The organism is Sphingobacterium sp. DR205 (assembly GCF_011064245.1).
Taxonomy (GTDB): domain Bacteria; phylum Bacteroidota; class Bacteroidia; order Sphingobacteriales; family Sphingobacteriaceae; genus Sphingobacterium; species Sphingobacterium athyrii.
This window is the reverse complement of sequence record NZ_CP049333.1, coordinates 461,372-519,042: the sequence shown is the minus strand read 5'-3', so window position 1 is coordinate 519,042 and position 57,671 is coordinate 461,372. Positions and strand designations below refer to the sequence as shown.

General features: G+C 40.2%; 38 protein-coding genes (2 of these 38 running past the window's edge). 15 read left to right on the top strand and 23 right to left on the bottom strand.

The features are described from left to right. The 4 genes from G6053_RS02060 to folP form a co-directional block, all read left to right on the top strand. Positions 1-15: the end of a 2,3,4,5-tetrahydropyridine-2,6-dicarboxylate N-succinyltransferase gene (locus G6053_RS02060; protein ID WP_108636324.1), read on the top strand. It extends 804 nt beyond the left edge of the window; only the last 15 of its 819 coding nucleotides appear in the window; its start codon lies off the left edge, out of view; the stop codon is at positions 13-15. A 28-nt stretch (positions 16-43) separates the two neighbouring features. After that, the gene (locus G6053_RS02055) at positions 44-622 is read left to right on the top strand and encodes an L-threonylcarbamoyladenylate synthase (RefSeq protein ID WP_165305421.1); all 579 of its coding nucleotides are present in this window, start codon (positions 44-46) and stop codon (positions 620-622) included. A 145-nt stretch (positions 623-767) separates the two neighbouring features. After that, on the top strand, positions 768-1,247 hold the full coding sequence (locus G6053_RS02050; protein ID WP_108636326.1) for a DUF4920 domain-containing protein: 480 nt from the start codon (positions 768-770) through the stop codon (positions 1,245-1,247). Further along, positions 1,244-2,083, top strand: coding sequence for a dihydropteroate synthase (folP, locus tag G6053_RS02045; RefSeq protein WP_165305420.1), 840 nt, complete (start codon positions 1,244-1,246; stop codon positions 2,081-2,083). The genes G6053_RS02050 and folP overlap by 4 nt, the downstream gene beginning before the upstream one ends. 48 nt (positions 2,084-2,131) lie before the next feature. Here folP and G6053_RS02040 read toward each other — a convergent pair whose 3' ends face one another. The 22 genes from G6053_RS02040 to G6053_RS01935 all read right to left on the bottom strand — a co-directional run bounded on the left by G6053_RS02040 (position 2,132) and on the right by G6053_RS01935 (position 40,185). Next, the gene (locus G6053_RS02040) at positions 2,132-3,154 is read right to left on the bottom strand and encodes a cytochrome c peroxidase (RefSeq protein ID WP_206531854.1); all 1,023 of its coding nucleotides are present in this window, start codon (positions 3,152-3,154) and stop codon (positions 2,132-2,134) included. A 91-nt stretch (positions 3,155-3,245) separates the two neighbouring features. Next, positions 3,246-4,097, bottom strand: coding sequence for an MbnP family protein (locus tag G6053_RS02035; protein ID WP_108636329.1), 852 nt, complete (start codon positions 4,095-4,097; stop codon positions 3,246-3,248). A gap of 22 nt (positions 4,098-4,119) precedes the next feature. Then, complete coding sequence (locus G6053_RS02030) at positions 4,120-6,108, bottom strand: TonB-dependent receptor (protein ID WP_108636330.1); 1,989 nt, start codon at positions 6,106-6,108, stop codon at positions 4,120-4,122. A 5-nt stretch (positions 6,109-6,113) separates the two neighbouring features. Next, the gene (locus tag G6053_RS02025; protein WP_108636331.1) at positions 6,114-7,058 is read right to left on the bottom strand and encodes a hypothetical protein; all 945 of its coding nucleotides are present in this window, start codon (positions 7,056-7,058) and stop codon (positions 6,114-6,116) included. A 375-nt stretch (positions 7,059-7,433) separates the two neighbouring features. Next, positions 7,434-7,814: a hypothetical protein gene (locus G6053_RS02020; RefSeq protein WP_108636332.1), complete on the bottom strand. Its 381-nt coding sequence runs from the start codon at positions 7,812-7,814 to the stop codon at positions 7,434-7,436. A 110-nt stretch (positions 7,815-7,924) separates the two neighbouring features. Further along, entirely contained in the window at positions 7,925-9,256 is a 1,332-nt protein-coding gene (locus tag G6053_RS02015; RefSeq protein ID WP_165305419.1) for a DUF5125 domain-containing protein, read from the bottom strand. Between the two features lie 11 nt (positions 9,257-9,267). Further along, complete coding sequence (locus tag G6053_RS02010; RefSeq protein WP_108636393.1) at positions 9,268-10,740, bottom strand: glycoside hydrolase family 30 beta sandwich domain-containing protein; 1,473 nt, start codon at positions 10,738-10,740, stop codon at positions 9,268-9,270. 34 nt (positions 10,741-10,774) lie between these two features. After that, positions 10,775-12,295, bottom strand: coding sequence for a RagB/SusD family nutrient uptake outer membrane protein (locus tag G6053_RS02005; RefSeq protein ID WP_108636394.1), 1,521 nt, complete (start codon positions 12,293-12,295; stop codon positions 10,775-10,777). Between the two features lie 10 nt (positions 12,296-12,305). Next, entirely contained in the window at positions 12,306-15,278 is a 2,973-nt protein-coding gene (locus G6053_RS02000) for a TonB-dependent receptor (RefSeq protein WP_108636334.1), read from the bottom strand. Positions 15,279-15,532: 254 nt separating this feature from the next. Then, positions 15,533-17,053: a DUF6377 domain-containing protein gene (locus G6053_RS01995; protein ID WP_146191132.1), complete on the bottom strand. Its 1,521-nt coding sequence runs from the start codon at positions 17,051-17,053 to the stop codon at positions 15,533-15,535. Positions 17,054-17,329: 276 nt separating this feature from the next. After that, a complete protein-coding gene (locus tag G6053_RS01990; protein ID WP_108636336.1) occupies positions 17,330-21,880 on the bottom strand; it encodes an efflux RND transporter permease subunit in 4,551 nt (1,516 codons plus the stop codon). A 13-nt stretch (positions 21,881-21,893) separates the two neighbouring features. Then, positions 21,894-23,000: an efflux RND transporter periplasmic adaptor subunit gene (locus tag G6053_RS01985; RefSeq protein ID WP_108636337.1), complete on the bottom strand. Its 1,107-nt coding sequence runs from the start codon at positions 22,998-23,000 to the stop codon at positions 21,894-21,896. A gap of 151 nt (positions 23,001-23,151) precedes the next feature. Next, positions 23,152-23,532: a hypothetical protein gene (locus G6053_RS01980; RefSeq protein WP_165305418.1), complete on the bottom strand. Its 381-nt coding sequence runs from the start codon at positions 23,530-23,532 to the stop codon at positions 23,152-23,154. Between the two features lie 159 nt (positions 23,533-23,691). Next, positions 23,692-25,980 (bottom strand): GH92 family glycosyl hydrolase, encoded by a 2,289-nt coding sequence (locus tag G6053_RS01975; protein WP_108636339.1) that lies wholly within the window; start codon positions 25,978-25,980, stop codon positions 23,692-23,694. A gap of 174 nt (positions 25,981-26,154) precedes the next feature. Then, positions 26,155-28,077, bottom strand: a complete 1,923-nt coding sequence (locus G6053_RS01970) for a RagB/SusD family nutrient uptake outer membrane protein (protein ID WP_108636395.1) — start codon at positions 28,075-28,077, stop codon at positions 26,155-26,157. Between the two features lie 20 nt (positions 28,078-28,097). Continuing rightward, positions 28,098-31,352 (bottom strand): TonB-dependent receptor, encoded by a 3,255-nt coding sequence (locus tag G6053_RS01965; protein ID WP_108636340.1) that lies wholly within the window; start codon positions 31,350-31,352, stop codon positions 28,098-28,100. A 153-nt stretch (positions 31,353-31,505) separates the two neighbouring features. After that, positions 31,506-32,204 (bottom strand): response regulator transcription factor, encoded by a 699-nt coding sequence (locus G6053_RS01960; protein ID WP_108636341.1) that lies wholly within the window; start codon positions 32,202-32,204, stop codon positions 31,506-31,508. 10 nt (positions 32,205-32,214) lie between these two features. Then, positions 32,215-33,606: a HAMP domain-containing sensor histidine kinase gene (locus G6053_RS01955; RefSeq protein WP_108636342.1), complete on the bottom strand. Its 1,392-nt coding sequence runs from the start codon at positions 33,604-33,606 to the stop codon at positions 32,215-32,217. Positions 33,607-33,630: 24 nt separating this feature from the next. After that, a complete protein-coding gene (locus G6053_RS01950; RefSeq protein WP_108636343.1) occupies positions 33,631-35,925 on the bottom strand; it encodes a GH92 family glycosyl hydrolase in 2,295 nt (764 codons plus the stop codon). Between the two features lie 10 nt (positions 35,926-35,935). Continuing rightward, on the bottom strand, positions 35,936-36,655 hold the full coding sequence (locus G6053_RS01945) for a basic secretory protein-like protein (protein WP_108636344.1): 720 nt from the start codon (positions 36,653-36,655) through the stop codon (positions 35,936-35,938). A 19-nt stretch (positions 36,656-36,674) separates the two neighbouring features. Then, positions 36,675-39,026 (bottom strand): GH92 family glycosyl hydrolase, encoded by a 2,352-nt coding sequence (locus tag G6053_RS01940; RefSeq protein ID WP_165305417.1) that lies wholly within the window; start codon positions 39,024-39,026, stop codon positions 36,675-36,677. Positions 39,027-39,198: 172 nt separating this feature from the next. After that, positions 39,199-40,185: a LacI family DNA-binding transcriptional regulator gene (locus G6053_RS01935; protein ID WP_108636346.1), complete on the bottom strand. Its 987-nt coding sequence runs from the start codon at positions 40,183-40,185 to the stop codon at positions 39,199-39,201. Positions 40,186-40,587: 402 nt separating this feature from the next. Between G6053_RS01935 and G6053_RS01930 the strand changes: the two genes are divergently transcribed. The 11 genes from G6053_RS01930 to G6053_RS01880 all read left to right on the top strand — a co-directional run bounded on the left by G6053_RS01930 (position 40,588) and on the right by G6053_RS01880 (position 56,596). Beyond that, a complete protein-coding gene (locus tag G6053_RS01930) occupies positions 40,588-41,160 on the top strand; it encodes an RNA polymerase sigma-70 factor (protein WP_108636347.1) in 573 nt (190 codons plus the stop codon). Positions 41,161-41,270: 110 nt separating this feature from the next. Further along, positions 41,271-42,398, top strand: coding sequence for a FecR family protein (locus G6053_RS01925; protein WP_165305416.1), 1,128 nt, complete (start codon positions 41,271-41,273; stop codon positions 42,396-42,398). 165 nt (positions 42,399-42,563) lie between these two features. Then, the gene (locus G6053_RS01920; protein ID WP_165305415.1) at positions 42,564-46,058 is read left to right on the top strand and encodes a SusC/RagA family TonB-linked outer membrane protein; all 3,495 of its coding nucleotides are present in this window, start codon (positions 42,564-42,566) and stop codon (positions 46,056-46,058) included. A 4-nt stretch (positions 46,059-46,062) separates the two neighbouring features. Beyond that, positions 46,063-47,517, top strand: coding sequence for a RagB/SusD family nutrient uptake outer membrane protein (locus G6053_RS01915; RefSeq protein ID WP_165305414.1), 1,455 nt, complete (start codon positions 46,063-46,065; stop codon positions 47,515-47,517). A gap of 8 nt (positions 47,518-47,525) precedes the next feature. Beyond that, positions 47,526-48,293: a DUF4843 domain-containing protein gene (locus G6053_RS01910; protein ID WP_165305413.1), complete on the top strand. Its 768-nt coding sequence runs from the start codon at positions 47,526-47,528 to the stop codon at positions 48,291-48,293. A gap of 9 nt (positions 48,294-48,302) precedes the next feature. Then, positions 48,303-49,856: a PKD-like family lipoprotein gene (locus tag G6053_RS01905; protein WP_165305412.1), complete on the top strand. Its 1,554-nt coding sequence runs from the start codon at positions 48,303-48,305 to the stop codon at positions 49,854-49,856. 19 nt (positions 49,857-49,875) lie between these two features. Then, entirely contained in the window at positions 49,876-51,255 is a 1,380-nt protein-coding gene (locus tag G6053_RS01900; protein ID WP_165305411.1) for a TlpA disulfide reductase family protein, read from the top strand. A 2-nt stretch (positions 51,256-51,257) separates the two neighbouring features. Next, positions 51,258-52,430: a TlpA family protein disulfide reductase gene (locus G6053_RS01895; RefSeq protein WP_165305410.1), complete on the top strand. Its 1,173-nt coding sequence runs from the start codon at positions 51,258-51,260 to the stop codon at positions 52,428-52,430. A 44-nt stretch (positions 52,431-52,474) separates the two neighbouring features. Beyond that, a complete protein-coding gene (locus tag G6053_RS01890) occupies positions 52,475-53,968 on the top strand; it encodes a retropepsin-like aspartic protease (RefSeq protein WP_165305409.1) in 1,494 nt (497 codons plus the stop codon). A gap of 46 nt (positions 53,969-54,014) precedes the next feature. Next, complete coding sequence (locus tag G6053_RS01885) at positions 54,015-55,241, top strand: thioredoxin family protein (protein WP_165305408.1); 1,227 nt, start codon at positions 54,015-54,017, stop codon at positions 55,239-55,241. Between the two features lie 11 nt (positions 55,242-55,252). After that, the gene (locus tag G6053_RS01880; RefSeq protein ID WP_165305407.1) at positions 55,253-56,596 is read left to right on the top strand and encodes a TlpA disulfide reductase family protein; all 1,344 of its coding nucleotides are present in this window, start codon (positions 55,253-55,255) and stop codon (positions 56,594-56,596) included. A gap of 113 nt (positions 56,597-56,709) precedes the next feature. Here the strand turns inward: G6053_RS01880 and G6053_RS01875 are convergent, their stop codons facing one another. After that, positions 56,710-57,671, bottom strand: the final stretch of a protein-coding gene (locus G6053_RS01875) for a phospholipase C, phosphocholine-specific (RefSeq protein WP_165305406.1). The gene runs 1,510 nt beyond the window's last position; only the last 962 of its 2,472 coding nucleotides appear in the window; its start codon lies off the right edge, out of view — the gene reads right to left on this strand; it ends in the stop codon at positions 56,710-56,712.

Here is a 57,671-nt window from a genome sequence, read left to right as displayed (position 1 = left end):
AATGTCGCTGTCTAAATTCAAGTCAGAACTAAAGAAATAAAAAATGAGCGCATTCGTGGATCGTGAGGATTTAAACAAGGCGTTGGAAACGCTGAAAGCAGGTGGGTTAATCCTATACCCAACAGATACGATCTGGGGAATAGGCTGTGATGCCACTAATCCGGAAGCTGTAGAGAAAGTCTTTCAATTGAAGGGAAGAGATAAATCCAAGAGTCTGATCGTCCTTTTACATAACGACAACCAATTGGCAAGTTATGTGAACGAAATCCCGGACGTTGCTTATCAGCTTATTGAATATACGGACAAGCCATTGACAATTGTCTATTCGAATGCCAAAAATCTTGCCCCCAATGCCATCGCAGAGGACGGTTCGATTGGCATTCGAATTGTCAAACATCCTTTTTGCGAACAACTTCTACAACGCTTCCGTAAGCCTATTATCTCCACTTCAGCCAATATCAGTGGTGAGCCAACAGCGAAGGATTTTGACGAAATCTCTGAAGAGATCAAAGCAGGTGTAGACTATATTGTCGAATATGATAGGCATGTGAAGACCGATGGTAAATCGTCTACCATCATGAAACTGGATCCGAGCGGTAAATTTGAATTTATTCGAAAGTAGTAGAAAGTTCTCCTGTTTTTTAACAAGTAAAATGCGAGAAACGGTTTTTGTGATCTTGAATACGGCTTAAAAGAGACAGACGATGAAATTGTGCTTGCGCGAACGAAGTAAATATGAGACCAAAGATTATAAATAATTTAAACGGATGAAAAAGATCATTTTATTTTTTGCCCTGGCAATTGCTATAAATACACAATTACATGCGCAAAAAAAGGAGATTCCTTCCGCAAAGCCCGGTGTAAAATATGGAAAGGAAATTCAGGCAAATAAGGCGATTTCTGTTGCTAAACTAGAAAAAGAGCTAAGTAACAAAAATACCTTCACTGGCAAAATTGAAGGTAAGGTTGTTGAAGTCTGTAAGAAGAAAGGTTGTTTCATGACCTTAGCGCGCGATGGGGAAGAGCCTATTATGGTACGTTTTAAAGATTACGGCTTTTTTATGCCTGCTGATATTATCGGTAAAACGGTCGTGGTCGAAGGCGTGGCCAAGCGGAAAGAAACTTCAGTTGCATCACTGCAACATGCCGCAAAAGATCTCGGTAAATCTCAAGCCGAAATAAATCAAATTACTCAGCCAAAAAACGATATTAATATTGTTGCTGACGGAGTACTTGTGGTAAGATGAAAAAATTTCAGACAGCAACTGCCCCATCCATCAATGTAGGTGGACAGCTAATGACATTTGAGAAACCTATAGTGATGGGCATACTCAATGTTACCCCCGACTCCTTTTATGACGGTGGAGATAATACCACTGTGGAGAAAGCCTTGGAAAAAGCAAGTAATCTCTTAGCGGCAGGCGCTCAAATTCTCGATATTGGGGCCTATTCTTCACGTCCCGGCGCTCCATTAATATCTTCTCAGGAAGAAATGGACAGGGCGCTCCCTCCTATCCTGGCAATCAGAGAGGCTTTTCCAGAAGCCATCTTATCCATAGACACTTTTCGGGCAGATGTCGCTGCCGAAGCTATTGACGCAGGTGTACACATCGTCAATGATGTCTCGGGAGGTACGCTTGATGAGGAAATGTTTGCCACTGTAGCCAAATACCAAGTACCTTATATCCTCATGCATATGCGTGGTACTCCCGAAAATATGCAGAAGCAAACGGAGTATACCGATATCGTGACCGATGTTGCTACCTTTCTAGGGGAAAGTGTAGCAAAGTTAAGGGATTTGGGGGTAAAGGACATTATCCTGGATCCCGGGTTCGGCTTTGCGAAAACGATCGACCAAAATTATGAATTACTATACCGAGTCAATGAGCTCCACTATTTTGGTCTTCCAATTTTAGGCGGCATATCACGTAAATCCATGATTTATAAAAAATTGGGTATTACAGCACAGGATGCCCTCAATGGTACAACGGCATTAAATACCTTACTTTTGGAAAGAGGTGTACAGATGCTTCGTGTCCACGATGTCGCAGAGGCAAAACAGCTTGTTGATCTCTTCTATTAGAGAAGTGTGCATACTATTTGTATAAACATCGTTCCGGGTATGTCGTATTTACTTGCCAATAAATGTTGGATCACTTAATGTTCCTATAAAAGCAATAATAGCTAATTTTTCCTGCTCCGTTAATGGAATGCGATTGCCATTTTCCTTTAGGATAGAATCAAGATTTTCTGCATCAAGTACGCCTTTATCGAAATAATCCAAAACGGATCTCAAGGTCGGGAATTGACCAAAACTTCCGTAAGGCGCTGTATAGGCCGCATTTCTTAGAGAGGGAACACGAAAAGCCATTTGATCAGCTTGCCGTCCGGTAACCCGACCACGTCCTGCTTCTTCAGGATTAGGATTCATTGGGAAGCCCACATTTCTAAAGCTCTGATCAGTAAAAAGCTCCGTACCATGACAACTTGCACATTTAGTCTTGAAAGTTGTATACCCTCTCTCCTCTTCCGCTGTAAATCGCTCCCCTTCATTTCTTTTTACACGATCATATTTGCTATTGGCAGAGATCAATGTATACTCGTATTGTGCAATACTGCGATAAATTCGATCAGGTGTTATGCCACCCTCACCGAATGCTTTTTGAAATAAATCTTTGTAATCGGAATCGTCGCCAATCTTACGGATAACCTCTAATATAGAAGAATTCATTTCTTCATGCGTGATGATGGGAACCAATGGTTGCTTTTCCAGCTCAAGAATATTACCGTCCCAATTATAGAATTTCATAAAGGCCAAATTCTGTAAAGGGGGTGTATTCCGCAGTCCAACCCGTCCCTCAATACCTATTGCCTGCATCTTTCCATCAGAAAAAGCCAGGGAAGGATTATGACAACTTGCACATGAAATCGTGTTATTACCACTGAATCTTTTTTCATTGAATAGTTTCTCACCTAATTCCACACCATATTTCGTAGGTCTATTATCTTTTACAGTAGTATTCAGTGCGGGAAAATCTGTAGGTATAAAAAAGGGAATTTCGGGATTGCTATCGTTATCCAACACAAAACTATCCTCTTTGCTACAGGATAAGATAATCAACAAGGTAAACAAAATCCCAATTACGGTTTTCATCTGCATCTCTATTTATTGTAAAATCATCATGGATAGGCTATGTCGTCATGTATACGCTTGCCCTCCATGATGATCAATTGTATAATTTATTTTAGTTTTCGACCTTTTCAATAGAGAACATTCCTGCTCTATCTTCCTTATCGTCTCCGCCAAGATTATTGACATATTCTACCATGACCTCCATACCTTCATGTTGTTGTGGTGCTGTCGCATATTTTGCATTGATGCTGATCTTATTTTTCCCACTAAATAACTTATCAAAATCTGCCTTAATCGTAATTTGGGGTTTGTTACCACCGACAACAAGCCTTGTATCTAAATCCAATGTAATATCACGATAAGCATCTACTCCCTGCACGTAGGTATCTGGTTGCCCAGGCTTTCCATTTAAAGTACTGCCGGTATGAATCGTGAATTTTTTATGATCGTTTTCATAAAACCCCTCCATTTTAGCAAAACGATAACCAGTCGCCCATTGCCACATCATCTCCGTATCATTGGCTTCAGCAGTCGCATAAAATACAGGAAATCTAAACTGATCCAATGTGTTTAATCCCGGCTTTATACCAAGTCCAAATTTTATCTGCTTGTATTCCCCTACGGGTATGTCTGCCAACATGTAATCCAAGCTTGAAAGTTTTGCCTGATTAACCACGGTAGCTCCCTTGTCCAAATCATTTACATTATAAGGAATTTCAGACCCATCGGCTTTCACAAGTCTGATATTGCTAATCACGTACTTTAACTCCGAAAATTGATGCACTTGGCCATCAGCCGATGTATTCGTCGTCGCTACTGGGGAATCTAAGCCCCCCAGCACGATTGTCGTATTTTTAAAAGTATTGTTGAAATGTAAATTAACACTGTTTGCGACATCTTCATTTTTACTACAAGAGATCATGACCAAAGAAATCATTAGGAGTTTAATTGCATTTTTTTTCATGTTATTCTAAGTTTTAAGTTATTTAAAAATTGACTTTTAAGGATGTAAAAATATTCCGTCCCATCCGGGGTATATTTCCCCAATCCGCATAGGTACTATAATATTCATTCAACAGGTTCTCGGCCCCAACCTGAAAGACAGATTTGAACTTGCCGAGGCTGAAACTGTAATCCGCAGATAAGTTCCATATTTTGTAGGAAGCCGTTTGATCTTCACCATAGGCTGGACTGTAATTGGTCTGGGCAAAATCTCCGTTTAAGGAGGTCCGCAAGCCGAGTCTTTTATACCCATAATGCAGTGAAGTCTGATAACTCAGCGGACGTATAAATGGTAGATTCCCGCCTTCATCATCCTTTCCTCTTGCATAGGTAAGCACGCCTTTCCAATGCAGGTTATCCAGGATTTTATAATCTACATTAATAGCTGTATTAAACAGCGTAGCATATTTTAAAGAAGTATAACCTTTTACACCGACGGATTGATAATTCATGGGGCTTCCTAAACTCAAAATCCGCCCGATGATATAATTGTTGATGTAGAAATAGTTAACTTTTGCAGCAATACTTAGCTTCTCAGTCTTGAATCCAACGCTGGCGTTGCCTTCATAAGAAATCTCATTCTTTAGATCGGGGTTCCCGATATAATCATAACGGTCAAAGCTATTGTAGATATAATAGCCATAGGCCTCGGAAACAGAAGGCGCGCGATGGCCAAAACCCGTTCCTAACGAAATATCAAACTGATTTAAGCTTAACTCATAGCTGGCATGTAAGCCCGGAAGCCATCTATTCTTTTTTTGTGATGCTCCGGGATGAAAAATCCAGTTAAATTCCACGTATTTGGAGTAGTTATAGTTCCAGCCTAACGAACCACCGAGATTCACTTTACTCCTTTCTGAAATTTCCCAGGAATTATTCATTGCAATACTTGCAAAACGGGTTGTTACCCAAGGCCAGCTATAAGCAAACATGGTCTGTTTGGAACGATCTTGGGGGTACATTCGCATTTCCGCTATCGAAAGATTATCGTAGGCATTGAACTGTACCTCCGAAGAATATCGGTCTTTCTTTAAATTTATTTTTGACACCAATCCATACGTCGTACTCCATCCGGGCATATCCATGTGTACCAAATTCTCCGGCCGTGTCGTATCATCCATATAGTGCTCCACGGCATTGAAATAAACTTTGGTATCCCATACTTTTACCAATCCTTCCTCAAACAATTGCTTATAGGATGCTGATGTAATAATCGCCCGTGATAACCATAGATCCATCGGTAAAGCTGGGAAGCCAACATCTTTTGCCCGATCAAATATCGCATCTACCCTGATGGCAGAAAGTGGACTTGTCTTATAGGCTAGGCCCAATGATGCATTCAGTTTATTATATTGTGAATGCAGTACTTCCTTGTTGTTTCCGTCATAATAATTACCTGCTTTACGAAAGGCAATGCTACCGTCAGCCACAAAGTTGTCTGTTGAATAGAATAGATTCCCAAGGTTAAATGCCTGTTTATTGTTAAACTCAAAACCTGTCTGATACGCACCACCTACTTTTTGTTGCAGACCAAAAGGCGTACTTCTTCTTTTGAGATCAATACTTCCAGCCACTGTCGCGCCATGCATATTCCCTTCTTGCCCAGATTTAATATCAATGGAAGAGAGGTTGTTCGTTTCCACGTAGGAAGTTATGGGATCCATCTTATCCGTACAGGCGCCAAAAATATGCATACCGTCGATTGTGATTGTAGAACGCTCTGTACTCATGTTGTTCAGTAAAGGTTCCCATGCATAGGCTCCACGCTTAATAAAGCTGATATTGTCTGATGAAGCCAAAAACTCATCGACTGAGACAGCCATCTTCATATCGTTTTCGATTTTTCGTTTGACCGTAGCGTCAACCTTGACTTCCCCCAAACGTCTCGTTGTATCTCTTTTTACCGGAGCAATTTGTCCATTAACATCCAACCCAAGAGAAAGAATAAAAAGAACTAGACTTAATTTCTTCATGACTCTTAGAATAAAATATCGAGATGTAGTTCGCTTTTACGTCCTTCCACTCCCGGTGTAAAATCTTTTGGCACTTCAGTACCACGGATCACCTTTCCCTCTGGGTTCAACAGGATGAAATTTAATGTCCAATTTCCCGTCATGGTATAATTCACAACACCATGGTATAAACCGTCCTTATCCTGTATCAGATCCCTATTGTTAGGAGACGAGTGATTGCCCATGGAAGGTTCAGGCATACGCGGGTCTAACTTCAACGTATAACGCTCAACCTGCGAATAGGAAAATTGCAGTTGATCAGCCGGCCCTTTTGCTGCAGAATCGAGCATTCTATTCAATTTATAGATGCCGGCGACCAATTTATTTTCGGCGACATTTGGCTTCCGCGGAGCAATCAATGCTATGACATACTGCTCATCATCTTTTCCCCTGAACACGGTCATATTGAGATTTTTATTAGTCTGTTGTCTGACCGCCACCTCTTTTATCAGGGAAAAGGTTTGATTGCCGACGGTAAAATTGATATAGAGTGCCCAACTACCCTCAGTACCGCTTTCGCTGGTGAAAACGGTGTAACCTGAAAAATACTTATCCGCTGATTTATAACCGAAATGATACTGATTTGGACACGAACTCTTTTCTCCCATGACAGTGGTCTTGATGGGCAGAAATGTAAGACCCGACACTTCCACAGGAGTATTTGTTTGCGTGTTCTTAATTCTTACGCGGATATCATTATAGCCGCGATATAATACGCCGTTCAGCGCTTCTATACTGACCGTGTAAGCAGAGGTTACAACATTTGAAACCTCCTTAAATTCATTATTCTCTTCAATTACTTCTCCCCTTTCGGCTTCATAATTTGTTTTTCCCTTTGTACATGATCCGAGAAAGACACACGCAAGAGCAGCATAAAAACCTATTGTTTTTATCAATATACTTACCTTCATAAAAATACCATGTTAGCTTAGTTAACAGGTGAGGTTTATAACACAGGTTCAAGCATGGTTAGAAGAAAACATAGAAATTTTTCCAAATTACCCGGAACCCGTCGTCCAAAAACCGACAACCTGTTCAAATAAAATTTTCATCCGCTTAAATTTTATTCAGTAGTGATGAAGCGATCAGATTTATTCATCGAGGGTGCGTTCTAAGCTGCATTCTTGAGCTTGCTTCGCCGGGTTATCGTTCCCTTATACGATTGAATAAATCACGATGGTTTCATTGGAATAAATTATACTTTATAGCCGATGAAGCGATCATGAGCATATACATATCACTATCAGCTAGCGACATACATGTCATGATGATTTCTAAAAATGGATTTAAACTAATGGAGGGTGAAAAATTGTGAAGATTGGTCTGTAAGAATAATTTTCGTTGTATTCTGGGAACGGGCGTTCCGCAGCATCTTCCTGAAATAAAGAAGAAATCTTAAAATCAAAATTTTGAGTATTATTGATAAAAACAACATCAATAATACGTGATTCCAGGTTCTTTTGCTCCTTCTCTTCGTGCTCACGCATTTTCTTCATCAAGATACATTGGCCTCTACACGAGAGCGCCTTTTCGTTGAAACGGTTGATACATTCGTAACGGGCAATGTAATCTCGATTCAGCTCAAAAATGGACCATAGCCATACTGTTGAGAAACTCTGGAGGAGCATCAAAGGCAATAAAATCCATATGAACTGTTTAGCTTTCATCTTGTGAGTTCGGCAAATATATAAATGAATCCCCGAATACACAAATTCATCAGGAACAATAAAAGCCCTGAGTAAAGTCTTACCCAGGGCCTGAAAAATTAAAAAGCTGCTTATTTTGATACCACCGTAAGCACCGCTTTTTTATTACCCGCTGTTAAATCCAGCGTAAATAGATACGTTTTTCCAGCTTCCAACGTTTTACCTGTTTTGATACCCAAGTTTCCGGAATCACGCCCATTTTTACCGTCACCAATAAAAATTAGATCGCTTGACGTCGTCACATCCGTACCCCCGAACTCTCCGCCCCAGCCTTTTTGGTGAAAGAACTTAAAGTTGATATTATTGGTATTGATTGATTCGCCTGCTTTCAGTGTAATTTGGTACTTTTTATTACCTAATGGAGCTAAACAGAGGGCTTTATCGGTATTCCAACCAACCTGATTACTGGAAACTTTTGGCTTTCCAACGCCTTCTCCAATTATCCATACGGCTCCGGTACCATCTTCCTGCAATTTAGCAAGATCATTTCCGGCCATGGCCTCAACCACGAAGTATTTTAGCGCGAAGTCTGCAGTAATGCGGTATTTCCCTGTTATTCCTTTAAACGATATGACCCCATCGGCGGCTCGCGTAAAGAAGTCAGGGTCAATCCACCAATCTTGTAGATCCGCAATACCTTCAAAAGTTGCTGTCTCCCCTTGATTCAACACCATTTCAACTTTAGAATGCGTATCATCAAGACGGCCGAACAACGATCCATTAAGCAGCACGAAAATAAATGGAGAGGCTTGAAACGTCAATGTATTAAATTGTATCGGGTATACACCAGATGTTGAATTTGAAAACGGGATTTCAGCTGTAGAACCAAAATCAACAGCATTATTAACCCATCCAAAACTCATGGCATTCCCCTGTTCGCCAACCTTTGGGGCTTGGATATAACCCTTTACTTCAGCCGAAAAATTCTCCTTGGCGGCATATTGATTCCGCCCGGTTTTCTCCATCCGATAGGACTTTGATTCGGTAACCAATGTGAGGTAAGGAAAGTCCGGACGACTTAAATCTATATCAAAAGATTGTTCTGTTTTCTTTTGACTAATATTCTGTAAAACAAACTTAATGGTCGCTTTCCCATCTGGAATGTCTTTCAAAAAAGGGACATAAATTTTTCCGCTATAGTCGCCATTCTCTTTTGTACGAATCGTCGTTTCGGTAACCTTATCGTCTGTAAAATATAATTGAGCTTTCAGCGTAGACAAAGCTACTTCGCTATCCGATACACGAACATTAAAGACTAAACTATCACCAAAATGAGCAGCAGAAATAGCTGATTTCAATTCTATTTTTGGATCACCGATTTGATACACAAATTTTTCATCCTTTTTACAAGAACTTACCACAGCTATTGTTCCCAATAGTATATTGATGAGATAACTTTTCATAATCCCAATATTTAGTTTTTCCAACGATAAGAGACGACTGAATTTGCAGGAACCTCGTAGTTAAAATGATTTTTACCATCTGCCAACGTGATTTTACGGTTGTCGTTCGATTCATTCAATAACACGACAGCATAGCTTCCGTCTGTATTCTGAAAGGCACTATAGACCAGTCCTGCAGCGGTATATCCTGTAGCGCCAATGCGTGTCGCACCGGACTTAACCACGGATGACAGATGTCCTACAATATAATAATGCGAGTTGCGCGTGATACTCCTGTAATTTGACTTGCTAATATCGACAGCGCCATAACAGGTTTGACAACCGCCTTCGCGATTTGGGCCCTTATCGGTATCCAACATCAAATTCCAAACAATAACACCCTTGCTCCAATTGTTTACAGTCCCTAACGCTACTTCGCGCATATCTTCCATTAAACGCTTGTCAAGGTTACGCCCATCATTCCATTCCCCGATGGATGTTTCTGTAAAGACCAGATCTTTATCCGGACGCTGATTATGAATATCAATTAACTCCGCTTTATCACCACCATAGTTGTGATAAGCTGCGCCAGCGATAAAAGAAGCGGCACCGGCATCATTATAGATTTTGATGGGGTAATCTTCCTGATCGGCCATATTATCGTAATTATAATTATGGTCGAATGCATAGATCTTCGTAGCAATACTGGCCGCCTTAAGTTGTGGGCCTAGAGATTGTTTGATAAATGCTTGTTGCTCCTGCCACGACATGTACATTGAAGCAGAATTTTTCCGATTCAATGGCTCGTTTTGAACGGTAATTGAATAAATATTAATGCCCTCTTTCTTCATTGCCTGAAGCCATTGGACAAAATACCAACCGTAATCCTGATAGTACTTAGGATTTAATTGACCGCTGGTCCAAGAATCAAAAGGTTTCAAATCTGTCAGATTATCGACCTTCATCCATTTTGGCGGAGTCCATGGCGATCCCATAATTTTGACATTTGGGTTGATGGCTAGAATCTCCTTCAGCACAGGAATAACATATTGCGTTTCTTCTGACTGCAATCCAAAATTTTCCTTTCCTTCTTTGTCCCAACAGGTATACTCGCTCAATGAAAAATCAGAACATCCGATAGCAATACGGATGTAACTCATGCCCATACCATCTTTATCGGAGAAAGTCTCCGTGAGAAATTTCGTCCGATCCTCCTTACTCATTTTCATCAGATTATAACAGGTAGAACCGGTGATAGCCGCACCAAATCCATCCATTGTCTGAAATTTCTGATCAGGATTTAAGGTAATCGTATTGGGCGACATGTTAAACTTTGTACTAAAATCGACATACTTTTTTGTCAGATCATAGGCTCGACTTGTATTGGTCGTTACAATAGTGACATCGCCAGATTTTTTGATATCATCGCCTTGAGAAGGTATATAGCTATCTCGTTTACAAGATGTTGCCGTGATCAAACAGGACAACAAGAATGTATATATCATAGTGTTATTATTACGTTTCATAAAATTAAAATAATTAGTATCCCGGATTCTGAACTAAGTTAGGATTCTGGTCAATTTTAGGTTGCGGAATCGGCAGACGGTAGGAATTCTTTGTGAACGGATATACCCGCGCCTTTCTTCCTGAGTCTTTCGCATACACGGCATTCATGACAGTTTCCACCTTATCCAAACGAACCAGATCAAACCAACGCTGTCCTTCGAAGGCTAATTCTAAGCGACGCTCTTTTAAATATGCTTCCAGCAAAGCATCTTTATTCGCACGAACTCCAGCGGATAATTTGGGTAATTTTACACGTGTACGGATCTTATCAATAATGTCAGCTGCCCCCGAAAGATCGGTTCCCTGTTGGATTAACGCTTCGGCTTTCAATAACAAAATATCCGCGTAGCGGAGCTTGACAATGCTACTCATGCCCGAACGCAACTTAAACATAAAAGGATAATGGCTTGATGGGTAATAGTTGCTCCAGGTTGTTGTATAATAAACAATAGATTGTGCCATCCGAATTTGGTCTGCTTCATTCGTATATGCTTGTATCAAATCACGAGATGGTGTGACCCATTTGGCCCATGTAAATGCATTGTCGTAATTGGACAGGTCGCGACCAAACATCCAGGTCGCCCAGTTTCCAGATCCAGGCATAAATTGCGCCTCTAAAATTGATTCTTTTGTATTTCGTTGCGCTAAGTCCGTCTTGGCGGCGTTCAATTCATATAAATCCCCATAATTAGAATTCAAATCAAATCCATCTCCAGTCAATGCATCCGCATACTGAATAACTTTATTATAATCCCGGAGGGGTTTTTCCGCATAGAGTTTTGCCAACATTGCCCGAGCTACAGACTTTGTAAACAAAGTCTTATTCGCATTGTTATTGACCGGGGCATCAACCAAGGCCTCCAAAAGATCCTTCTCGATCTGTTTATGCGCTTCCTCTTCAGTCGCCTGCTTGGGGAAGTACTCCGGATATACCGTTTCGATATTTTCTGCGGTAATATCTTTTCCTTGAGTTGTAATTACTGGGATAGATCCAAATATGCGCACCATATCAAACATCGCCAGTGCCCGAAAGATTTTACCCTGCGCCTTGTAAACTTTAATGTCAGCGTCACTAATGGATTTATCCGCAACACTATCGACATTGATGATTAAACGGTTGGCCCGCGCAATATCTTCCAGATAACGTGCCCAATCTCGATCAACAACGGAGTTCGATCCCTCAATAGAATTATTCTCAAATGGTACAACTTCGGCACCTGTTGTTCCCGCGTACGCATTATCAGCATGGGAATCGCCGATCAGCAATAGATCCAGGTACCAATGTTCTTGCCTATCTCGCATCTGTTGGTAAATCCCAGAGAGAAAATTATCAACCTCGCTTTTGTTTTTAAAGACGATCTGTGTTCCATTTTCAGTTTTACCCTGACTAACATCTGTATAACTGTCCAGTGGATCGCGATTTAGCGAGCAAGAAGCCAGCAACAATCCTGTCATGAACAACGGTAAAACGTATTTAATATTTGTTTTTTTCATCACCATTCAATTAAAATTCTACATTTACACCAAGTACAAAAGATCTATTTTGCGGATATGTCCCCCAATCGAGACCTTGTACTCTTCCCGAATTTCCCCACTGGTTTACCTCCGGATCCATGCCTGAATATTTAGTTAGCGTAAATAGGTTACTGGCCGAAAAATAAGGCTGAATCTTTTTTATTCCAATCTTTTTCAAACGTTCAGGTGCTATAGAATAGCCCAATGAAATATTTTTTACGCGCAAATAGCTTCCATCTTCCACAAAATAAGATGAGTTTTTAATATCAAAGCCTGCTTTGGGCACATGTGTAATCTGTCCCGGAACGCGCCAGCGATCGAGTACAACGGTTGTTTGATTACGACCATCATACATTCCCTCTGTTTCCATTCGGCTCGCGTTGAAAATGTCATTACCATAAGTACCCTGAAGAAATATACTTAAGTCAAAATTTTTCCAGGAAAAGCTATTTGTCAATCCATATACAAATTTTGGATTGGGATCTCCAATATAAGTCAGGTCGGAAGGGGATGTTTTGCCATCACCATTCAAATCTCTATACATCAATTCGCCTGTCTCCGGATTTACACCATCAGAGATATAACCGTAAAATCCACCTAAAGATCTTCCGGGTTCGTTCCTAACGACAGTTGCATTGACTAGATTATTTGTAACCGCATCGTTGTAGATTTTTGTAAAGACGAGCTTGTCCAGACGGTTCTTATTAAAGGAAATATTAAAATCTGTATTCCATGTAAAATCTCCTGTTAGATTCTTGGAGTTGATTCCGATCTCAAATCCTTTATTGGTCATCTCGCCCTCGTTCCGTTTAATTGTACTCGCCGAAGAGGACCCTGTAGGTAAGCTCACTTCCATCAACATATCTGTTGTTTTTTTATGGTAGTAATCTAAGGTCAGGTTCAATCTGTTATTTAATGTAGAAAAATCAATCCCCACATTTGCCTGGGTAGTCGTTTCCCATTTTAAATCTGTCGCTCTCAATGTAGTCGAATTTCCAATATTCGGCGGAGAATATTGGTATTTGTCCTCAAACCAAGGTAAACGCTGAATCACATTGAACGAAAGATAGGAATAGTCGCCAAGTCCGGATTGGTTACCAGTCTGCCCCCATCCTCCACGTATTTTCAGCTCATTGATCCAGTCTACATCTTTCATAAAATCCTCCGCTGATAAGCGCCATGCTGCCGATACCGAAGGGAAATATCCCCATCGACCAGAAGGGCTTAATTTAGACGATCCATCCGCACGCATATTTGCAGTTACAAGGTATTTTCCGTCATAATTGTACATCGCACGGGCAAAATAGGATAGGATGGCCCAATTGGATGCCCCGGAGCCAGTTCTATCCCATGAAATCTTGTTTGCCGCATTGAGTGTCTGTATGATACCATTAGCATAATTCGAACCATAAATATAACTATTAGAATATTTGGAATCTGTCCAGGATGACCCTGCCATCGTTTCCAAGCTATGTTTTCCAAAGCTTCTGCTGTAAGTCAGCACATTGTCCCAGGTCAATACCGTGTTTGTGTTGCGTGCGTCAGAGGCTTCTCCAAACTGATTTCTACCCTGTTGTGTAATCCAGGGATCTAAAAATGTTGTCAGTACGCCCGACCGTCTGTCCATTGAAAATGAAGACTTCCAGGTTAAATTGGGCATAAAGGATATCAATACGCTTCCTGTCGCCAATAACCTATTCTCACGATTATTGTTATTCTTGGTTCGTTCGAGATTTTCTAAAGGGCTGTTGATATTTAGCCCATTGAAATTGGTATTGTACCGATCAGGAAACAAAGGATCCCATATAGGAGCATAAGTTGGTGTATTGATGATCGAAGTAACTACTCCACCTCGATTAGATCCATTGCCTGATATAATTCCATTGGTATTGTAATCCGCATAAGATATATTAGCGTTAACCTTCATCCATTTTTTCACCTGATTATCTATATTCGCTTTGAAGTTATAACGTCTAAAAAAGGAGCCCTGCAGCGTGCCTTTCTCTGTCAGATACCCCCCACCCAAATAATAGCGTAATTTCTCGTTACCATCGGAGATTGATAACTGATAATTCTGTTGAACTCCGGTTTGATAGGTTTCCTTAAACCAGTCTGTTTGATCAGTAAGCCCTTCAGGCAGCTTAACATAACCTGTCTCATCCATCAACTCTTTGTATTGTGCGGTATTCAGGACTTTTACGGTATTATTAACCACATTTGCTGTAGCTTGTGCTCCTAAGGTAATTTTAGCTTCCCCAGCTTTTCCGGATTTTGTGGTCACAAGAATAACACCATTTGCTCCGCGCGATCCATATATAGCTGCAGAAGAGGCATCTTTTAAAATCTGAATGTCCGTAATATCACTTGGTGATAAAAATTTGATGTCCTCAACAGGTAATCCATCGACAACATAAAGCGGGTCGTTTGATCCATTAAAAGACGTCGTCCCACGGACTTTAATTGACATTTCACCACCCGGTGCTCCATTGGGTTGAATCACAGATACACCTGCCGCCTTGCCTTGTATGGCCTGACCCAAACTTACGACCGGTCTCTTTTCCAAATCTTTGGTCGATACGGAAGAAATTGCAGTGGTTACGTCCTTCCGTTTTACGGAACCGTAGCCGATGACAATAACATCTTCAAGGACATTGGTAGCTGAATTTAATTGAACAGTCATGGTACTATTGGCCGGCAATTCTTTGTTGTCATAGCCAATAAAACTAAATTGAAGAATGCTGCCTTGTGGAGCCGAAATCTGGAAACGACCTTCTCCATTACTGGAAACCGCATTGCTGGTACCTTTCTGTGTTATCGTTACACCTGTGAGTGGTTTCTGATCCTGCGCATCCAGCACCCGCCCACTGACCTGAATGCGGTCCTGTGCAAATACCGAATTCAACCAGGTACACAAGAAAATCAGCCCCATGGAAAAGGTTACTTTTCGAATAAAGTAAATCATATGAAATAAAAAAATTGGTTATTGTTTTGTCTTTGGTTATTCCAAATTGCGAGGAGTTTCCCCTGCTCCATCGCTCAAAACAAAACTAGCAGGACCTAAACAGGAAAAAAAGTGAAGGTACTCAAAAAGTACCTGACTAAAATCGTAAAACACTTAAAAACAGTATATTGAAAAAATAAATACAATGTAAAAAGTACTTAAAAGAGATACTATCCACTCCTACATTATTATTTTTTTGGTATTTTCAGTGCTTATTAAGGTCGATCGATAGTTGCAATTTGACAAACAGAAGCCTCAAAGTCATCGCGATGACCGGCTGCTTTGTTACGTACCTTGGTCCTATAGTTATAAACTGTACGAAGGGAGTACCTCAGAAAGCTGGCAATCTTAACCGAGTCATCTATTCCTAAACGAATCAGAGCAAAGATACGCAGTTCCGTATTGAGCAGTTCGTTCTTCTTCGGATATATCTTCTCGTCCTCCTGAAGAAGGGCATTAAATTCATCAACAAAGGTTGGATAAAGGTTCAAAAAGATCCGATCAAAATTGATATAAAGTTGTTGTATCTCCCTTTCTTCCATCTGTGTCGATTTCAATTGCTCCCGAATTGCTTCCCACTGATGGTTGGATGCTTTTTTCAGCAATGCTTTTCGTATATCCTCCATTTTGTCGATATAGCTTGAACACATATCAAAAAATTGCGCAATATACTCTTCTTTAATGTGATTGGATTCGGAGAGTTTTAAATTCGTTTGATTGATTTCAGTGTTCAATGACCGCAACTGCTGATTGGTTCCCGACAGTTCGGATCTGATCCTGCGCAAGTGCTGTACTTGACGATATATCACAATCAAGCCAATAATTACACCGACCAATAAAATACTGACCACAACAACCAAGGCGATCAATTGCTTATTCTGGCTATTGATTTTCTGTTGGTATGCTGCGTTAATGATCGGGTAGGAAGAAGTACCTTCGATAATCCGATAACGTACTTTACACAGCATCGCGTCATCAATCGCCTTTTCAATATATCGAAAGGCACGATCAAAATCCTGTTTGTCATAATAAGTTAGTGCTAAATCATGAAATGACGCATTGTCTCGATTTGCCATCTCAATATCCGCACTTGCCGACACAGCCAGATAATAAAGTTGATCGGCCGTATTTTTTTCATATTTATAGATCAGGCTAATAAAATAGGACAATAGGGCGCGCTGCTCCAAGTCTTTCTGACTTTCCGTCCAGAGCTTGAAAAATTGCTTTTTTGCATCTTCCCGACTGCCATTAAATAAGGTCTTTATTGCAATGGTCGTCCGATATTCCAATGAAGATTTCGGTAAAACCTGTAATAGTGAATCGCGATAACGTTCACTCGCCTGATAATATTCCTGTCGGTTGTTACTTTGTCCGTAATGACTATAAAATGAGCTATAGGTATCGTAATATTTGGCTAAAAGTTTGTTACCAAGGCCCGCGGGACTAATCTCATGCAACAATTTTGACGCTTCAATATAACGTCCAATCGTCGAATAAACCCAGGCTAAATCTAGCTGAATAACGGTATGCAGTGAATCATTGTTGGCCGGAGCTAATTTTTGGCAAAGCGTGATATAGGTAAGTGCGGCATCGGAATCGAATTTTTTGTAGTTCTCAAAAATTTCATAATTCTTCTGAAAAAAAAGGTTCTGATCAGCTTCAAGTGATTTTGCTTCCTGCTTTAGTTTATCCAATTTATCTTCCCTATTCTTAACGTACATCTTCTGATTTTCCATTAGATATTCTAACCTTTGAAAAATCTTTGTACTATCCGAATAGTTCTGAGCAGATAGTATAAAACTTAAATGAAATAGAAAAATGAAAACAAAAATGCGCTGCAACATAATAAAGCCAGGTTCAACATAGTCAAAGCTAAACTACATAAAAATAACAATAAAAAAGAGGACATCTCACGACGGCCTCTTTCCCTGACCCGATTAAGGATCTAAGAATTAACAAGTTAATTCTTTATCGCATGAAAAATAGTTTTCCTAATTAGCTGTACATTTGGTTTATTTCCATCCTCCGCCCAAAGCTTTGTAAAGTAAAATCTGGTTCAGGGTATTTTCTTTCTCCAGTTCGACTTTTCCGATCTGGGCCTCCAAGGATTCTTTTTGTGCCGTAACGACGTCCAACGATGTCACCCGCCCAGCAATAAATAATTCTTGTGCGGCTTCAATGGATAGATCCAATGCCTTTACATGCTCATCCACAAACTTTCGCCGTTTGCTGATCGCTTCTTGGGTCATGATAACATTAGATACTTCATTATAGGCGTTTACAACAGATTTCTCATAGTCTAAAAAAGCAATTCCATAATCAGCCTTTGCAATTTCATACTGCGTCTTCAATTGTCTTTGATTCAATATAGGCAATGTAATGCCACCAAATAAATTATAGGCAATGGACTTGTCCAGATTAAACAACTTGTTGAAACTGAAACTCTGCAAACCGACAAAAGGGCTAATAGCTACCGAAGGCAAAAAAGCAAGCCGAGATGCTTCCTGGCTGTTTGACGAGGCCATCATCTTCAGATAGGCTGTTTTGATATCCGGACGCTGGTTGACCAGATCATCTGGTGTACCAAAGGCCATTGCATGATAGAGATTGGTGTTCTCAACGTATGCACTGCGCTCGATAGGCTGATAATATCGTCCTAGCAATCCGTTGATATGATGTTCCCAAAGTGCAATCTCCTGACTCAATTTTTCTTGAGCAGATTTTGAATTTGCCAATAGCGCCTTGAATTGTTGAACAGACAGCTCGGTAGCATAACCGGCATCTTTCTTTACTTCCACCACTTCAAGGGCATTGGTATGTAGTTCAATATTACGGTTATATACCTTAATCTTTTGATCTAAGGCCATCAACTCATAATAGGCTGTTGCGATATTAGATACCAATTCGGTTTCCAATAAGCGTCTCCCTTCCTGCTCGGCCAAAAAACCAAAATAAGCAGCTTGCTTCTGGCTTTTTAATTTACCCCATAGATCAATTTCCCACGAAGAACGAAGTCCAATAAAATAATCAGGAATAAATGGTTCAGGCAGTTTTTCATCGCTTTTCAGGTTATCGGAGAAATTCGAATCATAATTACCGATACCAGATTCTGTGTAATGCCCATATTTACGTATTCCCCCTTCAACTGCTGCTTCAACCGTGGGGCCTAATGCGGCCTTCCGCTGTTTAAAATAAGCTTGCGCCGACTCTAGCCGTAAGATCGATTGACGAATATCAATATTATGCTGTAAAGCGGAATCAATCAATGCGACTAAAAGCGGATCCTTAAAGATCTCCCGCCAGGACCGATTACCCACATTTACGCTATCAAGAGCTGCTCGTTCTGAAAAGGCTGTCGGTATGACAATTTTTTCAGGTTGCGCCGCCTTCTTGGGAACGGAACAGCTACCAAAAAGAATAAGTGCAGCAATCACCAATGAGGTCTGTTTTATGACCTGTTTCTTATTCTCTTTTTTCGAGAATAAGATGACCAGTCCCGGAATAACAATCACACCCAATATCGTCCCGATAAGCATCCCTCCGACCGCAGCTGTACCAATACTTCGATTTCCCAAAGCTCCGGCACCACTAGCCATCATCAATGGGATCAATCCGGCGATAAAGGCAAAAGAAGTCATTAAAATAGGGCGTAAACGAGCAACAGCCCCTTCAATTGAAGCCGTTACGATATCCATTCCTTGCTTATATTTTAAATTGGCATATTCGACAATTAGAATGGCATTTTTGCCCAAAAGACCGATCAGCATGACTAAGGCTACCTGCGCATAAATATTGTTTTCCAAACCAAAGACTTTCAGAAAGATAAAGGCCCCAAAAATTCCGGCTGGTAAACAGAGTAGAACCGGTAATGGCAATAAAAAGCTTTCATACTGGGCACACAATAACAGGTAAACAAATAGTAGACAGAGCGCAAAAATATACAGGGCCTGATTTCCTGAAATCTTTTGTTCACGGGTCATCCCCGACCATTCAATGCTATAACCTTGTGGCAAAGATGAAGCGATCTTTTCCACTTCTTCGATGGCCTGTCCCGAACTGAATCCTGGAGATGACTGACCAGTAATCATCGCCGAACTAAACATATTGTATCGTGTAATCTGTTCAGGACCATAAATACGTTCCATGGAAATAAAGGCATTGTAGGGTACCATTTCACCTGTTTCATTCTTGACATATAGGCGGAGTACATCTTCAGGTCGCTGGCGGTACTCTGGTCCCGCCTGTACCATCACCTTATACATTTGGCCGTAACGGATAAAATTTGTGGCATAGAGACTACCCATCAACGTCTGCAAGGTATTCATCGCATTTTCAACAGAAATACCCTTCTTTGCGGCCATATCGTAATCCACCTTCAGCATGTATTGCGGGAAGTTAACGTCAAAGCTGGAGTTGATGTCCTGAATAACTTCACTTTTTTCCATATCCCCCATAAACTTTTCCAGTACCTCAGCAGTTTTGCTGAGATCTTCGTTACCACTACGGTCCAACAGGCGCAGTTCAAATCCGGAAGAGTTACCAAAACCAGGTACCGTCGGCGGTGGAAAAAAATCAATCTGTCCATCAACAAAGTCCTTTGTTTTCTCACGCAGTTCTTTGATCACATCATCCACCGTCTGGTTACGTTCTTTCCAAGGCTTAAGATTGATCATCCCCATACCATAAGAAGCCCCGGAGACTTCGGTAACGATACTATATCCCGATAAAGTTGAAACGGTTTCAACAATATCCAGTTTGCGCGCCACAGAGTCAACCTTATCCAATACGCGCTCAGTACGATCTACTGTCGCACCGGGAGGAGTCGTTACGGAGACATAGATCATCCCTTGATCTTCCGTTGGAATAAAGCCCGAAGGTAATATTGCACTACTTCCCCAAGTTGCTACAAAGAACCCAGCTAAGAGCAGCAGCGTAAGCCCACGTCTGGCACTTGTTTTTACTAAGATTCCTTTGTATCCAAAAGCTGTACGGTCGTAGAGCGCATTGAAATGTTTAAAGAATCGGTCTAACCAATTATTGGACGGCTTGCGGTCATGTGGCGACCGGAGAAAAAGCGCACATAGCGCTGGTGTCAATGTCAAGGCATTAATACCTGAAATCACGATAGCCGCCGCCAGAGTTAGTGAAAACTGTCTATAAAATATCCCCACTGGCCCCGACAGAAAAGCAACAGGAACAAACACTGCTGACATCACCAAGGTGATTGCCACGACCGCACCCCCAACTTCTTTCATAGCTTCCAAAGTCGCTTCCATAGGCTGCAAATGTTCTTCTTCCATTTTAGCGTAAACTGCCTCCACGACCACAATCCCATTGTCGACCACAATTCCGATCGCCAATACTAGTGCAAATAATGTAAGTAAGTTGATGGAGAAGCCCAACATCTGCATGAAAAATAGAGCTCCGATCAGACAGACCGGTACGGCTAAAATCGGGATAACTGTCGCTCGAAAATCCTGTAAAAAGATAAACACGACAATGAATACCAATAGAAATGCTTCCAATAGCGTCTTTATCACCGACGAAATAGACGCATCCAGAAAACGGGACACGTCATAGCCCATGGTATAGGTCATACCGGCTGGGAACGAGGTCTGCTTCAATTCCGCCATGCGATCTTTTACCCGTTGAATCACTTCCTGTGCGTTTGATCCGGGAAGCTGTTTTAGCATAATAGAGGCCGATGGCCGACCATCGGTCTTGGAGACCATTTCATAATCCAGGGAACCAAACTCGACATCAGCCACATCCTTGATACGAATAATGGAACCGTTGGAATTCGCACGAATAGGCACATTCGCATATTCGTCAATTTCTGTAAATTTTCCAGGGTAACGCAAAACGTACTGCTGCATATTTCGCATCTTGTCGGAACTTATCCCAGTTTGTCCGGGCGCTGCTTCAATATTTTGTTTGCGCAAAGCCGCCACCACATCCTCCGCAGAGATATTATAGGCGGCCATACGATCCGGTTTTACCCATACACGCATCGCATAGTCACGCATACCCATAATCTGGGCTAAACCGACCCCCTCGATACGTTTTAATTCCTTCAGGATATTAATATCGGCGAAGTTATAAATAAAACGTTCGTCAGCAGTTTCATCGTCAGTGAACACATTCAGATACATCAACATCGAGTTGACTTCTTTCTCTGTCGTTACCCCAGCTTTAATGACCTCTTCGGGCAACTCATCGAGTACTGTCGTTACCCTATTTTGTACGTTTACCGCAGCAATATCTGGGTCCGTTCCCACTTCAAAGAAAATCTGGATCACCGTGCTTCCGTTATTGGTCGACACGGAGTTCATATAAGTCATCCCTGCAACACCATTGATTGCTTTTTCTAGTGGGATAGCCACCGCATTGGTACTTACCTCCGCATTTGCCCCCGTATAATTGGCATTCACCACCACCGAAGGCGGAACAATATCCGGGAACTGCGTAATCGGTAATGTAAATAAGGCCAGTAATCCCAAGAGGGTAATAAAAACCGATATGACCAGTGATAATATAGGTCTTTTTATAAATGTTTCAAACATAATTTATCCTCCGCTACAGCTTCCTCAATTTTGGATTAATCTTCATTCCATTACGCAAATTTTGCACACCCTCATAGACCACTTTAACATTTGGATCAAGACCACCTTCTACTATATAATAATGTCCCACACGAGGCCCAGCAATAAAGGGTGTCATCTTGACCGTACTATCCGCTTGCATGGTATAGACATATGTTTTATCCTGTATTTCAAATACTGATTTTTGATGTACAAATGCATGCTCTCCAGTTTCCATTGGCACAGCAATCTTGCCGGTTGCCCCATGTTTTAAGATATGCTCTGCATTGGGAAATTGTACACGGAGTGAAATTGATCCTGTATTTGCTTCAAATTCACTTTCTACAATATGAGCAACGCCTTCATGTGGATATAAGACCCCATTAGCCAAGATCAATTTTACAGTTTTACGCGTTTCTTTACCATTCATTTTATCCTGCATCATCGTCAGGTATTCTCGTTCAGAAATATCAAAATACACATTGACCTGGCTTAAATCCGAAATCGTTGTGATAAGGCTTCCTTCTGTCAGTAGTGATCCCTCCTTTAATAAAATCCGATCTATCCGACCATCAAATGGAGCCTGGATCACCGTGTAATCCAATCTTGTCTGAGCTTGATTAACTAAAGCACGCGCTTCCTCAATTTTGGAATTGGCGGCCTTTAATTGAATTTTCAATAGATTATATTCCGAAGGACTCACAATATTTTTATCCACCAATTTCTGGGTTCTTTCCATCTCAAGCTTAATTTTTTGCGCTTCAGCAATGGAGTTATCATATTGCGCTTTCGCCTTGGCGAGTTCCGAACGATATTCTTCGTTATTGTATCTGAACAACACTTGACCTTTCTTTACCCGAGCCCCTTCGTCCACAAAGATTTTATCCAAAAAACCGTTCAGTTTGGACCGGATCTCTACATTTTTCAAAGCCTGAATATCTGCAATATATTCCTGGTAGACTGTTGTATCCATTACAATCAAGGGTGTAACGGGGATATTTTTAATTTCTTCTTTTTGCTCGGCATTCGCATTGGAGGAGCGACAGGAAGCCAGCATCCCTACCGTACCCAATAATAGGCACAGCGCAAGTAATTTCTTCATAAAAACGATAAAAAATAAAATGTTAAACTAGATGGGAGCTACAATAATATTGCATAACAACGCAAGGAAGCTACTGCCTTGTGACATCATTAACAAAAGTTAAAAAGCAGTAGATTTTATAGACTCCGATAGAAAAGTAAAAGGGAAATACCTAGAAAGGCCGGAATCTATACAAGAACTCATAATATCCCGGTCGACAGAGTGTCTTTGACCGATAAAAAGGATGCACCTTATCCTTCGAAAAGCACAACGCAGTAAATACAATCCCAAAAACAAATATAAAGATGGATAGTACCTGACTATTGACAGAAAATATACGATAGTCGTCCTGCAATAATACCTTCTCTTCTTGTGAGGTTTGAATAGGGTCTAAATTCAATACATCGTCCAAGAAATACTCCACGATCGTTTCTCCGGCATGCAAAACCTGTCCTGTCGCTGATGAGAAGGACTCATACGTCAAGAGATTGAGATACGCAAAGAGTGTTAGAAGATGGAATAATTTACCTAACATATCGAATTTTCGAATCACAAAGGTATGGTTTTAAACTGCTAAGATTATTTTATTAATGTAAAAAAACCATGACAGCGATGGGATTTGTCATCATGGTTTTTAAATATTTACATTTTATCGGATCAATATATACATTATCAATTGATCTTTAAAGCCTGTTATTCACTGAAGCTTCATTTAACGTTTTTCATTACTGAACGAATAGGGTGCATCTTCTCTCTTGATACCTCTATTTTTATTCGGTTCTGCGCTCATCTTGAAATTCAGATTTGCACCACCCAATAAGTCTGAATAACGGATATAGTTTTTATCATAAGTTTTTCCATTCCAGGAAAGTTGATCCACATAGACCTGATCTACTCCCTGTTGCGCTGCATGGATACGTATTTCTTTACCATTTTCGAGTTTCAAGGTTACTTTATCAAACTGAGGCGAACCGATCACATATTCTCCCGAACCCGGGGATACAGGATAAAATCCCAGTGATGAAAAAACATACCAAGCCGAGGTCTGTCCATTATCCTCATCTCCACAGTAACCATCTGGCGTCGGGAGATATAGTTTATCCATGATCTTACGAACCCAGTATTGTGCCTTCCATGGTTCTGCCGCATAATTATAGAGATAAGGCATATGCTGTATAGGCTGATTACCATGTGCATACTGCCCCATATTCATCACTTGCATTTCGCGCATCTCATGGATCATGCTACGGCTTTTCATTCCTTCATAACTCGGGATAATAAACACGGTATCCAACATAGCAACAAAAGATTTATTTCCGCCCATCAAATCAATTAGCCCTTGGGGATCATGAAATACACAAAAGCTCCAATGCCAGGCATTACCTTCCGTATACTCCCGAGACCAAGCACTAGGATCAAAATTGTCCACAAAAGAGCCATCCGATTTTTTGCCCCGCATCAACTTTGTCGTGGGATCAAAAAGATTTTTATAATTCATCGCACGTTGCGCATAAATGGCTGTTTCGGATTTTGGTTTCCCCAGCGTCTTTCCAAATTCATAAATACACCAATCGTTATAAGCGTATTCCAGTGACCTTGCCACATTCTGATCTACCTTTACATCTGCTGGAATGTATCCCAATTTGTTATAATATTCATGGCCAAAGCGTCCGGTAGAGGAATGTTTGGGATAAGCGTTATGGGCTCCATGTTTTAGGGCCTCCCAAAGCACCTCTTTATCATAACCTTTTCGATCGGTTATCAGGGCATCTGTTACTATTGAAGCAGAATTATTACCGATCATAGATGCACGGTGTCCGGGTGACGCCCATTCTGGTAAATAGCCACTTTCCTTGTAAGCATTTACCAAACCAGCCTGCATACGGTCGTTCATCGACGGGTACAATAAATTTAAAAGTGGGAACAAGCTTCTGAATGTGTCCCAAAAACCTGTATCCGTAAACATCTCACCAGGCAAAACCTGTCCATTGTAGGGACTATAATGGATTCTTTTTCCAGAAGCATCAATTTCCGAGAAATCCCGTGGAAATAATGTCGAACGGTAAAGGCAGGAATAAAAAGTACGCAGGCGATCAATATTATTGTCTTCAATTTGGACACGGCCTAACACTTCATTCCATTGCTCCTTGCCTTCCATGGCAACCTGTTCAAATGTTTTGGACTTTACTTCGTTCAGATTAAGCGCTGCCTGTTCAAAACTGATGAAGGAAGATGCAACTTTGGCCACTACTTTCTCTCCCCTTTTTAACGAAGGGAAACCTACGATCGCCCCAGCGTGATCATCCCGAACTTCCAGCTGATTGTCTTTAATATTACCATTCGTTACACCGGCTTTGTAGGAAAAAGGCCGATCGAAAGTAATGACAAAGTAATTCTTAAAATTGTCCGGAACACCACCGCTATTTTTTGTCGAATAGCCAATAATTTTATTTTCTTGAGGTATCACCTTGATGTAAGATCCTTTATCAAATGCATCGATAATAACGTAGGCGTTGTCTGTTTTTGGAAAAGTAAATTGAAAAACAGCCGCGCGCTGTGAAGGTGTAAGTTCTGTAGTCACATCATGGTCTGCCAGATAAACACTATAATAATAAGGTTTCACAATTTCGGCCTTATGCGAGAACCAGCTCGCGCGTTTTTCCTGATCAAACTGTGGTTTACCCGTCATGGGCATCAAAGAAAATTGGCCATAATCATTATTCCAGGGACTAGGCTGATGTGTTTGCTTAAATCCTTTGATTTTATCAGCAGTATATGTATATACCCACCCATCGCCCATATTGCCTGTTTGCGGGGTCCAAAAATTCATTCCCCAGGGACGTGCAATGGCAGGATAGGTATTTCCGTTAGACAACTCATATTTAGATTCTGTACCTATGAGCGGGTTTACAAAGTCTACTGGCGAGGATTGCTGTGCCATACTCACCTGAGCTGCGAAAAGAAAAAGGATAGCGCCTGTTAATTTTTTAATATTGAACATGATATTGATCTGGTTGGTGCTGTCTGAAAAACAGCCTACAAGCTAAAACGTATTAGTAAATATAATTAAGAATTTTAAATATAAGCAAATAAAGCCCTGTTTTTCACAAGATGGTTACAAAGAAACTCCCACTTCCAAACCTTGCTTGAATGTGAGAGTTTCCTTATGGACATATTACCATCCGGGATTTTGCCCCAAGGTAGGTGATTTTTGAAGTTCAGAATTCAAAATAGGAAATAAATAATGGGTAGGGGTATTAAAAACCCTACTCTCTACAAAAAAACGTTCCATTCGATACTTTTTGTCACCAATTTGAATTTTACCATTTACATCTTCAATCGGACGCATCCCATTGATCATATTTTGAAGCTTAGGATATGAGCTATTGTTATTCTTCCAATAATTAATACTCCGCTCACTATTGGTGGTTCCCGCTGCAGTAAAAGTTTGATATTTTGCCTTTTCTACTGTACTGCTGGGTTCTAGGTATAACCTGCTATCAAAAGCCCTTTTATTCTCATAAAAAAACTCCACTCTTCGTTCACGATAGATATATTCACGCATTAAATTTTTGTTCGAAAGCGTACTCAATGGCATTGGTGCCATGAATGATCGCGACCGAACTTGATTTATCAAATTATAAATTTCTTGCGTTGGTCCGTCTATTTCATTGACCGCCTCGGCATAAATATAAATAAAGTCCGGTAACCTCCATACAGGCGGAGCACTGATAGTCACACTACCGTTTTTATTCCAAGCCTCTTGCAGAAATTTTCTCAAATAATATCCTGTCCGAGTTGCATTATTGGCTCCGATTTGATCCGCTCCGCTTGCTACATTGGTTTGAGAAGGGTTATTATTTCCCCCTCTAAAAGTAGCGCCATGAAATATAATATCCCGATAGAATCGTGGATCTCTCTTTACTGATGTGTAAGGGCTTCCGTCATCGTAGCCATCTTGTTTCGCTTGTTCGCTATACACTGGATAGCCAAAACCATTAGGGGAAATGTACTCATATTCATCAACTTGTTCCTGAACCGGCATTTGACGGGCTCCTCCGCCCCTGCTGGGTGGATAGACATCTCCAAACCACCCCTCTCCTTTATACCTGGTAAAAAACAAGACATACTCGTTCTTAAATGCTTCCATATCATAAAACATCTGCCAGAGTCGAGTATAAACGGTCGAATTACTTGTATTTTGTCCACCGCTATCCCCAAAGTCCGTATTTGAGTATTTTTGGTACAGACTATAACGTTTCCCTCCGGCTACTGTAAAATCTAAGACCGCCTTTGCAGCTTCTTTGGCTTTTACCCAACGCTGTGTGTTACTGCTTGCATATTCTGACTCAAATTTACGACTCCCAGTATATCCTTTTTCACCTGCTCCATTCCAAAGTGGGGTAGCAGCTAACCACCGTGCTTCTGCTATCAAGCCTAGACATGCACCTTTATCAATCCGACCAAAATTTTGTCCCTCCCACTTTTCCGGAACAGCATTATAGGCTAAAGTCGCGTCAGCCACAATTTTTTCTATAACCATATGCACTGATTCCCGTTCAAAATTCATGTTCTCTGTTGCAGTAATGACATGATCGATATAGGGAACTTCACCATAAATTCGAACAGCCATTAAATGGAAATAAGCTCTTAAGAAATAAATTTCCCCTACGCGCATAGGTAGCGATCCCGGCTCCAAAATATCGTCGGGTGTATTATATTTTTTTATACCCTCCAAAATAACATTTGTACGCCTGATACCGTCATACATACTATTCCAGAATTGTCCATTATCTCCCGGCAGTTCATTAATATTCCAGTCCCCAGTATTATATCTATTTGTAATATTTCCTTCTACCGTAGAGCCCTCTGCTTCATCTGTGATGGCAGCACTTGAAAAATGATAAAACCATGAAATAGGCTGATTCACATTCTTTGCTTTGTTATAAACGTCTGTAACAAGCTGATTTACTTTCTCATAACGCGTAAACACTTCATCTTCTCTTAATTGATCATCTGGTAATTTGTCCAAATATTTGTTACAGCCTGTCATCATCAATATGACAATACCCATTATAGAAAAAATTATATTTCTCATTTTAAACATATTCATAACGATTAAAAATTAAGATTTATCCCAAAATTGTAGACTTTTAAGATGGGGTACCAATATCCACTTGCATTACCCATCTCAGGATCTATACTCAAATCTTTGAGGCCTGACCAAGTAAAGAGATTCATTCCTTGCGCATATATACGCAACTGATTTAAACCAATTCTTTTGATAAGGTCTTTAGGTAAGTTGTACCCGATTTCAATATTTTTAAGCCTTAAATATTTTGCGTCATATAAGAATAAACTACTATTACTATTTTTGTTGTTTTCCGAATTACCGATATGTAACGCGGGATAAGTTGCTGTTTCAGCTGTTTCCGTCGTCCAACGGCCCATATGTATCGGTCTTACAGACCCCAGTTTATCCTGGTCAAAGGTTGGAAAATCCCATACTGCAGCATCTTTCAATAAGATAGATGAATTCAATGCCCCTTGAAATAAAAGACTGAAATCAAACCCCTTATATTGCAATGTGATAGGTAATCCAAACTGAATCTCTGGGCTTCGTGGATTTCCCATAACGGTACGATCCCCCAAGTCGGTAATTTTACCATCGCCGTTCAAGTCTTTGTAGACGACATCTCCAGGCCCTACAATTCCCCATGGTTGAAACTGGTTTTGATTCAGCTTATCTGCTTCTGCCTGATCTTTAACAAAATGATCAAAAACATAGACAAAATTTTCATATAATCTTTTACCGGTCGCCTGCCTATAATCATATTGACGGGGAACTTCCTGTCTATAAACTAATTTATTCCGCGAAAAGGTGAAATTCGGTTTTACAAAAAATCTAAAATTATCTCCTATCATATCTGAATAGCTCATTTCGATATCTACTCCTCGATTGCGTACCTTTCCAATATTAATAAGTGGAGACCCTTTGCCCACTACACTCGGAAAGCCAATATCATCATTCCCCAGCTCAGTAATAATATCGTAACGATAATCCTCAAATACATCGATACTGAAATTCATCTTATTCTTTAAAAAACCCATATCGAGACCAATATTGGTTTTACGGGATTTTTCCCAGGTTATATTCTCGTTTGCCAGACGCCCCTCGCGTAATCCACTTTGGCCATTGTTAAAATTCTGCTCGCCAAAACTGTATCCATCTCCGCCTTGGAAAAATGCCAAATAGCCGAATCTCGCATCACCAGGCATCTTATCATTGCCAACAAGTCCCACTGAAGCCCTCAATTTAAGAAAGCTAAGCCAGTCCTTAGTGTGATCCATAAATTTTTCCTTGCTAACCACCCAGCCCAGCGCACCAGCCGGAAAAAAACCATAACGTTTGCCCTCAATAAAGTTCTCAGATCCATTGTAGCCGAAATTAAATTCCGCTAGATACTTCTCAAGATAATTATAGGTAAATTGTCCTGTCATTCCCTGATAGCGGATATCCACACTTGCCCTTGAGTTTCCCGCATCATATACTGACTGGCTTGAACGGTTAAATAATAACATACCGGTAACACTATGCTTTTCATTGAATAAGCGATTGTAATTGATTTTTCCTTGAATAAAAGTCCTATTGAACGGACTACTTTGTGTAAATGAATTTCCAACAGTTTGATCTACGGTATATTTGTTACCATTGGTATAGGTACCACTATAATATTCCGGGTTCATGAAAGTATCTATCCCACCACTAGGTTGAAAAGTTGCATAGTTCGGGTAAACACGATAGCCTTCACTATATGTCCCCAATTCTCTTCTAACCCACTGCTGTTCTTTGGCATCATAAGAAAATACCCCGTCAACAGAAAGTCCTTTGGTGATAAAGTCCATATTCCAACCTACAGCAAAGCTTCCTTCCAAATAGGTGTTTTTTTCGGTGTGGTATCCCGATCTGGTCAATTCGCCTAATACATTAAACCGGTAAATCTGATTACCAAACAATAAACCTGATGGATTATTTAACAAATAATTCTGTGTTGACGACTGGCTATTAGGTTCTAGGACAATGGGCAAATAGGGGGGTTGGGTCATCGCCAATGTCATTAATCGTGATGCCGAAGTTCCCGGAGACGTACGATTTGTGATACGTGCCCCTAGGTTTAACTTAACCCACAGGTTTTTCGTAATATTGACATCGATATTTGATCTAAAATTGTACCGTTGGAATTTCGGAGCCACACTATATTTAGACAGGTCAACGTGATCATAATTATTGTCCTGCCCCATGTACCCCCCCATTACAAAGTACTTCGCAACCTCGTTTCCTCCACGGATCGATAGGTTATATTCGTGTTGGGGAGCAGTTCTAAAAATGTAATCAAAATAGTCCCAATTATATCCCAGGCCATCAGAGTTATCACCCTTTGCTCTTCTAAATTTATCGATAGCATCCTGACTAAAGAGTTTCAGATTATCAATATTACCGCCGGATAGTTTTGCGTCATTTACCAAAGCTTCGTTATAAAGTGTCGCATAATCCGCAGATCCCAGTAGTTCTGGCAATTGTGCAGGCGCATTCAAACCATAAGAGGCCTTAAAATCCACTGTCGCTTTGTCAGCTGACTGTCCTCGTTTTGTCGTGACGACAATTACACCGTTTGCCCCACGGATACCATATGGTGCTGTCGCAGCTGCATCTTTCAAGATAGAAACAGTTTCAATTTCGTCAGGAGCTAAATAGCTCATGTCTCGTTCGATACCATCAACAATGATAATAGGCGACTGATTACCATAGGTAGATTTGCCTCGAATAAATAATTCAGACCGATCCACGCCCGGTTCACCACCAGCATATTGGTTGACAACCAGCCCTGGAAGCCTACCAGCCAGCATATTATTGATATTTGCAGCTGGACTCTGCACGAGGTCCTTTGTCGTAATTGTAGCTACGGCTCCTACAACATTTCGTTTTTTCTGAGTCGTATAGCCTACAACAACAACATCTTCAAGTGCTTTAACATCTTCGACCAGACTGACTTGTATGACGGATCGTCCTTCGAGTGCAATTTGTTGCGGCTGAAATCCGATATACGAAAATGTTAACGTGGCCTCTTTATAAGGCACTTCGATACGGTATTTACCAGCAACATCTGTTTTGGTAGATTTACCGCTTCCTTTTACGACAATACTAACTCCTTGCATGGTTTTCCCAGTCGAACTATTTACAACTGTTCCTTCAATGACAATACCTTCTTGTCGGAAATAAATTGGACTGGATTCGGTCTTTAATTCAGCTTGAAGATAAGATGTGCTGCACACTGACAGCGTAACAAATAATGGAATTACCTTTCTTTTCATAAATTTACTCCGGGTTTACTAAAACAACAATTGGTTGACGGATTACTGTACACCAAACAGGCTAGATATCGTTTTAAGAAAGACCAGCACCAGCACACTAATTCGTTTTAGTAAAAGTAAACAGAAAGGAAAAGGAAAGTTGTTAATCGATTGTTAATGACAATTCTCGTTACTCACTTCTAGAATAAATCCAACCTTATAGACTGTTTTTATTGCTACATATCGCGACCTTTTCAGCATTTTTCTAATCTTACAGATAAATACATCTAAGCTTCGTCCTAGGAAATAGTCGTTTTCTCCCCACAAAGCCATGAGTATTTCTTCACGCCGTAAAACCACGTTTGGTTTATTCGCTAGGAAAGTCCAAAGTTCAAATTCCCGAGGAGAAACAACTTGTTTGGATTTATCACCAAATTCTATCGTATAGAGCTGATCATTGAGCTTAATATCCCCTACATTGATTGGCCGTTGAGAGACCAGAGTATGCTTAACGGTATAATTCTGAAGCTTGAGTGCTAATTCTTCAACATCAAAAGGTTTAGTTATAAAATCATTGCCACCAAGACGCAGCCCTCGTAATTTGTCTGTTTTCGAGAGCCTAGCGGTAAGGAAGAGTACAAATTGTTTTTTATTTAGTTTTGAAATATATTCTACAAACTGAAAACCATCCCAGTTCGGCAATTGGATATCCACAATAAGAATATCAAATTTATCCGTGCGATAGCGGGTTATACCCTGTTCTGCCGATACTGCATGGACAACCTCAAATCCACAGCCCGAAAGATAGTCAATTAGCATGGCTGCCAAATCAAGATCGTCTTCAATCAATAATATATGGCCATATTTTAACATATTTACATATTCATAGTGTTGGTATATAAATAATAAACTTCGTCCCCTGTCCTACAGTCGATTTTACTTCTATCTTCCATCCATGAATACGGATAACTTCATGAACAAAAAATAATCCGAGCCCCAGACCATCGCTCGAAGAATGTAATTTCCCTCGATATCCTTTGGTAAAAATATGCGGAAGTTGGTTCTCGGCAATACCTATTCCATTATCCTGAACAATCAGCAAAAGTTCATTTGCAGCGGAATATTTCAAATGAATATGAATATGTTTCAATTTTTCATTGTTATACTTCAAACCATTTTCCACTAGGTTATTCAACATTGTAACAAACATAAACGGATGCACAAGTACTTTTACCGGTGAAACCTTCTTGTCTATTAGGATGTAAATTTTCGTATATTCCGAAGTTAAAATTACAATATCTTGCCCGAATTGATCTATCAGTACTGAAAGATACCGTTGCTCCAAAATGACCTTTTCCTGATTAAAAACACTTAGATCTATCGCTTTGTTAACAAGCCTATCCAGTCTTTTTATCTGTCGTCCCATTGTTTCAAGTATAGGCGAAATTTTCACTTTTTCTTCATCAGATACTTTCACCGCTATGTTGGATAGGGCAATACGTATTGTTGTCAATGGTGTATTGAATTCATGCGTAACATTATTGATGAAATCAGAAGCCATCTCGGCCATACGTTTCTGTTTCATCCAGTTATTGTAGGTTACCCAATAAAGTCCCACAATTCCGGTAATACAGCAGCCGGATAATAACAATAGCGGAAAAATAGATTTTATTACAGAGTATTTAGTGTTTATGTTACCTACGTATAAAGTAAATGCAACACGATTGGACATCTTATTATTAGCAGCGATGGCCATTGCCGAAACCAAGTTGTCTTTTTCAATGAAATTTGGTTCACCACCAATCCGAATAAAATAATTCTTGGAAAAATCAATTATTGGAATAAAATTCTTGGCATCAAAGGTTACTGATACATCCTTCAATACGAGCGCATAACCAAAATCCTTGCCTAAATGAGTCTCCGCTCGAATCACTTCAAATAAACTGTCTATTGTAGGATTATTCTGAAGCTTGGACAGCAATTGTCCAGCAATACTATCCCTTAATTCATCAAAAGCCTTCCTGTCCTCCTGATGATAGTATTTCAAGCGATTCATATGAGGCATTAAGGTCGAGTCAACAAGCTTTTGTCCCCCAGGAAACATCTTATCATTCAAGATATACCTGTTATACACGACCTTAATATCCTGTTTCTCTTTCTGAAATAGGTGACTACGTTTTATCTCATATGATTGCACGAGCATGAGGTATTGCAAGATCAAAAATAAAAATAAGCAACAGATAGCTATCGTTTTATATACGCCTGATCGCTTCATTTTTTATCCGTGTACCTAATCTCTCTATTTATTTGGTTTGTTACTCATCGTATAGATTAATTCTCCACCATTCATCAAACTCGCATAGGATAATTTTAGATTATCCAGCACTTTACCGTTCCATGTTACGGATTTGACGTACACATTCTTTTCAGACTGATTACGCGCAGTAATGGAGATGCGTTTGCCATTTTCTAGATTGACATTCGCAGATTTCACCAATGGGCTACCGATCCAATAGGCATCCTCACCGGGTGCCACAGGGTAAAATCCCAGTGCAGTAAACAAGTACCAAGCTGACATTTGTCCACAGTCATCGTTTCCACCTAAACCAGCGTGCCCATTGTGATATTGATTCCGTATAATCTGGCGCAATCTTGCCTGCGCCTTCCAAGGGCTTTGGGTAATATTATACAGATAAGCCACATGATGGGATGGTTCATTTCCATGGACATAATTGCCAATAATACCATCCCGTGTTATATCTTCGGTATGCTCAAAATATTTATCCGGCAGTTCCATCGTAAATAACGAATCCAAGTAGGTCTCCAGCTTCTTTTTACCGCCCATAAGTTCCATCATCTCCTTAGGTTGATGCGGCACATATAGACTATAGTTCCACGAATTCCCTTCAATAAATCCCTGTCCATGTGTATCTAGGACATCAAACTGTTCCTTAAACTTTCCTTGGGAGTTTTTTGGCCGCATAAAACCAATTGTCGGGTCATAAAGTGCTCGCCAACTTTCGGCCCGTTTTGAAAAAGTCTGATAGATATCTTCTTTACCCAGCTTCTTTGCCAATTGCGCAATGCACCAATCATCATAAGCATATTCGAGTGTATTGGATACCGAAGTACCTGACACATCATCCGGGACATATCCTTTATCGATATAGGCGCCAATTCCTTCATAATTACGGGCGTTTGCCGTTTGTACACAAGCCCTTAAAGCAGCTTCCGGATCGCCTTTATAGACACCTTTTAATATCGCGTCAACAATGACGGATACGGAATGATAACCGCTCATACACCAATTGTCGTTTGCATAATGCGACCAAATGGGCAGCATTTTCAATACACTCTGATCGTAATGTGCCATCATTGAAGCGACAATGTCTGAATTGCGGGAAGGATTAATTAAGTTCAGCAGCGGATGGAATGCCCTAAACGTATCCCAGAGCGAAAACGAGGTGTAGTTCGTAAATCCCTTAGCCCGATGTATCTCCTGATCCAGTCCCTTATATTCACCATTCTGATCCATATAAATGGTAGGCATTAGACTGGCATGATACATGGCCGTGTAAAAGTTAACCAAGTCTTCCTTGTTTAACATATCCACTTCAATCTTCTGAAGTTCTTTTTCCCAAGCCGATTGCCCTCTACGCACGTAGCCGTCAAAATCCCAGTTCGGTGCTTCCGCTTCCATATTGCTGAGTGCATTTTTCATACTTACAGGGCTTAATGCAACTTTCATCTGGATGGATTCTTGCGCTTTGGTATCGAAATCCAAATGCAACTTGATGTTGTGAGCCGCCAGATCCGGGAAATTATGCTGCTGGTCAAACTTGCGCCAAAAACCATTGTATACGGACTTACCATCTTCATATTTCGCACCATAGTTTTTGAAAGGTTTGGACGTCTTTATCGCAAAATATACGGTACGTGTCCGGGACCATCCATTGGTTTGGCGGTAGCCTACTAAAGTTGAGTCATTTAAAACTTTGACAACCGTCCAGACATTTTTACCATCGTAGTTATAAATTCCAGCCGTTAAATCCACGACAAGATGCGACGCATCAGATTGCGGAAAGGTATAACGATGGATCCCCACACGAGTTGTCGTCGTCAATTCGGCCTTAATCTGATGTTTGTCTAACAAAACACTGTAATAGTTTGGCTCCGCCCGTTCATTTGCATGTGAATAAGGCGACCTATATCCTTCCTGCGGTTTATCCGCTGTTCCCGGATTGAGCTGTACCTTACCTTGAGTTGGCATGATCAAAATATCGCCAAGATCAGAATGGCCGGTACCACTAAAATGGGTATGGCTAAAACCCACAATTGTTGGGTCGCCGTACTGGTAGCCGGCGCAGTACTTATACACGTCGCCATTGTATTGTCCATTTACGGCATACGATAACGTATCTGTATCCGGACTGAGCTGCACTGCCCCAAAAGGAACTGTCGCACCGGGGAAAGTATGGCCCATCCGTGCCGTTCCTATAAGCGGTTTGACATATTGAATTAATTTGGTTTCCTGTGCCCTTAAAAAATAAGGAATACATAGTAAACCGACACAAACTAAACTTCTTACGTTCATCACTTCAGGATTAGATCTTAGGGCTTTGACTATAAGCACTCCATAACTCGTCAATCGTCTTGCCGGTCTGTGCTTTCCAGAAATCATCGGTATATGTTTTATTTCGCATTGCTCCGTCCAATTTTTTAACAAAATCTTTTTTTACATTTTTGTTAATCCAATAAAGGAATCGTGCCGTCGTACGATATGAATCCGTATATTTTTGTTTCTCTGTATAGTCCGGCAATTTCCAATTTGCACCAGCGTTGTCTATTCCTTCGTCAAACCGAACGAAATCTGCTATTCCCTCGGTAATCCACCAAGGGCCGGCTCCATCTGGATAAGCCTGAACAATGTGCATGACTTCATGCGTTACGACATCTATATCGCCCGGATTTTTTGCAAACCACTCCGGACTGTAGCGGACAATTCCACCTGCTGTAGCCGCTACACCCTTATAATCGGGGTCAATGACAAAGGATACCTTTTTTATGGTCTTGTTATTATATTTCTTTGCCAGCTTGGGGTAATTAGTAAAATACGCCGCCACCAATCTATCCTTTAAGGCTGGACTAAACCCCTTGTCTTTATTAATCCAGATCAAGGTGTATCCATTTTTGGTAATGCTATCAACATCCACCGCTGCCTTACGGTCATTTTCGGTATGTTGCCAATTATCCTGTGCCGAAACTGAAAAAGAATACAGCAGACCGACGATGGCCAATGCTTGTTTCAAAAAATTAAAGTTCATAATTAGAGTTATAATTTGCTTATTTTTTCTTCTTTGATTTAGTTGAATTCACATCCCCCTTCAATTCATTCGTCATCGAATATGGAGCCGCGCTTAAGGTAGCCCCTCTATTATAGTTCGGTTTAGCGGCCATATCAAAATTCAGATTTCCACCTTCATGAAGAGCCTTGTGACTCAACCAGTTTTTACCATAATTTGTTCCGTTAAACTGCAAAGTATTCACATAAACATTTTCACCGGAATTCTTAGGCGCATCTATGGTCAATGTCTTGCCATTTTCAAAAGTTAGTATAGCTTTCTTAAATAATGGAGCCCCAAGCACATATTCATCTGTCGCTGGACAAACGGGATAAAAACCTAAAGCCGAAAACACATACCATGCCGATGTTTGACCATTATCCTCGTCACCACAATAACCGTCAGGAGTCGGCTTGTACATCCTGTCCATGACCTGGCGAACCCAATATTGTGTTTTCCAAGGTTGGCCGGCGTAGTTATACAAGTATGGCATATGCTGGATTGGCTGATTACCATGTGCATATTGGCCCATATTGGCAACCTGCATCTCCCGGATTTCGTGGATAATACCACCATAATAACTATCATCAAAATCTGGAGCTTGGACAAATACAGAATCCAACATATTGACAAAAGTTTTTTCGCCACCCATTAAATTGATCAGTCCTTGCACATCGTGGAAAACACTCCAGGAGTAATGCCAGCTATTGCCCTCCGTAAATGCATCTCCCCATTTCAATGGATTGAAAGGAGTTTGGAATTTACCATCCTTATTTTTACCACGCATCAGATTGGTGGAAGGATCGAATAAGTTCTTATAATTCTGAGCTCGCTTAGCATATAAGTCAATTTCGGCCTTAGGACGATTTAATGCTTTTGCCAATTGGTATATGGTGAAGTCATCATAAGCATATTCTAATGTACGGGCAGCATTTTCATTGATTTTAACGTCATAAGGAACATAACCCAGGCTATTGTAATATTCAACACCTTTTCGCCCGACAGCAGTCATTGGTCCCTCATTATTTGCACCATGTTGCAAGGCTTCATACAATTTGTTGATATCATAACCACGCAGACCTTTCATATAAGCATCCGAAACGACCGAAGCGGAGTTGTTACCAACCATGATGTCAGCATATCCCGGGCTGCTCCATTCAGGTAGAAATCCACCTTCAAGATAAGCATTGAGCAGTCCTTCTTGCATTTCTTTATTGATCGATGGGTACATAAAGTTTAAGAAAGGATACAAGGCTCTGAATGTGTCCCAAAAACCTGTCCCGCCGAACAAGTATCCCGGAAGCGTCTTACCGTTATATGGGCTATAATGTACAGGCTGACCTTTTGCATCAATCTCATATAATTTGTTCGGGAAAAATAACGTCCGGTACATAGTCGAGTAAAATGTACGCAATTGATCGATATCATCTCCTTCTACCTTAATTTTACCTAAGGTTGTATTCCAAATCTGGCGACCATCCTCTTTAATTTGATCAAAAGACTTATTGCCGAGTTCGTTTAAGTTCAACAGCGCCTGTTCAGCACTGATAAAAGAGGATGCAACTTTGACTTGAACAGGTTTTGATTTATCCTTGACTTTAAAACCAACAATAGCACCGGTATGGTCACCTTTAATTTGCAGCTGTCCATCTTTCTTTTGCTTTCCTTCCCAAGTCGCAACACTGGCAAAAGGCTGATCGAAGACAAGTACAAAATAATTCTTAAAATTTTCAGGTAAAGGTCCACGCGCATATTTCGAAGAATAGCCAATAATCATATTTTTTTCCGGGATGATCTGCACCTCTGAACCTTTTTCATAAGCATCCAACACGATATAGGCATCATCCGTTTTATTGAAAGAGATTCGAAACATCGCCGCACGTTCAGTTGGCGTCATCTCAGCTGTTACATCGTGATCTGCCAAATAAACGGAATAATAATAAGGCTTCACAATTTCTGCTTTATGCGAAAACCAACTCGCACGTTCGTCCTGATCAAAAACCGGTTTTCCCGTCACCGGCATAATCGAGAAAACACCATAGTCGTTCATCCAGGGAGATGGCTGATGAGTCTGCTTCAATCCGCGGATTTTATCAGCTGTATATTGATACTGCCAACCATCACCATTTTTGCCTGTCTGTGGCGTCCACATATTCATCCCCCATGGCCTCGCTATGGAAGGGTAAGTATTCCCGTTGGAAAGCTCAAATTTGGATTCTGTACCCATCAAAGGATTCACCAGATCCACAGCTTCCATTTGCTGTCCTCTAAACTTCTGAGCCAAAACCGGTTTTGCGCAAAACAAACCCAAGGACAATAATGACCCTAAAAAAACACTTAATGATTTCTTCATTATTTAGGATATATATAAATATTTCTACTAAAACGTATTAGTAAAGATATAAAAAAGATTATTAAATCAAAATAAACGCTATGTTTCCGAAGCGGAGGTCTTAAGATTTTTACAATAGGGCTTTACTTTCTTTGGGGCAAACCCAAAGCGAATTCGCGCTTCAGCTATTCGACTATCTTTTAATCAAGTCGGTCGAAATTACGTATTCTTTAGGACTGGAAACCCCTCGGTCTATTTCTTTTAACAGGACTTTCACACAGGTTTTTGCCAAAGGCTCCAAAGGTTGCCGGATACAGGAGATCTTAGGATTCAAAAGATCAAACAATTCATGATCATCAAAAGAAAACAATGGGAAATCAAAATTCTTTCCTTCCTCTGTCCGAAGCGATTTCAGACCAAGGATACACAGGTAATTGGTGGTAAAAAATAAACCATCCAATTCTATATTTTTTGCCACCCAGTTCTGTAAGGTTGTCATACCCTTCTGCCGCAGGTTCTGATAGGGCAAATGTAATATCCGTGCTTGCATCCCCGTTTCTTCACAAAATTGCAAATAGGCATTTTTACGCGCAAGCATCTGAGGTTGATCCGAATCAATTGTGACTAATCCAAAGTTTTCACATCCAATCGACTGCAAATGTGAACAAGCCTTCAAGCTGCTGTCCCCATTGTCAATATGGACATAATGTGTGGCTACTTCTGGCGAATTTCGGTCAAAAACGACTAAAGGGACTTTATGTTCCAATATCTTTCGCTGGTGTTCTTCCAGATCTACAGTAGGTGCCAGGAGGATGCCTTCGACTTTCTTTTCAAGCATAAAATCAATGATATCCTGCGCATTTTGGGGATCCCCTAATGTACTGCTGTATAGAACGTGGTAATCTTTCTTGCGCAAAAGCTCTTCCACATATAGCGCAAAAGGACCGAAAAACGAATCACCGATATTTTCGACAATCAGTCCGATTGTATTCGAACGGCCTGTGGCGAGGCTCTTTGCCAATGAATTAGGTTTGTACCCAACTTTCTTGACATAGTCCAGTACACGTTTCTCAAGCTCTTTGCTAATACGAGCCTGCTCCGCTTTATGATTAATCACCAACGAAACGGTGGATTTGGATACATTGAGTTCCTGTGCAATTTCTTTAATAGATTTGGCCATAAGAGCATTTCATAAAATTAGGTGAAATTAGAAAATAAAAGAAGAATAAACTCTTATTGAGGCAAATGAATATCAACACAATCGTTTGCGTGAATTAACTGAATACTTTTTTGTTGTTCCCGCTACCTTGCGCAATAACAAATAGCCTTTTTATGATAACAACATTTTAAGTTAGCTAAAGTAGCTTCACTGTCATACGATAACAATACCTAATCTATACTTCAAACCTACTGGAAGCCTATTTCGCCTATGACGAGTTATTGGTTAATTCCTATTAAAAAATATAAATTTTTGTTGAATTTTAATAAAAATACAAAAATGAACACAAAAAACAGCACTACTTTACCAATCTTGTAATGAGAATGTTAATTTTTTTTTAAATTTACTGGCGACTAGCTCCTTATGAAAAACACTGGATCATATCACTACCAAGATCTCCTCCCCCTTGTACAGCAAGGGGATCAGCGTGCTTTTTCGGCATTATATGATTTATTTGCCCCCGATCTTACTTCTTTTATTGCAAAAAAGATCAGCAGCCGCGAAGTAGCCGAAGATATCCTGCATGACCTCTTTATTTCCGTATGGAAAAATAGAGCGTTAATTGAAAAAATAGAGTCTCTTCCAGCATATCTATTTAGTTCTTGCCGGTATTTAGTCCTTGCCCATTACCGCAAAGAGATGAAACTAAAGATTACCCAAAACGTTGAACATCTTGAGTTTGCAGATCAATCCATAAACATCGAAGATCGACTCTATTACCGTTATATTATCGATATAGTTGCCAAAGAAGTAGAAAATCTTCCTCATAAATGTCGGGAAGTATTCAAATTGAGCAGGGAATATTATATGAGTAACAAAGAGATTGCTATAAAATTGGAAATCAGCGAATCCACGGTGGAAAAACATATTAACAAAGCCATCCGACATCTACGTACAGCAACAAGCCATCTTTTCCACTTTATTTTATTCTTTTAGTTATCAGTAATCGTCGATTTCAATAAAAAATTTTTTTTTTACTTTCTGAGTAGAAGCTCCTCTTCATTTACATCACTTGTAATATAACCAACCAGTATAAGTTGCGATTTATGAAGCAAGTGAAAGAATTATATAGATTGATAAGCAGTTTTCTGAGCCGAGCCGAAAATATTGAGGAACGTAAACAGCTTTTTGATTGGTTTGATCAGCAATCGGCCGATCAAATACCCGAAGAACAGCTTTCAGACATCCAACAAAATGTCAGAAATCGTTTGCTCACTGAAATTGGCGTAGTAGAAAAAAAATCCAGTACCATAAAATACATACGGATTATCAGTGCAGCCGCTGCGGTATTGATCATCGGTTTTTTAAGCTATATATACTGGCCAGCAGCAGAGCATATAGCATCCAATAAATTATTGGCTTCCATTCCTCCAGGAAGTGAAAAAGCAATTATCACGCTGGCCGACGGGAAGCAGATCAATCTAGATGAATTATCATTAAATCAAAGTATCCAGGTCGGAGAAACAATTCTAACAAAAGATGCCAAGGGGAAAGTCAGTTATAGAAACGCCTCTACTGGGAAAATTACTACCCAACAAAATACTTTAAAAACGCCCAAAGGAGCTACCTACGATATTGTACTGGCAGACGGTACATTAGTAAGCCTCAATGCTGATTCAAAATTGACTTATCCATCTGCTTTTGCATACGGCGACCGTATCGTTGAATTGGAGGGAGAGGCCTATTTCCAAGTTCAGAAAACGAAGGATCACAGGGGGTTCATTGTAAAAACTGGAAATCAACAGATCAAAGTATTGGGGACAAAATTCAATATCAATGCTTACTCAGGAGATGCTGGAATTCGTACAAGTCTAGAAGAAGGGGCTGTTATTGTTTCCCAACAGAACAGTGCTGTTAAATTAATACCTAACCAGCAAGCATTTGCTAAGGACGGGAAACTCCAGTCGAAGACTATCAATATTGATCAGGTGCTTAGTTGGAAAAGTGGCCAATTTTACTTTGATGGCACCAATACAGAGGAGGTATTTAACGAGATTGCCCGATGGTATGACATCGACATCACTTACAACAAGCAAGGAAACGCGGCTCAATATAGTGGGAAAATTCCACGGAATTTGAGTCTAGAAAAGCTCATTGCACTTTTGAATTACGCGGACATTAAGACCAAGGCAATTGTAGGGAAGAACAATAGAATCAACTTAATCATTACATAACCAAACGTATTAACAAAATGAAAAGTATAAAATCTCCTCCCTAACAAAAGTTCGTTAATATCAATTAAAGACGGATCCTGTTGGCGCAGAACCCGTCCAACTTAATTGGTATTAAAGTATCGTCTAACTTCTAAATTATTAACACGTTAAAACCAAACGAATTTAATGAAATTTACCTTAACTCCGTTCACAAAGAAGGAGAAAGATTTTCATTCGACCAATTTGAACGCTAACCTGGCGTCCGATATTTGGCGAATTTATGAAAAACAAAAGCCTCTTTTTGCGCGCCCATTATCCAGATCTCTCATGAGGATCAACTTAATCACCCTACTACTAGGTCTAGGTTTGTCGCAAGTAGATGCAAATACCTATGCCCAACAGATTAACTTAAAAAAGCAGAAATCGAGCCTTGAATCGATCTTGAAAAACCTCGAAAAACAAAGTGGTTATTCGTTCTTTTACAAGAAAAATGAGATCAACCAAATCATCGACTTGACGACTGAAATCAAGGATATTCCCTTCAAACAGGCGCTAAATGTAATCCTGAATAAAGCAAATCTGTCTTACGACTTTTTTGATAAAACTGTAGTTGTCAAAAAGAATACCGAGCGGCGCCAACATCTTACCATGGTAACACCGCAAGCTGAAAGAATCGTCTTGACGATACAGCAGCAATACGTTAAAGGAAGAGTCATCGACAACGAAGGCAAACCCATTTCAGGTGCATCCATTCGACTCAAAGAAGATGCACGAAAAGGGGTAATAAGTCTGCCCGATGGGAGCTTTGCATTACCAATATCTTCACTAAACGAAATTCTGGTTATAACTTCCTTAGGCTACGAAAGACAGGAAATTAAAGCGAGTTTAAATCAGGAGAAGATGATAGTTCGCTTAAAAAAACAAGAAAATGCCCTTGAAGAAGCAGTTGTCTCTACAGGTATTTTTAAGAAGGAAGACAAAAGTTTTACGGGAGCATCACGGACGATTACCACAAAAGAATTGCGACAATATGGCGCTCGGAACCTCGTTACCTCATTACGTAATATCGATCCCTCGTTTAACATCATTGAGAATAATCTTTTTGGTAATGACCCTAATCGACTTCCTGAAATTCAGATGCGTGGTAATTCCAGCATCCCTAATGTAAATGAAATTCAAAGCGAATCTGCAAGTCAACTCAACACGCCATTGATTGTTTTAGATGGTTTCCAGACTTCTTTACAAGCATTGATTGATATTAATGAGAATGATGTTGCCTCCATTACACTTTTAAAAGATGCCGCAGCTACAGCGCTCTATGGTTCCCGGGGGGCTAACGGCGTCATTGTCATCACCACGAAACTTCCCAGACCAGGCAAATTACGTTTAAGTTTTGGCTCGGAGTTAAAAGTAGAAAATGCAGACCTATCCGCTTACCACCTTCTTAATGCAAGAGACAAACTGGAGCTAGAACGTATTACCGGAATTTATAATTCGCCGAACGCAAGTACAGACACTCCGAATAAGCGTTACTATAATTTTCTGTTAAATGAAGTAAATAGTGGTGTAGAAACAGATTGGATGGCCATCCCATTGCGTACTTCCTATGCTTTGAGAAGCAACTTAAGACTGGAAGGCGGGGATAGCCAATTCCGATATTCAGCTGGCATTCAAAATAACAACACAGCCGGTGTAATGAAAGGTTCGTCAAGAAATACGTTGAACGGATCAATTACCTTATCGTATACCTACAAGAATTTAATATTCAGAAATTATTTAAACATCAATAACATTAAAAATCAGCAGTCGCCTTACGGATCATTCAGTGATTATTTTAACCTCAATCCGTATTGGCGCCCTTATGATCAAGATGGAAATGTCAATAAAGTATTGGGTGATCCGGGTACAACTGATTATTCAAATATATGGACAACCCTTCCGACAAACCCCTTGTATAATGCGAGCTTAAAAACATTTGACAAAGGCGAACAAACAGACATTACCAATCAAACGGCTGTCGAATGGTCTATTCAGGAAGGCTTACGATTAATTGGCAAGTTTAGCTTTACCAAATCGGATAAACAGTCCGATGCATTTAAGCCGGCAGAACATACTGACTTTGCCAATTATACTGGAGTTGATGTCTTTAGAAAAGGTGCTTATTGGATTGGTCTCAATCGGGGAATGAAATACGAGGGAGCTTTAAACCTATCCTACAGCAAGAAAATAAAAGAAAAACATCAGATTTTTGTCGGAACTGAGGCAAATATTTTTCAGGATAACACCTCGCAACTGACAAACGCAGCAGAAGGGTTCCCAAATAGTGATCTTGATTTTCCATCGATGGCATTGCAATATATGAAGGATGGAAAACCTTCAGGAAAAGAGTATTATTATCGCACCGTAGGTTTCGTTGGAAATGCCAATTATAACTATGACAACCGTTATTTTATTGACGGAACATTCCGTATGGATGGCTCATCACAATTTGGCGCCAACAAGCGTTTTGCGCCTTTCTGGTCTGCAGGTCTTGGCTGGAATTTACATGAAGAAAAATTCTTTAAAAAGAATGAAGTCGTCAACCGTCTTAAATTACGCGGCTCAGTAGGAACATCCGGATCGACCAAGTTTAATACTTATCAAGCATTAACGACCTATAGTTACTACACTTCGGATAGGTACTACAACTGGTTAGGAGCCTATGTATTGGGCTTAGGAAATCCAGATCTAAAATGGCAGCAAGTGCTCAAATACAATATCGGAACCGATATTGACCTTTTCGATCGGTATCTAACGCTGCAAGCCAACTATTATATTGAAAACACCAATGATCTAGTTTCGTCCGTTAATACCCCCGCATCAACAGGTGTCGATTACTACACCGCCAACATTGGAAAATTAAGAAATAAAGGATTCGAGTTATATGCAACAGTTTATCTGATGAAAAAGCCGACTGGCCTAACCTGGTCAGTCTCTGGTTCAGTATTGCATAACAAAAATAAGGTATTGGAAACTTCACAAGCTTTAAAAAATGCTCAAAAAACACTCCAGGGAGATCTTTACAATGCCAACAAGATGTACATCGAGGGATATTCCAGCAATGCAATTTGGGTTGTGCCCTCGCTTGGAATAGATCCGAGCACTGGCAAAGAGCTTTATCTCGCCGCCGACGGAACGCCAACTTACACCTGGGCCTCAAAAGATGTTACTGCTGTCGGAAACACCGATCCCAAAGTTTGGGGTAATTTCAATACGATGTTACGCTACAAAGGATTTACGTTTACCGCGTCGTTAGGATATCGTTTTGGAGGGCAAGCTTACAATAGAACCCTGGCTGAAAGAGTCGAAACCAGTAGTTACAAATATAATGTTGATGAACGTGTCTATACTGGCAGATGGCAAAATCCCGGCGATTATGCGCCATTCAAAGGGCTCTTAAATACAAATCCAACCTATAAAACATCCCGGTTTGTCCAAGATGAAAACACCATATATGCAAGAAGTTTTAATTTCCAATATGATTTTCGTTACATGAACTGGGTCAAGAAAATCGGCTTCGAAAATGTCAACATAGGCTTGGACGTATCTGATCCATTTATCATTTCCAGTATCCGTCAAGAACGGGGAACAAATTATCCTTTTTCAAGGCAGGTTACTTTTAGTCTTAACGCAACATTTTAACAAAATGAAAAAACATATTATAATAGCAAGTCTCGTAGGATCCTTATTTTTGAGCTCATGCAATAAATTTTTGGATGTCTTACCACGGACGCAAATACCCGCCGATAAGTTATTCGACTCTGAGCAAGGTTTTAAAGATGCATTGGCAGGTGTTTACATTTCTGCAAAAAGCAAAACAGCCTATGGTCAGGCACTAACTTTTGGAACAATAGAAAGTCTACTCTCAAGCTGGGATGTGACCCCAAATACCGTGGAACAACAGTTGGGACTTTTCAACTATGCTGATAATCGGGTAATTGATCAATTCAATGCTATATTTGCCCAGCAATATGTAACAATCGCAGCAATAAACTCCATATTGCAGAATCTCGAATCCAATAAATCTGTTTTTAAGAACCAAGGGATATACCAAGTAATCAAAGCAGAATGTCTAGGTCTCCGCGCTTATATACATTTTGACCTCATGCGGCTTTATGGCCCCATACCGACAGAACCTGCAACTGGAAATCAGCTCGCGTATGTAACCGAATTCAACAGAGAAATTCATCAGCATATTTCTTATGACGAATATAAAAGCAAAATTTTCACAGATCTGAAACTGGCAGAAGAACTTATCAAAGAGTTTGACCCTATGCTTACCTATTCCATGAATGATGTCAGAAATCCAAATGGCGCTGGCAGCAACTACAAACCACTAGATGACTTCATGTCCTATAGAAACATGCGCTTCAATTATTATGCAATGAAGGCGTTGGAATCTCGCGCAAGCCTATGGTATGGAGAGAAAGAAAATGCATATAGAGCAGCAAAGGAAGTTATCGATGCAAAAGACACAAACGGAGATTCTAAGTTTAAATTGGCAACCGGAAAAGAGTATACAGCAACCAATTACATCCTTACTTCTGAGCACATATTCGGACTCTACGCCTTTGATTTAGCAAAAACCTATACCGATAACTTTGGCAATGCGACATATCGCAAAGGGACTTCCACAACAACCATTACCAATCAACTATATGGTAATACTGGAACTGATTTTAGAGAATCATCGCTTTGGAATATGATTACATTGTCAAATGGTTCCAAGTATAATGTGATTAGAAAGTTTTGGGTTACTGCAGACAATGTAACCGTTTTAACAGATTACAAACAACTTCCAATGATACGTACGAGTGAGCTTTATCTGATTTTGGCAGAAACAGCACCTTTCACCGAAGGCTTGGAGTATCTGAAAACCTTTAGAGCAAACCGAAATATATCAGGACTGGCCATACCCGGGGACGTACCAACATTGCAGAACGAGATTATTAAGGAATACCGAAAGGAATTCTATGGAGAAGGACAAGCTTTTTACGCTTACAAAAGACTAAATATACCAAAACCGCAAATATTGTTTGCTCCCTCAAATGCAGTGGTCAATTACCTCTTGCCCATGCCAACAGTTGAATCAATTAATTAATCACCGCTATGAAACCATATTTTTTACTCTTTATAGTTGGTATTGTATGCATCTCGTTCAATAGCTGCAAAAAAGACCAATATTATATATTTGATGATATTCCACGATTACAGTTTGGGCCTCCAATTTCGAACCTTAAACTTAATGAATATACAGATTCGCTAAAATCTGAAACATTCTTTTATGAAGCACAGGATATACATCAAGACACCGTGTATTTTGATATCTATACCGTCGGTGAAACATCTAAAAAAGACCGGAAATATCAGCTTCAACAAATAAACCTACCCGGAGTGGAAAATGCTGTCCCAGGAAAACACTTCATTTCTTTTGATGACCCAAATGTTGCTAACCTCTACGTTATCAAACCCGACTCTGTACACGCAAGAGTACCTGTCGTAATTTTAAGAGATGGGGAATTAAAAAGCAAAACGGTTAATTTAGGTATTTCCATTGTCGCTAACGAAAACTTTAATATTGGTGAACCCACCAAATCTTGGCGAAAACTACAATTTACCGATCGCCTCAGCCAACCCAATGCTTGGACAACCTCCTACTCTACCTATTATTTCGGAGCATATAGTGTTAGAAAACATGAATTCATGATTGAGGTTACGGGTCAGCGATGGGATCAAAATTTTATAGCTACCCTCCCATTAGATCAAATGAGCTATTATAAATCTGTACTTGGAATGGCTGTGATAGATTACAACAAGCAACATCCCAATGCCCCTTTACGTGCAGAAAATGGCGATCTCATTACCTTTCCTAATTAAACACGATCTATGAAAAAGATAAATATTTACATACTACTGCTTGGCTGTCTATCTATTTTGTCCTGTTCAAAAGATAAAAGTAACTATGATTACAGCGAAACTGAGCATATTGATATCGAAGGAATTGAGTCAAAATATGCTGTCATTTCTCTAAAAGATACCTTAAAAATTTTTCCAACTGCAAAATCGAATAAAGAAGGTGAATTAGAATATCGTTGGGGATTTTACGAAACCAATGTTCAAGGAAGAGCTGAACCAATGGATACCATCGCCCGCAGTCAGAACCTAAGCTATTTTATCACTGAGGACGCTAAAGACTGGATCGCAGTCTGTATCGTTAAAAACAAAAAAACAGGTTATAGCGAGTATAAAACCGCCACTATAACCGTTAGTACACAGTTTACGCGAGGCTGGTATGTTTTAAAAGATGATGGTAACAATTCAGATTTGGATCTCTACCTAACCCCACAAAATAATCTGGTAAATGGAAAAATCGAAAATGTTTACAGTACAGCAAATAATCAAAAGATCGAAGGAAAAGGTAATTTTATTAGCTTCTCCTCCAGTTACAAAAGTAATATCCTCAATCCTTCTTCCTATTCAAATACCCGAGCATTATTCCTCTCTACCGATAAAGATATTCAAACGGTGAATGTCAATAATTTAAAAAAAATTAGAGATAGACAGAATCTATTCTTGGGAGGTGCACAACAGATTACGGGTAATACCGGAGCTTTTATGGGCAGCACGGCTAATTATGTTCTCAATAATGGACAATTATACAATATCTATGCAATGAGTGCCAATACAGGTCAATTTGGCAATAAAGCTATGATAGATGGGAATAACAGCAGTTATGAGCTGTCTAAATATATGATCTCAAGTGGTAGCAATGATCCCATTTTATTTGACAATTTAGGAGGAAATTTTACAACACTCGGTAACGGTTATGGATCCACCATGACCATATTTTCAAATGATGCTGCCAATGATATTAGCACCTCAAATAACAATCAGAAAGCACTGTTTCTGGGAATGAAGTCCAATGTTTATTTACCTGCTCCCGATTATTACTATAAAACTGTTGGTTACGCAATATTACAGGACAAAACTGACCCCGCTCTAAAATCACTTTGTGCGTTAGAGAAAAAACAATATATATTATCCATAAAAAAAGAGGCAATTGATCCCTCATCCAAATTATATAATGCCAGCCTGTATACATTGCTCTTGGATGATGAAAACCTAATGTACTTTGTTAATAATAATCAATTATACAGTAGAAATTTAAGTAATGGTTTTGAACAACTACAGTTTACAGCTCCAGGTGACGAACAAGTTACTTTTATCAAACATTTAAAATATTCAGAATCGGGGTATGCTTTCAACTTTGTCATCGTCGGAACAAAAATTGGATCGAACTATAAAATCAGAATGTTTACAAAAAACTCAGGAAATCTAGACGCCAATCCAATCCAAACACTTGAGGGAGGCGGCATTGCACGAGCAATAATCTATATTGCTCCCACCGTCTCTGACTATACTTATCCATCATCCTATTAGCTCATTTTATAAAAAAGAAATGAAAAAACATATTATAACTTCATTAACAATACTCGCTGCAAGTGCAGTCTCCGCTCAATCCCCCGTTCAAATCAAAGGAACATTTGACAAAGAGTTTATTAAACAAGTCAAACTCTTCAAAGTCGTCGACGGCGATATGGTTGAGATTGCTTCGGCACAACCGCAATTGAATAAAAAGTTCGGTTTCACCTTCTATCCGGAATACGAAGGTTTTTACGCCATCGGCTCAGGAACAATTGGGAGTCAAACCGATAATAATATCTTCTACTTTAAGCAGGGCGATCAACTTGAGTTGACCGTTTCTGAAAAAAATTACCAATTGACTGGCACAAATAACAGTAAGGAAAACCAGATCCTGAGCCGTTGGCACGAAGAAGTCAACCCAATAGAACAAAAAGCCTTCTATTGGATGAAAACCCAAAGTACCTTCGTCGATTTTTTTCCAGATCTGGAGATTGTTGCCGCCAAAGCCAATGCCTTCACAAAAAATAATAAAAGTGGAAATGCAAAATTCGATGCAAAACTATACGATTATATTCAATGGGATCTTGCCGCGAATGCGACAAATTTCCTCAATACACCACGTTCGGCACACCCCGCAGTAGAAGAATATTCGGATTACTACAAAAGTCTTACGTTGACCAATTTTGCAAAAGATGCGTCTTTAGTTTATCAAATGCCCTGGGGAAACCGCACGTTGGGCGGCATCTCATCGGTAGCCCGTCGCACGGCAAATATACCTTACGAAAAAGGGGTTGCGGGCTTACAAAAAGACATGCAGCTTCTTCCCAACGACACCTTAAAAGGAGACGTTGTCTTGAGTTATCTAGCCAGACAAAAAGATTATGCTAGTTATAAAGAAGCCGCAGATAAATACCACTCCTATTTTTTAACAGCAAGCCAAAAGCAACGCGCGACAGGGATCATGAATGACATGGCTCAATTAAAAAGCGGAGACCAAGGGCTTAACTTTTCTTTTCCTGACAATAACGGAAAAACCATAAAATTCGCCGATTTAAAAGGAAAAGTAGTTTTGATAGACGTATGGGCAACCTGGTGCGGTCCCTGTAAAGCAGAAATACCACATCTCAAAAAGCTTGAAAAAGAATTGCACGGAACCGATGTTCAAGTGGTGAGCATCTCTGTTGATGAGGAAAAAGATAAAGCCAAATGGCTAAAAATGATTAAAGACGAGCAACTCGGTGGTCTTCAGCTTTTTGCTTCCGGATGGGGTGATTTTGCCAAATATTACAAAATCACAGGCATTCCACGCTTTATGGTTTTCGACAAACAAGGTAAAGTTGTGACCATAGACTCACCACGTCCATCGAGCCCAGAATTAAAACAGCTCCTCGAAAAAGTATTAGCAACGAAATAGGCATGAATAACCTTTGGATTTACTTCCTATGCTTAACGTTATCTCCCTCGCTTCTATCTGCGCAGGGGGACAGCGTTACAATGAAAGGGAAAATAACATCGCCGGCAGTAGACCCTGTAGTAAAGCTGAGCATATCATTTATCGACACTCAAGGTAAAAGACAAGGTTTCGCAACTCCAGTAAAGGATGGATTATTTGAAGTCAAGATCCCAAAACAAGCACAGGTGGTTGATGCTACCTTAAGGACTATTGGCAAAGATCCAAACACCAGCGCATTACAACAGGTCATGCGTCATCCGCTCAATATTTTTATTTCTGAAAATGATATCCTTATAGACGGCAATGCCGAGGAACTTGATTTAGCGCAAGTCAGAGGTGGAGAAGAAAACAATGAATACAATAGCTTGCGTCAATCAACAGCTGGATATATAAAGCAAAAAAACAGATTATACAGTCCAATTCTCGAGGGAAAGATAAGTACTGAATCTCCAGAAGGTAAAACGATACTCGAACAGCTCAGCCAATTAGGCAAAAAAGAAAGTGATCTCCAAAAGAAGTTTATAGAAAACCATCCGGAATCCTATGTCAGTTTATTTTTGCTTTACAGAATGAAGTCTAGCTATACTTCCGAAGACTATAAATTTGCATTTAATCGTCTTGCTTCGAATTATAAATCAACAGACATGGGAACAGCAATAGCGTCGACAATTGCAAAAGAATCCGTGACTGCGAAAGGGAAAGCAGCACCGCTATTTACACGGACAACTGCCTACGGAACTCCTTTTAGGTTAGAAAAGATGCAAGGCCGTGTTATTCTACTCGACTTTTGGGGGAGCTGGTGTGGCCCATGCCGTGCAAGTATGCCACACCTCCAACAGCTTTACAGTCGTTACAAAAACAAAGGCTTTGAAATTATCGGTATTGCCCAAGAACGAGGTAAAACACTTGATGAGTCAAAAAACAGCTGGCACAAAGCTATAGAAGAACTCAACTTGTCTTGGACAAATGTGCTAAATAACGAGAACAAGGAGCAAATGGATATCGTAAAAGCATATCAGATCAACGGTTTTCCAACAAAAATTCTGGTGGATGAAAATGGAAAAATCATTTTGCGCGTTATAGCATCGGCAACAGATGACATCGATATTGCACTAAAAAAGATCTACGGCTTCTAATTCTATTACATACTTTATCAAATAATAATTTATTCCGTATAACCATGCCATATAAACCCATTATAAAAGTTGGAAGTCTCTTGCTGTTGACAGCCTGGGCATCGTGGTCAAAAGCTCAGCTTGCGACAGAATTACCAGCTAAACTACTGACATGCTTTGAACAAAAAGACACCTCGATAATAACAGCTGAACTCGCACCAAATTTTTCCATCGCAGGTCACACAGGCCAAGGAGCCAACTTCCGCTTAAACCAAATTGTCAAAAATTATCCCCTAAAAGCGGTACATATTCTATCGGACAAGAAAACAAAAAGAGGGACATTACTTCAAATAGAGGTCACAGACACAAAGGGTAAGACAACAAGCAATCAAGCTTTGGTCGACAAAGAGGGAAAACTCATCTATTTCAGTCTTTTTGATCAACTCTACGGACTGAAAAGAGAAATCCAGCCTAAATTACGTGCAGTCATTCCATTTGAAAACAAAAACGGATCCATTTACCTACAGGTGAAAATCAACGCATACGAAAAACCTTTAAGGCTCCTTTTTGACACCGGAGCAGATGGAATGGCCGTGAACCAGCAGCTTGCTGATGCTATTGGTTTAAAGGTAACCCGTGAGAACAACGCTTCAGTAGTCGGAGGCAACACAAAAATTCAGGTATCTGACAACAATAGTGTTCTATTGGACACGCTAAAGCTAGCGGGACAGGGGATTGCTATCTTTCCCGAAATGGGCAAAGAAGGCGATGGCATTATCGGCAATACATTGATACGCCAATTTATCACGCATATCGACTACGATAAAAATACTCTTTCATTGTACGACTTCGGAGATTTTCAATACAAAGGCAAGGGAACTGCAGTACCGATTACAATGCCTGCTGGCGTAATGATATTACCCGGACAGCTTGAGGTCGTCAAGGACAAGAGCTACTCGGGGCATTTTGTTTTCGACACGGGTGCCTCGTATGACCTGATCTGTTTCCGTCCTTTTGTACGCCAAAATAAATTGCTGGTCAGCGGATTTAAACCGGAAGCACAGGCGGCAACCGTAAGCATGGGAGTTTCCTCTCCCACCTTCTCGGGCAAAAGCTACCAATTTGCCATTTCTCCCCTGCCGCCAATGCAAGGCTTGCCTGTCACACTCATGGGCGGTAGTGCTGGAAATGAACAATGGCAACCTGGTTTCGATGGTTCAATTGGCGTTCGCCTATTAAGCCGTTATAACATTACAATAAATCTAGCAGAAAGCGAGGCCTACTTTTCTCCAAATAAATTACATGCCCACCCGCAGGATTTTTTGATAAAGAATTATCAGTTTGGCTGGGATAATGCCGGGCAGCTTAAAGCTCTTGGAGTTGTAGGAGCCGTCGAAAATCCAACGGGTCTGAAAGCAGGAGATTTGATTCAACGTATAGACAAGTATACGGTCGATCAGCTGAAAAAAAATCCAACGCTGATAGATGAAATTCGATTAAGATCGACAGCAGAATCAATTTCTGTGACCACGGTTGACAAGAATATCATAAACATCTAATCTCATTAAACAAGATATACTATCCCTAATTCTCAAAACAAATTTTATGAAAAAGATTATTTTTTATATTGTCACGGTCTGTTACGGAATATTCATTTCAAGCACCACAAACGCACAAGAAAAAGCCTTTGAGGGCAGCTATGCGGCATGCCAAGCACAGGCAAAAAAAGAAAATAAACTCATCTTAATCGACCTCTATTTTGTTGGCTGCATGCCCTGTGCAGAGATGGATAAACAGGTTTTTCCAGATCCAATAGTGGCTCAAGAATTAAGTACTAATTACATTCTATACAAAACAGATGTCATGAAAGAGACCGACGGGAAGAAATTAGCTCGTAAGTACGGTGCCCCAGGGTTCCCCACCTATATCATCGTAAACCCCGAAGGTAAAACCATAATGACCGAATCTGGTTTCTTTGGTGTGGACCGATTTGTCCCTTTACTAAAAGAAGCTGTCCGGCGCAATAAATCTGGGCAATACCTCGCATTTAACAATACATTGGACAACGTCTATCCTGCAGCTTACAGCGAACGTTTTATCAAAACCGGCGAAAAACACGATTTTGCGGAACTCGAAGGATATCTAGAGCAACAGAAAGATCTGTTCAATGAAACCGCTTTCTTGGCCAATAGCGTTACTTCCTTTACAAAATATAATAACTGGGCTTATGACAATCTTCCAAAACTGATTAAACTATACGGCGGAAATCTACTCCGCAACAAAATTTCAACAATTGCCAAAGCAAAAAGTAAACAATATGGGGCAGCGCAGCAATTGGATAGCCTAAACACCATGTTGACCTATATACGTCCTACGTTCAACGATAAATTATGGGAGGTATTTTTACCCGGGTTTGTAACGAGTTACTATGCCGGCTCCCAAAATGGGGCCAGCTATTTAGCGCTGATTGACGAATATAAACTTTACCCTACTTGGGATGAACGCAGCAACGCCTTTGGACCGGTCATTCTAGATCAGTCAAAGAACCCGGCAATCCTGAAATCTATACGAGCTGAATATCTAGCCGCAGAACAACGAAACACACTGGACCCCGTAGATTGTTATCGGCTGATACTATTAAATTACTATTTAAAAGATTTTGATCAGGCTTCCAAAGGGATGGAAAAGCTGCTGAAGTCAGATTTAACATCTCCATTCCTAACCATCGACAAAAAAGACCTGCAAGACTTAAATGAGGCCATAAAAAGAAAAGATGCCAGTTTATATCAAGCTAAGAATATTAAGAAAATTATTCCATTTAAATTAAGTTAACCCGCTATAACATGATTAGAAAAACTATTTTATTGCTCACTGCCCTGACTTGCTCGATTGTCGCATTCGCACAACAGCCAAGCAACATCACCGGAACGACAGATCCCGCTAAAGTAAAACGTGTCGGATTATTTAAAGTGCTCAATGGTCGATTGAAGGAAATCGCAACATCCATTCCCGATGCATCTGGAAGATTTGCATTTCGTTTTACGCCTGAATACGAAGGCTTGTATTCTGTTGGTAGCGGGAATGCCCAGAATCAGCAGGGACTTTTCCGTTTTTACTTCAAGGGAAATGAGGAATTAAACCTAAAATTAACCCAAAATGATTATGAATTAACAGGTAAAAATAGCCCAGAAAATGAAACGTTATACGCTTGGGACAAACAATCGAAAACTTTTCGCGATAAAGGCACCACTCCTGGTGGCATGAGTACTTATGTCGATTTCTTCCCCGAGGTAGAGGAATTTAAAGGAAAATTAGACGGCATCAAAAAGAAGGTCAAGACTGGGAATCCGAATTTTGACAAATTTTTCCCTGAACTAGTCGATTATGATTTTGCCTATTATGCAATCTCTTATCTGTACATGCCACGTACAGCCCATCCAAGTAAAGAGGAAATGAGTGATTTTTATTCCCAGTTCAACGCCGATCGTTATCTGACGACCGAATTATTAAAATTTCCGTATGGCGACCGCTTTATGAGTAATATGATCTATCGTAAGCTGGATCTTTCCTCCAAACCAACATTTGATCAACAAGTAGCGGCAATCGGACCCGATGTACTAAAAGGACAATACGTATTGCAGCGGCTTGAGGGAGCACGTTCTTATGGCGACTTTCAGGAAATGAATGAGAAATACAAAAAGTATTTTACGCTACCTGAGCAAATCGAACGGGCAAAAGTTGTAGAAGCGCGATTGGTAGAAACAAAAACAGGTGTACCTGCTTTCCAATTTAGCTATCCCGATCTTAGTGGTAAGAAAACAAGTCTCGCCGATCTTAAAGGTAAGGTAGTATTGGTCGATATGTGGGCTACATGGTGTGGACCTTGTCGTGCGGAAGAACCACATTGGGAAAAACTTAACGAGGAGTTTAAAGGAAAACCGATCGCATTTGTTGGTGTTTCCGTCGATCAGGACAAACCAAAATGGGAAACCTATGTTAAAGAGAAAAATATGAAAGGAATTCAATTACACGCGGGACCGGGAAATGAGTTGACAAATGCGTATAAAGTAAATGGTATACCACGTTATATTCTGATCGATAAGGCTGGAAACCTAATCTCCGCAGATAGTCCGAGACCTAGTGACCCAAAATTGAAAACATTAATTGAAGAATGGATTAAAAAATAAAAACCGAATATCAACCGATGTAAACAGAAAAAGATCTCGGTTCAAATAAAACCGAGATCTTTTTTGTTATATAGCGAGTAGTCCCCTTATTCGCAGCTTTGCTTAGATGATCATTATCCCAATTGTGGATCAGTCTTCGAGTGACTTCCTGTCTCCACACGACCGGCAAATTGGCGGACAAATTTACTTCCCACAATCTGTAAAGTAACATCATACCAACCGCTAACCTTCTGAGAGTCTACAACCCACTTGGTCGTTTTACCGGCACCCAATACAAAATCTTTCCTCCAGGAACTGTAGGCATTATCTTTCACCTGCACATGGAGCACTTTGTCTCCTTTATTGCTTGCTTCCAAGATCAGGTTTCCCGTGGGAATACCTTTTTTTCCGATTTCATAGCTCGCAACAATAGATAGACGCTCTGCATCTCCCTTAAAACTGCGCATAAACCCATTTGGCCCATATACCGTTAGGTCATAATAACCGTCTTTAAAGTCAGTCCGGTTCCAGTCAAAGCTCAACTCCTCGCCAGCGATAACTGCAAACGGCCAAAAACTTACACCATCTTTATAGCTTGGCCCACTATACACATTAAAAGGGCTGCTCAGGGATTTCGCTCCGAAAATCTTATTGCCTGCGGACATCGTCAGTTTTACGCTGTCTTTATCAACCGTTTCACTTGCATATAACTCATAGGCCAGCGCATTGGAATTTTTTTGACCTTTTTCCTGTCTTGCCAATTGTGCAGCCTTTCCCGTATTTTGTAAGGCTTGCATTTCATCAGCAGTCCATACATGGAAGTTATTCGGTAGCGGTTTGGATTTGGCCTGATCAATTGCATAAATCTGTTGATTGCGGTTCAAGAACGGCAATTCTACAGGAACACCACCTTCTGCTTTCCGAAATACCGAAGTCAGATCTCCCGTAATGGCACGGCGCCACGAACTGATGTTGTGTTCTTTCACATCCCTACCAAGCTTCTTATCGAAGAAATACTCCATAAATTGAATGGTCGAAGTGATGTCGCACACCTCCGAATTAACCCAGCCACCTTTGCTCCATGGAGATGCAATGA

Coding starts and splice junctions, on each gene's coding strand:
- G6053_RS01970 (WP_108636395.1), bottom strand. CDS start 28,077: ATGAGAAATATAATTTTTTCTATAATGGGTATTGTCATATTGATGATG.
- G6053_RS01940 (WP_165305417.1), bottom strand. CDS start 39,026: ATGAAGAAATCATTAAGTGTTTTTTTAGGGTCATTATTGTCCTTGGGT.
- G6053_RS01905 (WP_165305412.1), top strand. CDS start 48,303: ATGAAAAAGATAAATATTTACATACTACTGCTTGGCTGTCTATCTATT.
- G6053_RS01995 (WP_146191132.1), bottom strand. CDS start 17,053: ATGGAAAATCAGAAGATGTACGTTAAGAATAGGGAAGATAAATTGGAT.
- G6053_RS02030 (WP_108636330.1), bottom strand. CDS start 6,108: ATGAAGAAATTAAGTCTAGTTCTTTTTATTCTTTCTCTTGGGTTGGAT.
- G6053_RS01990 (WP_108636336.1), bottom strand. CDS start 21,880: ATGTTTGAAACATTTATAAAAAGACCTATATTATCACTGGTCATATCG.
- G6053_RS02040 (WP_206531854.1), bottom strand. CDS start 3,154: ATGAAAACCGTAATTGGGATTTTGTTTACCTTGTTGATTATCTTATCC.
- G6053_RS01915 (WP_165305414.1), top strand. CDS start 46,063: ATGAAAAAACATATTATAATAGCAAGTCTCGTAGGATCCTTATTTTTG.
- G6053_RS02010 (WP_108636393.1), bottom strand. CDS start 10,740: ATGATATATACATTCTTGTTGTCCTGTTTGATCACGGCAACATCTTGT.
- G6053_RS02005 (WP_108636394.1), bottom strand. CDS start 12,295: ATGAAAAAAACAAATATTAAATACGTTTTACCGTTGTTCATGACAGGA.
- G6053_RS01910 (WP_165305413.1), top strand. CDS start 47,526: ATGAAACCATATTTTTTACTCTTTATAGTTGGTATTGTATGCATCTCG.
- G6053_RS02055 (WP_165305421.1), top strand. CDS start 44: ATGAGCGCATTCGTGGATCGTGAGGATTTAAACAAGGCGTTGGAAACG.
- G6053_RS01945 (WP_108636344.1), bottom strand. CDS start 36,655: ATGAACTTTAATTTTTTGAAACAAGCATTGGCCATCGTCGGTCTGCTG.
- G6053_RS02000 (WP_108636334.1), bottom strand. CDS start 15,278: ATGATTTACTTTATTCGAAAAGTAACCTTTTCCATGGGGCTGATTTTC.
- G6053_RS02015 (WP_165305419.1), bottom strand. CDS start 9,256: ATGAAAAGTTATCTCATCAATATACTATTGGGAACAATAGCTGTGGTA.
- G6053_RS01950 (WP_108636343.1), bottom strand. CDS start 35,925: ATGAACGTAAGAAGTTTAGTTTGTGTCGGTTTACTATGTATTCCTTAT.
- G6053_RS01880 (WP_165305407.1), top strand. CDS start 55,253: ATGATTAGAAAAACTATTTTATTGCTCACTGCCCTGACTTGCTCGATT.
- G6053_RS01965 (WP_108636340.1), bottom strand. CDS start 31,352: ATGAAAAGAAAGGTAATTCCATTATTTGTTACGCTGTCAGTGTGCAGC.
- G6053_RS02050 (WP_108636326.1), top strand. CDS start 768: ATGAAAAAGATCATTTTATTTTTTGCCCTGGCAATTGCTATAAATACA.
- G6053_RS01930 (WP_108636347.1), top strand. CDS start 40,588: ATGAAAAACACTGGATCATATCACTACCAAGATCTCCTCCCCCTTGTA.
- G6053_RS02020 (WP_108636332.1), bottom strand. CDS start 7,814: ATGAAAGCTAAACAGTTCATATGGATTTTATTGCCTTTGATGCTCCTC.
- G6053_RS01900 (WP_165305411.1), top strand. CDS start 49,876: ATGAAAAAACATATTATAACTTCATTAACAATACTCGCTGCAAGTGCA.
- G6053_RS01975 (WP_108636339.1), bottom strand. CDS start 25,980: ATGTTCAATATTAAAAAATTAACAGGCGCTATCCTTTTTCTTTTCGCA.
- G6053_RS01985 (WP_108636337.1), bottom strand. CDS start 23,000: ATGAAGAAATTACTTGCGCTGTGCCTATTATTGGGTACGGTAGGGATG.
- G6053_RS02035 (WP_108636329.1), bottom strand. CDS start 4,097: ATGAAAAAAAATGCAATTAAACTCCTAATGATTTCTTTGGTCATGATC.
- G6053_RS01890 (WP_165305409.1), top strand. CDS start 52,475: ATGCCATATAAACCCATTATAAAAGTTGGAAGTCTCTTGCTGTTGACA.
- G6053_RS02025 (WP_108636331.1), bottom strand. CDS start 7,058: ATGAAGGTAAGTATATTGATAAAAACAATAGGTTTTTATGCTGCTCTT.
- G6053_RS01920 (WP_165305415.1), top strand. CDS start 42,564: ATGAAATTTACCTTAACTCCGTTCACAAAGAAGGAGAAAGATTTTCAT.
- G6053_RS01895 (WP_165305410.1), top strand. CDS start 51,258: ATGAATAACCTTTGGATTTACTTCCTATGCTTAACGTTATCTCCCTCG.
- G6053_RS01925 (WP_165305416.1), top strand. CDS start 41,271: ATGAAGCAAGTGAAAGAATTATATAGATTGATAAGCAGTTTTCTGAGC.
- G6053_RS01935 (WP_108636346.1), bottom strand. CDS start 40,185: ATGGCCAAATCTATTAAAGAAATTGCACAGGAACTCAATGTATCCAAA.
- G6053_RS01885 (WP_165305408.1), top strand. CDS start 54,015: ATGAAAAAGATTATTTTTTATATTGTCACGGTCTGTTACGGAATATTC.
- G6053_RS01955 (WP_108636342.1), bottom strand. CDS start 33,606: ATGAAGCGATCAGGCGTATATAAAACGATAGCTATCTGTTGCTTATTT.
- G6053_RS01960 (WP_108636341.1), bottom strand. CDS start 32,204: ATGTTAAAATATGGCCATATATTATTGATTGAAGACGATCTTGATTTG.
- folP (WP_165305420.1), top strand. CDS start 1,244: ATGAAAAAATTTCAGACAGCAACTGCCCCATCCATCAATGTAGGTGGA.